This is a genomic window from Kitasatospora sp. NPDC057965 (genome assembly GCF_042887135.1).
Taxonomy (GTDB): Bacteria; Actinomycetota; Actinomycetes; order Streptomycetales; family Streptomycetaceae; genus Kitasatospora.
In genome coordinates, this window is record NZ_JBHVPZ010000002.1 from 341,342 (window position 1) to 396,689 (window position 55,348).

Here is a 55,348-nt window from a genome sequence, read left to right on the forward strand (position 1 = left end):
CGGGGCGACTGGGGGGCCTGGGGCGGCTGGTCGGCTTCGGCGCGGGGTTCGGGGAGGACCGCGGTGATCGCCGTCATGATGCGCCTCCTCATCCCGCGGCGTCCTGGAGCTGCGCCGGGCAGGTCCCGCCGGGCCGGGTGAGCAGTTCGAAGTGCCAGATCTCGTTGGCGTACACCTGGCACAGCCCGTACTCGGCGCCGTGCTGGACGAGCCAGTAGTCGGCGTCGGTCGGGCCGACGTCGACCGCCTTGCCGGTGACGTGCGCGGACTTGTCCGGCGTGTTGACGAACTGCCGGGCCCGCTCCGGGCTCCCGTACCTGATCACCGCCCGGTCCAGGAGGCGCTGCTGGTAGGCCTTGCTGCGCCAGCCGGAGGTGACGGTCATCTCGATGCGCTGGGCCCGGGCGTCGGTGGCCGCCCGCTGCAGGGCCTCGCGCAGGGGGGCGTCCAGGTTGCCGACGGCCGGGGTGGCGGTCTCGAAGGGGCTCGGCGCGCGGCCGTCGGGTATTTCGCCGTCCGCCTCCGGCCCGGTGGCGGTCGCGGTGGCGGTGGGCTTCGCGGTGGTCGTCCCCGTCGCCGTCCCCGTTCCCGTGGTGACGGACGGGGTGGCCCGGGAGCCGGCGGTGGCCGCCGGCGCGGGCAGGGCGGCCCGGGTGCCCGCCGGGTCGGCGGCGCACGCGCCGGCCAGGGCCAGCAGCGCCACGGCCGAGGCACCCGCGGCCAGCCGCCGCCGGCCGGCCCGCGCCGTCGTCCCGGCGGGCGTGCCCGTCCCCGTGCCCGTCCCGGTGTCCGTCTTCGTGCGGGGCGTGTCCATCGCTGCCTCCCGATGTGCTCGTGTGTTCCGGGACCATTGGAGGAGGCGCCGTGTTGCGAGGACGTCTGCGCGAACCGATACGTTTTCGATAGGCCCCATCGGGTCCAATGGGGTGTGAACAGCGAAGACAGGAGAACGGCACGTGCGGGTCCTGGTGGTGGAGGACGAGATCTATCTCGCGGAGGCGGTGCAGGCCGGGCTGCGGCTGGAGGCGATCGCCTGCGACGTCGTGACCGACGGTGACGCCGCGCTGGAGCGCCTGGCCGTCCACGGCTACGACGTCGTCGTCCTCGACCGCGACATCCCCGGCACCCACGGCGACGACGTCTGCCGCAGCATCGTCGAGCGCGGTCTGGGCTGCCGCGTCCTGATGCTCACCGCCGCCGCCCGCCTCCACGAGAAGGTCGCCGGCTTCGAACTCGGCGCCGACGACTACCTCACCAAGCCCTTCGACCTCGCCGAACTCGTCGTACGGCTGCGCTCGCTGGCCCGCCGCCCGGCCCAGGCCGCCCCGCCCGTGCTGGAGTACGCCGGAGTGCGCCTGGACCCCTTCCGTCGCGAGGTCTACCGCGACGGCCGCTACGTGGGCCTGTCCCGCAAGCAGTTCGCCGTCCTGGAGGTCCTGATGGCGGCGCGCGGCGGCGTCATCAGCGCCGAGGACCTGCTGGAACGCGCCTGGGACGAGAACGCCGACCCCTTCACCAACGCCGTCCGCATCACCATCTCCGGCCTGCGCAAACGCCTCGGCGACCCGTGGGTGATCCAGACCGTGCCGGGCGTCGGCTACCGCCTCGGCGTGGAGGAGTCCCGACGGTGAACGGACCCTTCCGTGCCGGGCGCCCGCGCGGCACCCGCCCGCGCCGGCTGACCGCCCGGATGCGGCTGACCCTCAGCTACACCCTCTTCGCCGTCACCGCCGGCACCCTCTCGCTCGCCGTGGTGTACGTCGGCATGAAGTACATCCCCAACTACCCCCTCACCTCCGCCAGTCCCCGCTACCGCTCCGACGCCCCCTCCCGCCAGGAGATCCTCGAATCCCTCCTCCGTGCCGGCGGCTACGCCCTGGCCCTGCTCACCGCGGTCGGCATGATCGGCGGCTGGCTGATCGCCGGCCGGGTGCTGCGCCCGCTCCAGGACATCACCCGCGCCGCGCACCGCGCCGCGAGCGGGGCGCTGGAACACCGGATCGCCCTCGCCGGTCCGCGCGACGAGTTCACCGAGCTCTCCGACGCCTTCGACGAGATGCTGGCCCGCCTCCAGCGCTCCTTCGAGGCCCAGCAGCGCTTCGCCGCCAACGCCTCCCACGAGCTGCGCACCCCGCTGGCGATCACCCGCACCATGCTCCAGGTCGCCGCCGCCGACCCCGCCGGCCAGGACTGGGGCAAGCTGGTCACCCGCCTCCAGGACACCAACCAGCGCGGCATCGAGATCAGCGAGGCCCTGCTCCAGCTCGCCGATCTCGGCCACAGCGAGCCCGAACTCGGCCCCACCGACCTCGCCGCCGCGGCGGAGGAGGCGCTCGCCGCCGTCCGCGAGGAGGCCGCCGCCCTCGGCGTCCGGCTCACCGCGGAGCTGCGCCCCGCCCCGACCACCGGCAACCCGGTGCTGCTGCGCCAAGCGGCCGTCAACCTGCTCCACAACGCGTTGCGGCACAACCTGCCCGCGGACGGGCGGGTCACCCTCGCCACCGGGGCCGACCCGCAGCGGCCGGGGTGGGCGCGCCTCACCGTCGCCAACACCGGCCCGGTGCTGACGGAGGAGGCCGTGGCCACCTTCACCGAGCCCTTCCTGCGCGGGCGCGGGCGCACCGCCGAGAGCGATCCGGCCCGCCGCGGCCACGGCCTGGGCCTGGCGATCGTGGCGGCCGTCGCCGAGGCCCACCACGGCGAACTCCAGCTGGCCCCCGAACCGGCCGGCGGCCTCCGGGTGACCCTCGACCTGCCCGGCGCGCCCGAGGAGTAGCGCGCCGACGGCGTCCCTCCGCCACCGGCGGCTACGGCGCGCCGGCCCAGTGCCGTCCGCCCACGACGCCGCCGCGCCCCCTCGGCCGTACGAGGGGGCGCGGCGGCGCGGACCGTCAGTCCAGGGCCAGGAAGCTGCCGACGTGCTCGTCCGGCCGGAACTCGCCCGGGCCCAGGGGGTTGAGGATCTTGGTCTGACAGTTGCCGTCGGGGAACAGCAGGATGGTGCCGCCGGTCCGGTTGGCGATCGCGGTGTCGGCGCCGAGGCCGGGGTAGCACTGGCCGCCCTGCGGGTCCCGGGTCTGCTTGAACTGGCTGCCGTTCTCCTGGATCACGACGCCGGGCGCCGCCGAGGCGGTCGGGATGTTGACGAAGGACAGGGCGAGGACGCCGGCGGTGGCCACGAGGGCCGCGCGGGGACCGAAACGAATGCGCATGGGGAACTCCCGTACTGGGTCGATGGGGGGACGTCATCGGGAGCCCGAAGCCCGAGTGGCCGGCGCCTCGCCGCTCCCGGTGATGGGTACCCGGCCAACCACCGGCCGCCCGGGTGGGACCGGTGGTTCACCCGAAGAGCTTCGGGCACCCGCCGAGTCGGTGGCCGGAGCACCGCGAAGAACCGGGCGCGGCCGCGTCGCGGGTGCGGTATGGTGACGGGCGCCGCAATAGAGCGAGTAGAGACGGGGAGGTGAGAACCCATGACCGCTGTGCCGGAACGGGTGCTCCCCGGCCGCGACGGCGACACCCTCGTGCGGGACCACGCCCGGCCCTAGCGCCGGCCGCGGTCCGGAGCGCGCGGGAGCGTTCGCCGTCCGGCCAGGCATCGGGCGGGAGCCCCGGGTCGGACGACGTCCTCCCACCTGTGCTCCGAGGGGTTCCCTTGCCTGTCCACCCGTCCACCGACCTCCGCTCCACCGTCACCGCCCGGCTGCGCGCCGCCGGTTGCGTCTTCGCCGAGGACGAGGCCCGCATCCTGCTCGCCGCCGCCGCGACGCCCGCCGAACTCGCCGCCATGGTCCGCGACCGCGCCGCCGGCCGACCGCTCGAACACGTCGCGGGCTGGGCCGAGTTCGCCGGTCTGCGGATCGCCGTCGACCCCGGCGTCTTCGTGCCCCGCCGGCGCAGCGAGTTCCTGGCCCGCGCCGCCGGTGCGCTCGCCCGCGAGAACGCGCTGGTGGTCGATCTGTGCTGCGGCACCGGCGCCCTCGGCGCGGCGCTCGCCGCCACCGCGGGCCACCCCGTCCGGCTGTACGCCGCCGACCTCGACCCCGCCGCCGTCCGCTGCGCCCGTCGCAACCTCGGGCCGAGCGGCGCCGAGGTGTTCGAGGGGGACCTCTTCGACGCCCTGCCGGCCGGCCTGCGCGGCCGGGTGGACGTGCTGCTCGCCAACGTCCCGTACGTGCCCACCGCCGACATCGCGCTGCTGCCGGCCGAGGCCCGGCTGTTCGAGGCCCGCCCGGCGCTGGACGGCGGCGCCGACGGCCTGGACGTGCTGCGCCGGGTGGCCGCCGACGCCCCGCACTGGCTCGCCCCGGGCGGCGCCCTGCTCTTCGAGACCAGCGACCAGCAGGCCGTCACCGCCCTCGGCGTGGTCACCGCCGCCGGCCTGACCGCCGCGCTCGGCCACGACGAGGACCTCGACGCCACCGTGGTCACCGCCCTCCGCCCGTAGACGCGCACACATGCGGCTGAGCGCGACGGCCATGTCCGGGCGGCGGCGCGCGGAGTTGACTGATGCCCATGAACGAGAACACGAACGAGAACGCGAACGGCACCCAGCAGGCCGGCACCTCCACCGCCGCCGCCCGGACCGTCCTGGTCACCGGCGGGACCGGCAAGACCGGCCGGCGCGTGGCCGAGCGCCTCACCGCGCTCGGCCACACCGCCCGGCTCGGCTCGCGCACCGCGCCGGTCCCGTTCGACTGGGACGACGACACCACCTGGGACGCCGCCCTCGACGGCGTCGGCGCCGCCTACCTCGCCTACTACCCCGAGCTCGCCTTCCCCGGCGCGGTCGAGACCGTCGGGGCCTTCGCCAGGCGCGCCGCCAAGGCCGGGGTCGACCATCTGGTGCTGCTCTCCGGGCGGGGCGAGGAGGCCGCGCAGGCCGCCGAGGCGGCGGTCGCCGCGGCCGGCACCGGCTGGACGGTGGTCCGCTGCTCCTGGTTCGCCCAGAACTTCTCCGAGAGCTTCTTCCTGGAGGCGGTGCTCGCGGGTGAGCTGGCGCTGCCGACCGGCACCGCCGTCGAGCCGTTCGTCGACGCGGACGACATCGCCGACGTCGCCGTGGCGGCGCTCACCGAGGACGGCCACGACGGCGAGATCTACGAGCTGACCGGCCCGCGCCTGCTCTCCTTCGCGGACGCCGCCGCCGAACTCTCCGCGGCGACCGGGCGGGAGATCCGCTTCACGGCGATCACCGTCGAGGAGTGCCGCGCGATGCTGGCGGCCCTCGGCCTGCCCGGCGACTTCGCCGACCTGTTCACGATGATCCTGGACGGCCGCAACGCCAGCCTGGCGGACGGCGTGCGGCGGGCGCTCGGCCGGGAGCCGCGCGACTTCGCCGACTTCGCCCGGGACGCCGCGGCCTCCGGCGTCTGGAAGGTCTGAACACCCCTGCCGAACCCCGCGGTTCAGCACCCCTGCGGTCCGGGGACCCCGCACCTGGTCCCCGGGCCGCCGCCCGCCCCGGCGCACACCTCCTGGAGCCCGCTCATGTCCACCACCGCCACCGCCGCCACGACCGCCGTCACCACCCCCGCCCGCGAACTCGCCGCCACCGGCCCGGTGCTCGCCACCGCCACCACCGCGATGGGCCTGATGTCCGGCCTCTTCTTCGCCTTCGACGTCTCCGTGATGCCCGGACTCGCCGCCGGGGACGACCGCACCTATGTGACCGCGATGCAGAACATCAACACCGCCATCACCAACCCCGTCTTCGGCGCGGTCTTCCTGGGCGCCCTCGCCATGCCCGCCGTCGGCACCTGGCTGCTGCACCGCTCCGGGCGGCGCGCCGCCACCCTGTGGACGGCCGTGGCGACCGTCCTCCACCTCGCCGCGCTCGTCCTCACCACCGCCGTCAACATCCCGCTCAACGACCGGCTCGCCGCGGCCGGCGACCCCGCCGCCATCACCGACTTCGCCGCCGTCCGGGCCGCCTTCGCACCGACCTGGACGACCGCCAACATCGCCCGCACCGTGCTCTGCACCGCCGCCCTGGCCGCCCTCACCCGGGCCCTCCTGGTCCACCGCCGGGCCGGCCGCTGAGCGGTCGGAGCGGGAGGCTCACGGCTACGACCGGACCGGAGCGCCGCCGGTCGCCTCCGGTGCCGGCACCCGCCGCACGTGCCGGCGCAGCAGCACGAGGCCCAGTGCGAGGCTGACGAGCATATCAAGTCCCTGCAGCCAGTCGGGCGTTCGGCCGGGCGAGTAGATCCCCAGGTAGTCCGCCTGGGCGTGCACCAGGACCAGTGGCCAGACGCTCCCGATGACGAGGCGTGCCGCGCCGAGGCAGAACCCGAACAGGCCCGCGGACAGCAGCTGCCACCGGGTGTCGTTCCAGGACGCCCCGAAGAACAGGTAGTTGTCCAGGTGGGCCGCCCCGAACAGGACCGCGCTCAGCGCCACCGAGCGCACCGCGCCCAGCGGTTGGGCGACCTGGAGGACCAGCGCCCGATAGCCGAGCTCCTCGCTGAGGCCGATGCCGAGCGTGAGCACCGCGCCGCCGATCAGCGTCGGCGTGTCGCCTTCGAGGCCGGGTAGCGTCGCGAGGCCGGACACCACCACGACCGGCAGCAGCACCGGCCAGCGGGCGAGCCCGCCCCAGGTCGCCACCCCCGCGACCCGCGTCATCCCCCAGGCCCGCAGCAGTGCCAGCGCCGCCGCGGCGGCCACCAGGTTGACCACCGTCGGACCCAACTGCGGGAACCAGTGCGGCGTCAGCGGCGGCAGCGCCTTCGCCACCAGCACCACCACGCCCTGCCACCCCAGCGCGAGTTCCACCGCCCCGAGCACCGGCCTCCGGCGTACGTGCTCTCCCCAGCGCGTCACCATGCTGCGAGCATAGGCCACACCCCGGGACCCGAAGCCCCGCGATTCCGGTCATCGGCGGTGCGGGGCCGGGCCGGGCGGCAGGGCCGCCGGACGGATGCGACAGTGGATCAACTGTCCGGCGCGGCGTGGTGAAACCCCCTAGGCTTGCCCGCCATGGACACCCTGACCGGGCTGCTCGACGGCCCCAAGGCCCGCGGCGCGTTCGTGCTGCGCTCCGTCCTCAGCACGCCGTGGGCACTGCGGATCGAGGACCGCGCACCGCTGTCGCTGCTCACCATGCTGGACGGCGAGGCGTGGATCCTGCCCGACGGCGGGCAGCCGGTGCTGGTCCGGCCGGGGGACCTGGCGCTGCTGCGCGGGCCGGACGCCTACACCGTCGCGGACGACCCGCGGACCGCGCCGGAGATCGTCATCGGACCCGGGCAGATCTGCTCCAAGGACGGCGTCAGCGTCGCCACCTCGATGGCCCTCGGGGTGCGGACCTGGGGCGAGAGCCGGCCGGGCGACGAGCACCCGTCGGTGATGCTGACCGGCACCTATCTGGCCGAGCACGAGATCGGCCGCCGGCTGCTGGCGCACCTGCCGACCCTGCTGGTGCGACCGGCCGGGGTGAACACCACCGAGGACACCCTGGTCCGGCTGCTCGCCACCGAGGTCACCCGGGCCGAGCCCGGCCAGGAGGTGGTGCTGGACCGGCTGTTGGACCTGCTGGTGGTCGGGGTGCTGCGCGGCTGGCTGGCCGCCCCGGACGCCGACGCGCCCGGCTGGCTGCGGGCCCAGGCCGACGAGGTGGTCGGCCCCGCGCTGCGGCTGCTGCACGACGACCCGGCCCGGCCGTGGACGGTGGCGTCGCTCGCCGCCGAGGTCGGGGTCTCCCGGGCCGGGCTGGCCCGGCGGTTCACGGCGCTGGTCGGCGAGCCGCCGATGGCCTACCTGGCGAACTGGCGGCTGACGGTCGCCGCCGACCTGCTGCGCGACCCGGAGCTCACCATCGCGGCCGTGGCCCGGCGGGTGGGCTACGGCGACGCGTTCGCGCTCAGCACCGCGTTCAAGCGGGTGCGGGGGCTGACCCCGCAGGAACACCGCCGGCCGGCCGCCGCCGGCGCTCCGGAGGCCGGCCCGGACGGCGTTCCGGGGAGCGCGCGGGGGGATGCTCCGGCGATGGCGGCCGGGGCGGCGCGGGGAGCCGGGGCGCATCCGTCCTGGCCCGGGCCCACCACGGTGGTGCTGGCGGCCGGCTGAGCGCCGAACAGAGTCCAACCGGATTGCCGGGAGCCTCAGTTCGGCCTCATGTCGCAGTGCAGGACCAGCGCCCAGCAGAGGAAGCCGAGTGCCGCGGTGGACAGCAGCGCCCGCGCCGCGGTCCACCGCATCCGGCGCGCGCCGCACCGGTCGAACGACTCGGCGGGCCACGCCCGGTCCGCCCGGCCCGCCCCGTCCGACCGGTCGGCGTCCGCCAGCGCCTGGCTCAGCGGGAGGTTGACCACCCTGGTCGCCACCAGTGAGCCGGTGTAGCAGACCAGCGCGCCGACCGACGCCGGCAGTGCCTGGCGTGCGTCGCTCGGCAGGTGCAGCAGGACGGACGCGCCCGTGAACACCAGCGCGCCGACGAAGCCCAGCAGGTACCACCCGTTGAGGACTGCCACGTTGAGCCGTTGCATCACCTGGACCACCGTGAGACTGTCGGCGGTGCGCAGCCCCGGTGTCAGCGAGGCGTAGGTGTAGAAGAGCCCGGAGGTCACTCCGGTGGTGACGGTCGCCGCCACCAGTGCGAAGACCCGCATCGCCTCCATGCCGCCCTGCCCCCGTCCTCTCGGTCGGCGCCGCCCGGTCGAAGCGGCCCCGAGTGCCGATCATCCGTCATCGAACGGCCGATTGCCCACCGAATTGGCCGATAGGGCAATGACGATGACGCATGGTCATGGCTCGGCGGCCGGAACCCGCCCGCGGAGGCTCAGCCTCCGCTGCGCCGCCCGGCGAGCGCGGTGAGCAGCGCGTCGACGGTCCAGTGCCCGGCGGCGCCCGGGCGGGTGCTCAGGTAGGCGGCGGTGCGGCGCGGCGACCAGCCGTGCGCCTCGGCCAGTCCGGTGGCGAGGTTGCGCAGGTAGCGGGCGCGCGGGGGGTTGAGCGGGGCCTCGGCCAGGGACCACGGGGCGGTGAACGTCAGCACCGGGACGCCGTCCAGCGTGCCGGGGCACACCAGGGTCTGGTACCGGCCCGGCCCCTGCGGGTCGCGCCCGGTCCGCAGCACGGTGGCCAGGTCGAGGTCGGTGCCCGGCCCGCCGCCCATCTCCTGGGCGGCGATGTCGCTGAACTGTTCGGCGGTCAGCAGGTATGCCCGGGCGGGCACGGTGCCGGGGCGCTGCGGGTCGTGGAGGGCCAGGCCGCCGCCCCAGGTCCGCGACTCCAGGGCGAAGTAGAGCAGCCCGGGCAGCCGTACCGGCACCGAACGCCGGGGCGGGCCGGCGTCGCGGCAGCCGGGGTAGTCGCGTTCGCCCTGCTCGGGCCGCCCGCCGCGCAGGTAGCAGGCGAGCCGCCCGGCGTGCATGTTCGAGCCGTACGCGGCGTACCAGACCAGCGGCGGCGGCCCGGCCGGGGTCGGGTCGGCGGGAACGGGGTCGGTCGGCGGGCCGACGAGCGGTCGGATCTGCTCCACGGCCGGTGACGCTACCCGCCCGACCCGCCGGGAGTCCGGACGACAGACCCGAGCTGGGTTCGCGACGGCCCGGGCGGGTAGCCGGCGGTGACGGCGCGCCCGGCCGCGCGGGCCGCCAGCGCCTGCCGCGCCGCGTACCCCCGGGCCGGACCGGCCGCGGCGTCCAGCTCCTCGCCCGGATGGAACCAGGCCCAGTCGGTGATCTCCCCGTCCGGGCAGTGGAGCCGGACCGACGCGGGGTCGGCGGTGCCGAAGTCGTGGAAGAACTGCACGATGGGGTGGTCCGCGCCCGGCGCCGGATGCTGCCAGACGACCGCGAGCAGCGGCCCGGGCGGCCGGTCGAGGCCGGTCTCCTCCAGCAGTTCGCGGGCCGCCCCGGTCGGCGAGTCCTCATGGGCGTCGAGCACGCCGCCCGGGAAGTTCCACCGTCCGGCGTCCGGCCGCCGGTCCGGCTCCCGGACCCGCGACATCACCATCAGCAGCCGGCCGTCCGGCGCGGTCACCACGGCGGCCGTGCACAGCCACGCGCGCGGCGTCGTGGCCAGCCATTGGGGGCGTGGAAGGTGCGGCCGCGCCGGAGCGTGCGCCCGCAGGAACCGGACGGTGGCGGGGGAGACGCCGGGAAGGTTGTCCGTGAAGAACCAGGCGTGCGTGGAGTGCCGGGGGAGCACGAGTCGGTCCAACGCGCCGGGCGCGGTGGCCGACAGCGCGAACACCTGCCGCCGCGCCGGGTGGGGCCCGCCGCCGGGCCCGTCCTCGAACACCCCGGCCGGTCGCACCGCCTCGGCGGTCACCCCGCAGACCTCGGCCAGCGCGCGAACGGCCGCCGCCGCCGGGGTCTCGGCCGGGCGGACGGGGACGGACGGCAGCTCCCAGCCGCCGTCCGGGCGGCGCAGCAGCAGGACCCGGCCGATGGCGTCCGTGACGAGCGCGGCGGCGACGAGCTCGGCGCCGGCGGGCACGTTGACTGCAGGCACGTTGACGGTGGGTTCGGCGGCCGCGGGTTCGGCGGTGAGCGGTGAGGGGCGGGACGGACGCTCCACCTGGAGGCCTCCTTCGACGGGACGGGTGGGCCCACGGGACGGCGGTGCGTCAGTGGCCGCCGGGCGGTGGTCGTGTGGCCCCGAGGTCCAGCCGCATGTACCCGTCCACCGGTCCGAAGCCGAGCGTCCGGTACAGCGGAGCCCCGGCCTCGGTGGCCCGCAGCTCGATCGACCCGCAGCCGCACGCCCCGAGCGCCTCGACCAGCGCCGCCGTGACGGCGCGGGCGTGCCCGCGCCGCCGGTGCGCCGGGTCGGTGACCACCGTGTGGATCCGCCCCCACCGCCCCGTCGGGTGGGTCGGGCCCCGGTAGCCGCGGTAGACGATGCCGATCGCGCAGGCGGCCAGCCCGCCGCCGTCGGCCGGCACCACGTAGGCGAGCAGGTCCGGGTCGCGGCCCAGCCGGGCGCGCATGTCCTCGCGGAAGGTGGCGCGCCATGCCTCGTCCAGCGGTCCGCCGTCCAGCACCGCGACCCGCAGCCGCAACAACTCGTCCGCGTCCCCGGGCCCGGCCGGCCGTACCCGGTCACCCGCCGCGTCCGCACCCGCCGCGTCCCGACCCGCCGCGTCCTGACCCGCCGAGTCCCGACCCAACCCGGTCACCTCCGTCCGTCGCGCGCCGCCCCGGTGCCGGTGCGGCCCCTACCCGCCCGCACCCGGCCCGGAACCCCCGAGGGCCGGGCGGGGTGGGGCGGCCGAGCAGGGAGCGGAGGACCCGGCCCGTCGGACCGCCGGGCCCGCGTGCCCCGAGCCCCGCCCCCCTTCTCCGCCGTGACGCCGACTCGGGCGCGGACGGGTCGCCCACGGACCGCCGGGCCGCCCGGGTGGCCGCCGCCGCTGTCCATGGCGGCCCCTACGATGTCCGGCATGAACACTGGGGCGCCGGAGACGCGGCTCGTCGACAACCGCTTCGAACTGCTGGAACGACTCGGCGGCGGAGGCATGGGCCTGGTCTGGCGCGCCCGCGACACCATGCTGCACCGCGAGGTCGCGCTCAAGGAGGTCCGCCCACCGGACCCGGCCATGGCCGCGGCCGACCCCGCCGCCGCCGACGAACTGCGCGAGCGCGTACTGCGCGAGGCCCGGGCGCTCGCCCGCCTCCAGCACCCCAACGTCGCGGTGATCCACCACATCGTCGACACGCCCGGCCACCCCCACCCGTGGCTGGTCATGGAGCTGGCCACCGGCGGCAGTCTCGCCGACCGGATCGCCCGCGGCCCGCTCACCGTCCCCGAGGCCGCCCGGATCGGCCGCGGCGTGCTGGCCGCGCTGCGCGCCGCGCACGCGGCCGGCATCCAGCACCGCGACGTCAAGCCCGCCAATGTGCTGCTGCGCGCCGACGGTACCCCCGTCCTCACCGATTTCGGCATCGCCGCGATGCAGGACGCCACCGCGCTCACCGCCACCGGCGCGCTGATCGGCTCGCCCGAGTACATCGCGCCGGAGCGGATCCGCGGCGAGGAGGGCAACCCGTCCTCCGACCTGTGGTCGCTCGGCATGCTGCTGTACGTCGTGGTCGAGGGCCACCACCCGCTGCGCCGGTCCACCTCGCTGGCCACCCTCGCCGCCGTGCTCGACGAGCCGCTGCCGCCGCCGACCCGCTGCGGGCCGCTGGGGCCGGTGCTGGCCGCGCTGCTGGCCCGTGACCCGGCGGTGCGGCCGGACGCCGCGCAGCTCGACCAGGCGCTCGCGGCGGCCGAGACGGGCGCCGGTGCCGGACCGCACCCGGGCCAGTACGCCGGTCCGTCGGGCACGGCGTACCTCCCCGCGCCCGGCGTCGGCGGGGCCGTCGACGGGACCGGGACCCACTACCTGGGCCCGACCGGCCCGGCCGCGATGCCCCCGCCGCCGAGACGCCGCCGGACCGGGGCCGCCGTCACCCTCGCCGTCACCGGGGTCGCCCTGGCGGGCGTGCTCGCCTGGACACTGCGCCCCGACGGGACCGGCGGCGCGGCCGGCGTGGGCAGCGCCCCGAGCGGGTCGTCGGCCACCGCCGGTGCGGCCGGCTCCCCGGCGGTCCCGGGGGACACCACCGCGCTCACCGGCCCGGCCGTCCCGCCCTCCCTCACGCCGCCCGCGGCGGGCACCACCTCCGCCACCCCGGCCGCCAAGCCGTCGGCGAACACCTCCAAGGACCTGATGACCCCGGACGGCGTCCGAACCGTCGTCGCGGCGATCACCGGGCAGAGCGGCGGTACGAAGGTCAAGGCGCTCAACGTCTACCCGGGCTACGCCAACGCCCAGGTGCCGACCGCCGACGGGCGTGGCTACGACTGGTACGACTACCGGGACGGCAAGGTCACCAAGCGCACCGGCGGGCCGTTGGGGAAGGACAAGCCGGTGGACCTCGCGCAGTACGACTGGGACGTCGTCCCCGCCCTGCTGAAGAAGGCCAACGACACCCTCAACGTGAAGGACCCGACCAGCCGCTACCTGGTCATCGACACCTTCCCGGGCGACGGTCTGGCGAGCATCCGGGTCTATCTCTCCGACGAGTACCACAACAGCGGCTACTTGCTGGCGGACACCAAGGGGAACGTGCGCCGCACCTTCGCCGCCGACTGAGCCCGCCACCGCGCAGGCCGCCCGACCGGGACGGACCGGTGGGAGCCGGGCCGGGCCACGGACGGTGCACCAGCACAGGGCGGGCGGCCCGTCGGTGGACCATGCTGGACTGGTCCCGTGCCGCGCCGAGCCCCGGCACCGACCGACCGCCGAGCGAGGAGCCGTCGCGACCATGAGCGAGAACCACCACGTCCTGCTGCTCGACTTCACCGACCGCGCCGCCTGCCGGGCCGCCTTCGAAGAGGCCGCCCACCTGCCGGGCCTGCGCCAGTCCGCGATCGTCGAGCGCCTGGCCGACGGCACCCTGGACTTCCCCGCCAGCCAGGTGCGCGGCGCGGGCGCGCCGACCGTGGGCGCGGGCGTGGTCGGCGGCCTCGCCGGACTGCTCGGCGGCCCGATCGGCGTCCTGCTGGGCTGGGCCGCCGGGACGGTGATCGGCAACGCCGCCGAGACCTGGCGCGACCACGAGGGCGGCGCCGGGCTGATCGTGCTCAGCGAGGAGGTGGACGAGGGGCACAGCATGCTGGTGCTCGACCTCGCGGAGACCTCGCCGGACCCCGCCGACGCGCTGGCCGCCCGCCACGGCAGCACGCCCCGCCGCATCCCGGCCGCCGAGCTGGCCGAGCGCGTCAAGGCGGCCCGCCGCGCCGCCGAGTAGCCCGCCACGCCGCTGAGCACCGCGGTGCGCCCGGAGCGGAAAACCAGGTGTCGTTCGCCGCCGGAGGGAGCAACATGCTCGATATGTCTGATACCTCAGTACTCACCCGGGCCGAGGCCGTCGAACGCCACCAGCTGCTCGACGTCCGCACGGCCCACGTCGACCTCGACCTGACCCGCGGTCGGGAGGTGTTCGGCTCCACCACGGTGATCCGCTTCGGCTGCACCGCCCCGGGCGCCGGGACCCACGTGGACGTCAAGCCGTCCGTGCTCCACCGGGTCGTGCTGAACGGTCGCGAGCTCGACGTCGCCGCGCTGCGGGCCGGGCGCTTCCCGCTGACCGACCTGGCGGCCGAGAACGAGCTCGTCGTCGAGGCCGACATGGCCTACTCGCACACCGGCGAGGGCATGCACCTGTTCACCGACCCGGCCGACGGCGAGGACTACGTCTACACCCAGTCCTTCCTCGACGACGGCCCGCGGGTGTTCGCCTCCTTCGACCAGCCGGACCTCAAGGCGCGGTACACGGTGTCCGTCACCGCGCCGCAGCCGTGGACCGTGGTCGGCAACGGCGTGTCCGACCAGGTCACGCCCGGCCGCTGGGAGTTCGCGCCCACCCCGCCGATCAGCAGCTATCTGGTCTCCGTGGTGGCCGGCCCGCTGCACTCGGTGCGCGCCGAGCACGACGGGATCCCGCTCGGCCTGCACTGCCGCCGCTCGCTCGCCGCCCACCTGGACGCCGACGCCCCCGAGCTGCTGGAGATCACCCGGCAGGGTTTCGACCACTACCACCGCGCCTTCCGGCACCGCTACCCCTTCGACAGCTACGACCAGTGCTTCGTCCCGGAGTTCAACGCCGGCGCGATGGAGAACCCGGGCTGCGTCACCCTGCGCGACGAGTACGTCTTCCGCTCCGCCGTCGACGACACCAAGCGCGAGGAGCGCGCCCTGGTGGTGATCCACGAGATGGCGCACATGTGGTTCGGCGACCTGGTCACCATGAAGTGGTGGGACGACCTCTGGCTGAACGAGTCCTTCGCCGAGTACATGGCCTACGGCGTCACCGCCGCCTCCACCCGCTTCGGCGCCGCCTGGACCGGCTTCGCCGCCAACCGCAAGACCTGGGGCTACGACGCCGACCAGCGCCCCTCCACCCACCCGGTGGCCCCCACCACGGTGGAGGACACCGCCCAGGCGCTGCAGAACTTCGACGGCATCTCCTACGCCAAGGGTGCCGCCGCGCTGCGCCAGCTGGTGGCCTGGCTCGGCGAGGAGACCTTCCTGGCCGGAGTCAACGACCACTTCGACGCGCACGCCTTCGGCAACGCCACCCTCGACGACCTGCTCCGGGCGCTGACGGCGGCCAGTGGCCGCGACGTCCACGGCTGGGCGGACCGCTGGCTGCGCACCACCGGCGTGGACACCCTGCGGGTGGCCGACGGCCGCATCGAGCACACCGCCGCCGGCGGCGTCCCGCGCCCGCACCAGCTGACCGTGGGCCACTACCGCCGCACCGCCGAGGGCACCCTGGAGCTGGCCGACCGGGTACCGCTCGACCTGCCGGCCGACGGCGCCGTGCCGCAGCCGGTGGCCGCCGCCGAGCTGACCCTGCTCAACGACACCGACCTCAGCTTCGTCAAGATCCGCCTCGACCCCGGCTCCTGGCGGACCGTGCGCTCCTCGCTCGGCGCCGTGCCCGAGGAGCTGGCCCGCGCGGTGCTCTGGAGCGCCGCCCGCGACCAGGTGCGCGACGGGGAGCTGACGCCCGGCGAGTACCTGGAGCTGGTCGCCGACCACCTGCCCGGCGAGACCTCCGTGCACCTGGTGGACGCGGTGCTCTCCTTCGCCCACGGGTTCGTGGTGGACTGCGCGGTGCCGCCGGCCGACCGCCCGGCGGCACTGGCCGGGCTGGCCCGGGTCTGCCGCACCCTGCTGCGGCGCACCGAGGGCGAGCCGGACCGCACCGGTCTGCGCCTGGTGGCCGCGCGTGGTGTGATCGCCACCGCCGCGGACGCGTCGCAGGTCGCCGAACTGCGTGACTGGCTGGCGGCCGGCACGCTGCCCGGCGGGCCGGTGCTCGACCCGGACCTGCGCTGGCGGCTGCTGCTGCGGCTGTGCGTGCTCGGTGCGGCGGGCGAGCCGGAGATCGCCGCCGAACTCGCCGCCGACCCCAGCGACACCAGCGAGGAGGGCGCCGCCCGTTGCCGCGCCGCGCTGCCCGACCCGGCGGCCAAGGAGGCCGCCTGGCAGGCGCTGTTCCACGGCGAGCTCTCCAACTACCTGGCCACCGCCACCGCCGAAGGCCTGTGGCAGCCCGAGCAGGCCGAACTGCTGGAGGAGCTGACCGTGCGCTACTTCAAGGAGTTGGGACCGGCCTCCGGCCGCCGCGGGCCCGCGCTGGCCCGGGTGCTCACCCGCGCAGGCTTCCCGGCCCACGCCGCGACCGAACGGACGGTGCGGGCGGCCGAGGCCTGTCTGACCGACCCGGACCTCACCGCGGCGACCCGGCGCGGACTGGTGGACCAGCTGGACACGCTGCGCCGCGCGGTCCGGGCGCGAGGGCTGGCCGGGCGGTAGGACCCGGCGGCCGGGGGCGGGCGGCGCAGCGACCCGGGTGGTCGCTCAGCGCCGTCGGCCCCCGTCTGCCGTCTGCGGCGGGCGGCCGTCGGTGGGGAAGCGGTGGTGTGCGCTGCTAGCATCCGCGCATTCCGAACGAAGATCGAACAGGGCGAGGCACGGTGCAGGAAGACCAGCTGCGGAAGCAGGAACAGCCGCAGGAACAGTCGCACGATCAATCGCAGGACCCGGACGGGAGAGCCACGGCCCGGCGCCGCCGCATTGCCGCCGGCGTCGCGGTAGGGGTGTGCACGCTGGCGCTGGTGGGCGCGGGTGGCTGGGCGATGAGCGGGGCGGACACCACGCAGCCCTCACCGACGGGCTCGCCGACCGCCCCGCCGACCGTGTCGACGTCCCCGGCGGCGGCGGCACCGGCCCCGTCCGAGACCTCGCCGTCCGAAGCCCCGCCGTCCGACACCCCCTCCGCTCCCGCCGTTCCGGCCGCTCCGGTGATCCCGGATCCGCCGGCCGCGGCCGAGCCGGCGGCCCCGCCGGCCGCCGAGCCGACGCCCGTCCGACCCGCCTCGCGTCCGACCGCCCCACCGGCTCAGCCGGCCCCGGCGTCCCCGCGCCCGACCGCCCCTCCGAAGGCGGCCCCGAGCGCGCCCCCCGCGCCCCCCGCACCCCCTGCGGCGCCCGCGCCCCCGCCGGTCGAGCCGCCCGCCGCCCCGGCGGTCGCCCCGCCCGCGGCCCCCAAGCCGGCGCCCAAGCCGACCGCCGACCCGCCCGAGGGCCCCGGCCCGGGGGAGTGGACCGTACCGCCACGCCCGGTACCCACCCTGCCGACTCGCCCGGCCTCCTGCCCGCCCGGCCAGATCGCCTCCTGGGACGGCTGCCACCCCCTGCCCCCGCCGATCACACTCTCCTGACGTCCCCTCCCGACGTCCCCCTCGGCTTCCCCCGACCGCCCGGTTCGCGCCGGGCGGCCTTGATCGCACGTTAGTTGAATGCTAAATTACTTCTGACGCCAAGCTCCGAAGCCACAGGAGGCCGCCATGACGACGCCCATCGTTGCCGACAACCCCGAGAAGTCCCGCTACGAGATCACCTCCGACGGCGAACTCGCCGGCTTCGCCGAGTATCACCGGCACGCGAGTGAGATCGCCTTCATCCACACCGAGATCGACCCGCGTTTCGGCGGTCAGGGCCTCGGCGGCATCCTCGCCCGCGCCGCGCTCGACGACGCCCGCGCCAACGAACTCGCGGTGCTCCCGTACTGCCCGTTCATCCGCGGCTGGCTGACCAAGCACCCGGAGTACCACGACCTCGTCCCGGCCGCCCAGCGCGAGCGGTTCGGCCTGTGACCGCCGCGGTCACCGGGGGAGTCCCGGACACCGAGACCGGCTTCGTCCGCGCCGCGGCCGCCGTCGCCACCAGCACCGCCGACGACTACCGCGTCGACATCCGCTCCGGCCGCCACAAGCTGACCGCCGACGAGCCCGAGTCGGCCGGCGGCGCCGACACCGCCACCACCCCGGTCGGCCTGCTGCTCTCCGCGCTCGGCTCCTGCACCGCGATCACCCTGCGGATGTACGCCCAGCGCAAGCAGTGGCCGCTGACCACCGTGCGCGTCCACCTCGGCTACGAGAAGGGCCCGGAGAAGGCCGTCCGCATCACCCGGCGGATCGACCTCGTCGGCGACCTCGACGACGCCCAGCGCGCCCGCCTGCTCGACATCGCCGAACGGACCCCGGTCACCCGCGCGGTCTCCGCCGGCACCCCCATCGTCCCGGCCGCCCCGCGCGGCTAGCCCTCCGGAAAACGAGGCCCACCATGCCTGAACCCGACCTCGCCACCCCGACCGTGCGCGGCGGCCGCGCCGACACCCCGGGCGGCCCCGTCCACGAACTCCTGGCCCCGCGCGAGACGGCCCTCGGCGGCAGCACTGTCGTGCGCCGTCTCCTGCCGAACCTGGGCCGGCGGATGGTGGGGGCGTGGTGCTTCGTGGACCACTACGGTCCGGACGACATCGCGGACGAGCCGGGCATGCAAGTGCCCCCGCACCCGCACATGGGCCTGCAGACGGTGAGCTGGCTGCACGCCGGCGAGGTGCTGCACCGCGACAGCCTGGGCAGCCTGCAGACGGTGCGCCCGCGCGAGCTGGGCCTGATGACCTCCGGGCGGGCGATCTCCCACTCCGAGGAGTCCCCGCGCCCGCACGCCCGCTTCCTGCACGGCGCCCAGCTCTGGGTGGCCCTGCCCGACGCCCACCGCCACCGCGAACCCGCCTTCGAACACCACCCCGACCTGCCCACGGTCACCGCCACGGGCCTGTCCGCCACCGTCATCCTCGGCACCCTCGACGGCGCCACCTCCCCGGGCACCACCCACACCCCCCTCGTCGGCGCCGACCTCACCCTCACCGCCGGCACGGACCTGCGCCTGCCGCTGGACCCCGACTTCGAGTACGCCGTCCTCACCATGTCCGGCACCGTCGACGTCGACACCGTCCGCCTCGACCCCGGCGCCATGCTCTACCTCGGCACCGGCCGCCGCACCCTCCCCCTCCACGCCACCACCGACGCCACCTTCCTCCTCCTCGGCGGCGAACCCTTCGCCGAGAAACTCGTCATGTGGTGGAACTTCATCGGCCGATCCGGTGCCGAGATCGTACAGGCACGAAACGACTGGGAGAAGGGCACCCGCTTCGGTAAAGTCCACGGCTACGACGGTGCCCGACTGAGGGCTCCGGAGCTTCCCGACATCCCCCTGAAGGCGCGCGGACGGGTGCGCTGACCTGGGGCAATACCTCGCTGGCGGCCTCTTCTTCTGCCACTTTCGACAGGGCTTTGGGGGCATCTGGAGGATCCTGGTGAGCGAGTTCCACTCCTCGTGCCTGCCTCTCTGGAAAGGTGACTTGCAGGGCCGGTCGATTCTCAGGTGTGGGCACCTGTCGCAAGGTCTGCCCGTATCGATGCTGACCCATTGCTGACTTTTCTGACTTCGCATCAGCTTTGGTTCGTCGAAGTCGAGGACACCGGTGTCGCGGGCGGCGGCCAGGATGTGCTCGGGGTCGCGGACGTCGGCGTGGACGTAGGCGGTGCGGCTTTCGCGCGATGTCCGGTTGGTGTGGGTGGGAGGTGCCCTCGCCCGGTGTGGCGGGCTGCGTACGACCTGCTGCGCCCTGATAGCGGTCACTGCTCGGTGAGCGAGGCCCATGGGGCGGGGTCCGGTATTCCCGCCTTTGCTGACAGCAGGCCCGAGAGCGGGAGGGCGATGGTGGCTGATGGTCAGGGGTTGTCAGGGCCAGTCACAGCCGAGCGGTGAGGGCGACCAGCAGAGCCGCGAGTCCCACGGCGAGCCAGGCGATGTAGTCGCCCAGGAGGCCGGAGTGCAGGCGGCGCAGGGGAAGGACGAGGATGCGGTGGAGCATGCCGGTGCGGCGTCGGTCCCGGCGGACGGCGACGGTGGCGAAGACGGCGGCCAGCAGGGTGGAGAGCAGTCCGAGCATGACGCCGGAGAACGACCACCAGGCCTCGGGTACGGGTGTGACGGACGCGGTGGGCGATACGGGTGCGGTCGGCTGTCCGAGGACGTCGGCGAGGTAGGCCGTGCGGTCGGTGAAGGCGACGGCGCCCGCCGCGAGCGCCCGGCCGACGCCGGGCAGCGCGCCGACGGCCAGGCAGCCGGCCAGCAGCAGGGCGGGGACGACGACCATCGGGGGAGGCAGTCGGCGGCCGGGCTCGCGGATCTCTGGCCCCTCCCCCTCGCCGGTGGTGGCGGCCACCTCGGGGTGCTCCTCGGGCGGTGGGCCGATCCCGCCGAAGACCCGCAGGCCGGCCCGCAGCACCGCGCCGCCGGTGAGGGCCGACGCCAGGACGAACACCGCGGGAAGCCAGGCCAGCCGCTGGCCGGCGGCTTCCTCGGCGATGGCCTTGCCGAGCCCGGTGCCGAACGGCGGGAGTCCGGCGAGGGCCAGCGCGCCGAGGAAGAACAGCAGACCGGTCCAGCGGAGCCGGCGAGCCCGGCCGTGCAGCCCGTGCTCGTCCACCGAGCCGTACCGGTCGAGCAGCACCCCGGTGAGGCCGAACAGTGCCGCCTTGGCGCCGGCGTGGCCGGCCACGTACACCGCGCTGCCGACCAGCCCGGCCGGGGTGAGCAGCGCCGCGCCGGTCAGGAACAGCCCGACGTGCCCGACCGTCGAGAACGCGAGCATCCGCTTCATGTGCCGCTGCTGCCAGCACATCACGGCGCCGACCAGCGCGGTGAGCACCCCGGCCGTGAGCAGGGTGTCCCGGACGACGGCGTCGGGCAGGCCGCCCGGTCCCGCGAAGACCACCTGGTGGATCCGGGCCACGCCGTACACCCCGAGTTCGACCATCACCCCGGACAGCAGCATGCACACCGGGCTCGGGGCGACGGCGTGGGCGTCCGGCAGCCAGAAGTGGAAGGGCGCCGCGGCCGCCTTGACCAGTGGGCCGGCGAGGACCAGGACGAAGGCGAGGACCAGCAGGGTGTCCGGGCCGCGGCCGGGGGCGGCGAGCCGGTCGAGCTCGGCGCCGATCTGGGCGAGGCCGAGCTCGCCGGTGCGGGCGTAGAGCAGGCCGATGCCGAGCAGCGAGAAGTAGGCGGCGGCCGAGTTGACCAGCCCGAAGGCCATCGCTCCGTGCAGCGGGCGCGGGTCCTCGATCCGGTAGCCGGTCAGCGCGTAGGCGACGGCGCCCATCAGCTCGAAGAAGACGAAGGCGTCGAAGAGGTCGCCGGTGAGCGCGAAGCCGCACATCCCCGCCTCGAAGAGCAGCAGCAGCGCGGGGAACAGGCCGCCGCGCTCGCCGGAGGGCTCGTCGAAGTACCGCCAGGCGTAGCAGATCACGGCGAGCACCAGAACGGACGCGAGCAGGGCGAGGCCGCTGCCCAGCCGGTCGGCGACCAGCACGATGCCGACGCTGTGCCCGTCGCGCGGGGTCCAGCCGCCCAGCCAGGAGACCGCCCGGCCGTCAGGGGCGGTCCGGGCCCACAGCAGGGCGAGGCAGCCGACCTCGGCGGCGGCGAGGGCGGTGGCGAGCGCGTCGCGTCCGAGTCGGGGCAGCCGGCGGCCGGTCACGGCGATCAGGGCCGCACCCAGCAGCGGGACGGCGACGGCCAGCGGCAGCAGGTCGGCGGTGGGGAGCACCGGGCGTCATCCTCGCAGCCCGGTGAGTTCCTCCGGGTCCACCGTGCCGTGGCGCTTGCGCAGTTGGATCACCAAGGAGAGGAGCAGCGCGGTCACGGTCGCGCCGACCACGATGTCGGTGAGCGCCAGCGCCTGGACGACCGGGTCCACCACGGGGGCGTCGGTGGGCAGGTCGGAGAAGACGGGGGCGGTGGCGCCGCGGCGGTATCCGACCGCGAGGAGCAGCACGTACGTGGAGGACTGGGCGACGGACAGGCAGCCGACGGCCTGCACCAGGTTGCGGCTGGTGACCAGGCCGAACAGGCCGACGAGCAGGATCCACCCGGCCACCAGGTAGGGGAGCACGGTCATGTGTTCTCGCCCCGGGGGACCACCTCGACGGCTTGGTCCAGGAAGTGGGCGAGCAGCACGACGACACCGGAGGCCACCTCCACCCCGACGGTGGCGTTGATGACCGCCACCAGCCCGCTGGAGGAGAGCTCGTTGAAGGTCCCGAGCGGCAGGGTGTTGGTGAGGTAGCCGGCGCCCTGGGCGAGGCCGATCAGGCCGAGCGCGGCGAAGGCCCCGGCGGCCAGCGCGTCCGCGACGTCCAGCACGCCGAGCGGACGGATCCGCTTGAGCGCCCGGTAGTCGGCCGCAACGTATGCCAGGTGCAGGGCGGTGGCCAGGGTGACGCCGCCCTGGAAGCCTCCGCCGGGGCTCAACGCGCCGTGGGCGACGAGGTAGCCGCCGGTCAGGACGGTGACCGGCAGCAGGGTGGCGCCGAACAGCCGGGTGGTGGGCAGGACGGGTTCGGCGGTGGCGCGGCGCTTGCGCTCGTCGCGCGCGAGCCGCAGCAGGATGCCCGCGCCGAGTACCGCGCCGAACAGGATCGACTCCTCGCCGAGGGTGTCGAAGGCCCGCTGGTCGAAGTTGACGGAGGAGACGATGTTGGCCGTCCGATGCTCCAGTCCGGCCGCCACCGCCCGTTCACCGTAGGGGTGGTGGACCCCGCCGAAGCCGGGTAGCTCTCGGGCGGCGACGATCAGTGCGGCGGCCAGGACGGAGGCTGCGAGGAGGAAGAGCCCGAGCCGGGTGGTCCGGCTCACTCGGCGCGATCCGGGTGAGGCTCGGCGGTGTGCTCCTGGCGGCGGACCCGGCGGACGGTGAGCAGGATCAGCAGTGGGGTGATCGCGCTGCCGACGCCGAGCTGGGACAGCGCGACGTCGGGCGCCTGGAGCACGGTGAAGAGCAGCGCGAGGCTCAGGCCGAGCAGGGAGAGGACGGCGGCCTGGCGGGCCGGATCGCGGGTGAGCGCAGCCGCGGTGGCGGTGACGGCGGTGAGCAGCAGGGCGATCACGATCAGGGCGTTGGTCATCGTCGTGTCTCCGAGCGGCGGGTGGCCCGGGCCACGGCCATCGTGGTGACGGTGCCGCCGGCTGTCAGCAGCAGACCGATCGCCAGCAGCTTGACTGCCGCGCGGCCGGGGCCGTTGTCCACGGCCAGCGCGAGCGCGACCAGGGGAGCGCCGAGTACGGCGGCGGGGGAGAGGGCGTGCAGACGCGGGTACGGGCCCGGCAGCACGGCGAGCGCGATGGCGGAGAGCAGCAGCGCGGACGTCCCCGTCCAGAGAAGGACCAGCGCCACGACGTGCCGACCCATCAGCGCTCCTCCCCGGCCAGGAAGCGGGTGAACACCAATGTCCCGGCAGGTGCCAGGACGGCCAGGTCGAGCGCCAGGTCGGCGTAGGAAGGGCGGTTGAAGCCCTGGGAGAGCAGTAGCAGGGCGACGGACGTCGCCGTCCCGGCGAGGTTCAGTCCGGCCAGTCGTCGAGGCATGTCCCCGCGGAGCCCGAGCATCAGGCCCGGGGTGATCCCGCCGACGGCGAGGACGACTGCTGCCGTCAGCCAGGCGTTCACTCGGCGCCGCCTGTCAGCGCGCTCTCCAGGGAGGAGGCCTCAGGGCCGAGCGCGTGCACGAGCAGGCACTGCCCGTCGATGTCCACCACATAGGCGCCGGGCGTCGAGGACAGCAGCGCGGCGGCCCATGCGGGCCCGGTGCCGGGTGCGAGTCGGACGGTCCGGAACGCGGAGCGGCGGTGGCCGGGGGAGAGAACGGCGAGCGCCAGTCGGCCGGTGTCGGCCAGCAGCGTTCCCGGGAAGGACCGGATGGCTGCGGCCAGACGGTCCGGACCGCCGGGAGCGGCGCCGGAGACACGCCGGACGGCGATCGCGCCGAACGCCGCGAGCAGGGCGAGGCCGCCGCCCACCGCCAACTCCAGGGGGGACACCGTGCTGATCAGCACGGTGTACAGCACCAGCAACACCCCCCACCAAAGCAGGAGTTCGATCGCCGTTCGCACGTCGTCACTCCCCGTCCCGGTCGTCGGCGCCGCGCCACTGGTGCGGCGAGCGCCCCAGGTGTATCGGACGGGCTGCGGCTGCGTCCCGCGCGCAACGCCGTCGCACGCGGGATCGCCGTGGCGGACCACTCGTTCGCCCGAGCGCGACGCCGGAGTGTCCGATGATCGGACCGGGCTGCTCGGTCGGCGGTTCCTGCGGCTCCGATTCGCGGGCTGGATCGGCCGGAGCCGCCGCTGCCCCGGGCCGCGAGGTCGTCGAGCGCGGACGGTCTGCCGCAGGCTACAGTCCGGGGGCGTAGGGGGCGATGCCGACGATGAGGATGTCGCGGCGCCCGTGGCTCCCGTCGTCGCCGAGGCTGACCGGGCCGACGTAGTGGCTGACGCGCCGGTCATGAACTCCGTAGCCGTCCAGCGGCTCGGTCAGCACGAAGCGCTCATGGATCGCCTCCGAGGGAAGCGTTTCGGGCTTTCGGCCGGCGCTCTCCGGGGTGGCGATGACGTTCTCGCCGCCCTTGACGTTCCATCGGCCGACCAGGTGGGCGAAGGTGAAGGTGGCCGGCGAACCGCCGTCCTGGTGGAGGCAGTTCGGCGAGGAGACCGCGACTTGCTGCCGGTCGTGGACGGCGAGGGCGATCAGATGGATCCCGACGTAGACCGGTACGCGGTGCAGATCCTCCAGCCACAGGGCACGGTCCAGGTCGGCACGGACGAGGGCGTCGAGCAGCCGGTTGCCGTGCAGGGATTCCGGGATGTCGGGCAGTCGGCGCCGCATCCGCGGGTACTCGGGGTTGTGCTCGTCCTGCCAGTACTCCGTGACGGTGCCGAACTCCTCGTCGGGCGCGCCGGGGATGTAGGAGAGCTCGCCGGTCCAGGGCAGGTACACGGCGTGCGAGTAGCGGCGGAAGCGGTGGGTCTCACGGGCGTACGGATCCGGCGGCAGGTCCTGGTAGGTGCCGGCGAGCCGGGCGAAGTCCTCGGCCAGTGCCGCGGTGTCGACGCCGAGATCGGCGGCGTTCAGGCGGGCGTATCCGTCACGGCGCACCCGACCGCCGTGCTCGGTCGGCTGTCCGTGTTGCTCCGGGTTGTCGGCCATCGGGATCTCCAGGCGTTCGCGGGCGTCCATGGGCAGGGGACCGCAGGCCCTTCCGGCTTCTTCCTCCACGCTGGCACGTGTGCCGGGGTCGCGCCCCCGGAGGGTCCGCCGTGCGGATGACCCCCGCGGGGTCGTCATGCAGTGGGCGAGGTCGTCCACGACTGCGGGCAGGCCGTAGGCCCGATGTACAGCACGCTGACGGTGGGCGCCGCTGCCCCGGACGGCGAGCCGGTCGACGAAGGCCGCGACCCGGGCCAGGTCCCCCAGGTCCTCCAACACGGCGCCAACGTGTTCGAGCAGTCTCCGTGCGCGCTCCGGGGCGGGCAGGAGCCGTCCGTTCAGCGCGTCCGCGCCCCGCCCCGGCCAGCCGTCGCGGGTCGCGTACCAGTACGTGCCGCGCAGGAGCTCGCCGGCGAGGCGTGGGCCGTTGTCGCCGTGCTCCGCCAGCCGGGCGGAGGTCACCACCAAGGCGCGCACGATGGCCGCCAGGGCCACCGAGTCCAAGGCCTCGGCCGGAACGTCCATGCACCGCACTTCCAGGGTCGGCAGGCGAGGGTGCGGGCGGGTGTCCCAGAACGGCAGCTCGGCGAAGGAACTCCCGCCGACCTCCGCCATCGCGGCCGCGGTGTGCCGGTAGTCGTCGAAGGAAGCGACCCGCGGAGGCGGCCCGAGCGAGGGGAAGCGCAGCCGCAGTACCGAGCGCCAGCTCGCGAATCCGGTGTCCCGCCCTGCGTGAAACGGCGAGTTGGCGCTCATCTCCACCAGCAGCGGCAGCCACGGGCGCAGGTGGTTGCCGACCAGGGCGGCCAACTCGCGGTCGGGCAGGTACACGTGGACGTGCAGGGAGCCAACGGCGAGATCGTTCACCATCGTCCGGAACAACTCCGCTCCGGCGCGGTACCGGGGGTGGTCGCCCACCGGCACCGCGTCGCCTCCGATCACGGGCGTCGCGCTGGGGCACACCGCCAGGCCCTCGGCTTCCGCGCACGCGGCGAGCTCGCGCCGCAACCAGGCCAGCTGGACGGACAACTCGTCCATGGTGGCGCACGGCGGCGTCCGTGCCTCGACCTGGAGGTCGGTGAATTCGCCGGACACCAGATCCCCCAGCACGCCCGCGGCGTGGGCGACCAGCCGCGGGCCGGCGGCCACCACTGCCCAGCTGGCGCGGTCCACGACGAAGTACTCCTCCTCCACGCCCACCGTCGGCGGCAGGTCACGGCCATGGCCCGTGCCGCCCTGGGCGGCGGGTCGTCGTGTTCCGTACGCGCCCGGGGCGCCGCTGCGATCCACCTCACCAGGCTCCCTCTCCCCGACCGAGTCGGCAGCGCGTGGGTCCGGCGGCGCAGGGTCGGGTGCCCGGTCCCGGGCGCACCCCGGGCCGGACGCGCACAGGTGCCGTGCCGGCGCCGCGGTGCACGGTGGGGCTGGTGCCAACCGGGCCGGGCATCCGCAAGGCATGCAGCAGGTTCACCCGACGGGGTGACTTCGGCCTGGCTGCGTGGCGCACGCTTCGCCCCCGGGCGGCAGATCCGGGACTGGATGACGGGGGTGCTGCTGCTCGTGCAGCCGGCGCTCGCGGATCTGCCGGCCAGTCTGGTGGGCCGCCTGCGTACGGAGAGTCCGATGAACGGCTCTGTGCGCGTGCCGGCACAGTCTCCTGTACCCGTTCTCGGTGTCAGCCCCAGGCGGCCCGGGCGGCCAGGGGCTGACACGGCCCGCGCGCGCCGGGCGGACCGCAGTGCTCACCTCAGCCGCCGGCATGCCGCACCGGCTGCGGCGCTGATCAGCGCCGCACCGCCGACGGCGAGCAGACGGTGATGCTGAGAGGCCCACAGCTGGGCGCTGTGGTCGCGGGCCTCGGTGTCGAAGCGGCCGTGCGCGCCGTGGTCCGTCTCGGAATCGCCCGGGGACCAGAGGTTGTCCCGTTCGTCGCCACGGCGGGTTCCGTCCTCCTCCTGCTGGGCGTCGATGCCGGTGCGGGCGAGGTAGCGGTCGAGCAGGCCGGGCGCGAGCGCGTTGGCGACCAGGGTGCCGACGGTGCTGCCGCCCACCCAGTACTCCCGCCGCCCGGGGTGATCGGCGGCGAACAGTACGGCACGCGCGGCGAGTTCGGGCTGGTAGACGGGCGCGACGGGGCGGGCGCGGCCGTGCATCCGGTTGAGTACCCAGTCGAACTGCGGGGTGTTGACGGCGGGCATCTGGACCATCGTCACGCGGACCGCGGTTTCGCTGGCGAGCAGCTCGCAGCGCAGGGCCTCGTGCCAGCCCTGGAGGGCGTGCTTGGCGCCGCTGTAGGCGCTCTGCAGGGGGATGCCCCGGTAGGCGATCGCCGAGCCGACCTGCACGATCGTGCCGTGGTTGCGCGGCAGCATCCGGCGCAGCGCGGCCCGGGTGGCGTTCACGTACCCGAGGTAGGTGACGTCGGTGACCCGGCGGAACTCGGCCGGGCTGATCTCGGTGAACGGTGCGAAGACGGAGACGAAGGCGTCGTTGACCCATATGTCGATCGGCCCGAACTCGTCCTCGGCTCGGGCGGCGAGGGCCTCACAGGACTCCGGGTCGGCGACGTCGGCTGCCGCGGTGAGAACCGGGCAGCCCTCCGCCTCTGCCTCTGCGGACACGGCGCGCAGCCCGGCGGTGCCGCGGGCGGCCAGGACGAGGCGGTCGCTGCGGGCGGCGAAGGCCCGTGCACAGGCCCGACCGATGCCGGCTGTGGCTCCGGTGACGACCACGGTGCGCGGCTCCAGCGGTGAACGGATTCTCATGAGGGGCGTCTGGCCTTCGGATCTCCGCCGAAACCCGGCAGAAGCCGCACCACCAGCGGGGAGGAGCCCGAGGAGGCCCCGGGGGGCTCGATGTGGCGTGCTCGTCGCGTGGGGGTGGCTGACCGGATACATAGGGAGAAAATTGCAGAAAGACCGATGAATCACGAATTCGGTGTCGTGTTTGGGGTACAGGAGTCCATTCAGGGATTGCGACCGATCCGGCCGCATCGGCATCCGACGGGTGCCACCAGGGCCGTGCCCCTGAAGGCGCCGGGCACGCCCCGAAGAGCAGGCCCGCGACGTGTGAGCTTCGCGCGCGCATTGGGTTGAGGGGGTCCACTCGGCGCCAGGAGAAGTCCAGTGCCTATCCACTTGGAAGAAACCCGCCCTCCCGCCGAGTCGACGCCGGACCCGCTACTGGATCTGCCGCCGAGACCGACTCCGGCCGAGTTGCGGACAATGGGAAAGTACGAGGCGCGGGAGCTGAGCGACGCGTTGTTCGAGCGGTTGGACGGGCTGGCCCGGGAGACGTACGCGTACAGCTACGTTCGCGGCACGATCATCGAGTTGAACATGCCGCTGGTGCGGTTCATCGCAGCCCGCTTCCGCCACCGCCCGGAGGACATGGAGGACATCCTCCAGGTCGGCACGATCGGCCTCATCAAGGCGGTTGACGGCTACGACCCGAAGCGAGGGGTCGAATTCATCACCTATGCCATCCCCACGATCACCGGCGAGATCAAACGGTTCTTCCGTGACACCTCCTGGCCGGTGCGGGTCCCTCGCAGGACGCAGGAACTCTACCTGTCCGTCGCGCGCGGCTCCGACCGCCTGGAGCAGGAGCTCGGCCGCCTCCCGCAGCCCGAGGAGATCGCCGAGGACCTGCACCTCACCGTCGAACAGGCCACCGAGGGGATCGTCGCGGGCCAGGTCTACCGCCCCAACTCCCTGGACGCCCTGCGCGACCAGGACACCGACGAGACCGGAAGCGCCCTGCTGGACCGCCTCGGCGCCTCCGACCCCGGCATTGAACTGACCGACTTCCGCAGCGCGGTGCGCCCCCTGCTCGCCCGGCTGCCCGAACGCGAGCAGACCATCCTCAAACTCCGCTTCTGGGACGACTGGACGCAGTCCCGGATCGGTGAGCGGATCGGTGTCTCCCAGATGCACGTTTCCCGGCTGCTGGCCGCCACCCTGGCGTGGCTGCGGGAGGAGTTGGAGGACCGGGACGCCCCCGGGTGGACCGGCGAACCGGCTGAGCCGGCCTGACTTTCCCCCCGTGGGGCGTTTCCGGCCCCCCGCAGCGGTTAGCCGCGCTGCGGGGGGCCGTCGCCGTGAAGGACGCAAGGAGGAACACCGTGTCCCCGAAGGTTTCCGACCAGATCCTCGAACGATTGCGCGACTGGGACGTCGAGTACGTCTTCGGCTACCCCGGTGACGGCATCAACGGGCTGTTGGCGGCCTGGGGCCGGGCCGACAACCGTCCGGTCTTCGTCCAGGCCCGGCACGAGGAGATGGCCGCGTTCGAGGCTGTCGGCTACGCCAAGTTCGCCGGGCGCACCGGTGTGTGCGCGGCGACGTCCGGCCCGGGCGCGATTCACCTTCTCAACGGGCTGTACGACGCCAAGCTGGACCACGTCCCGGTGGTCGCGATCGTCGGGCAGACCGACCGGAGCGCCATGGGCGGCTCCTACCAGCAGGAGGTGGACCTGCTCAGCCTGTACAAGGACGTCGCCGCCGAGTACTGCCAGATGGTGACCGTCCCCGAACAGCTGCCCAACGTGCTGGACCGGGCGATGCGCACCGCCGCCGCCCGGCGCACCGTGACCGCCGTGATCGTTCCCGCCGACGTCCAGGAGCTCGACTACAGCCCGCCGGAGCACGCCTTCAAGATGGTGCCGTCCAGTCTGGGCAGCCCGCAGTGGACGATCGTGCCGGAGCCGGGCGACCTGCGCCGCGCCGCCGAGGTGCTCAACTCCGGACGCAAGGTCGCGATGCTGGTCGGCCAGGGCGCCCGCAATGCCCGCCGGCAGGTCGAGGAGACCGCCGAACGGCTCGGCGCGGGCGTGGCCAAGGCGTTGCTCGGCAAGGACGCGCTGCCCGACACGCTGCCGTACGTCACCGGGTCGATCGGTCTCCTCGGCACCCGCCCGTCCTACGAGCTGATGCGGGACTGCGACACCCTGCTCACCGTCGGCTCCAGCTTCCCGTACACCCAGTTCCTGCCCGAGTTCGGGAAGGCCCGGGCGGTGCAGATCGACCTCGACCCGTTCATGGTCGGGCTGCGCTACCCGTACGAGGTCAACCTCGTCGGCGACGCCGGCCGCACCCTGGACGCGCTGCTGCCGATGCTGGTCCGCAAGGAGGACCGCCACTGGCAGCGCACCGTCTGCGACAACACCGAGCGCTGGTGGAAGGTGATGGAGCGGCGGGCCGGGGTCGAGGCCGATCCGATCAACCCCGAATACGCGATCCACACCCTGGACCACGTGCTGCCCGACGACGCCATGCTCAGCGCCGACTCCGGCTCCGCCGCCAACTGGTACGCCCGCCACCTTCGCTTCCGCGACGGCATTCGCGGCTCGCTGTCCGGCACCCTGGCCACCATGGGCCCCGGCGTCCCGTACGCGATCGGTGCCAAGTTCGCCCACCCGGACCGACCCTCGATCGCGCTCGTCGGCGACGGGGCGATGCAGATGAACGGCCTTGCCGAGCTGATCACCGTCGCCAAGTACTGGCAGCAATGGGAGGACCCGCGTCTGGTGGTGGCGGTGCTGAACAACCGGGATCTCAACCAGGTCACCTGGGAGATGCGCGCGATGCAGGGCGCGCCGAGCTTCCTGCCCTCGCAGCAGCTCCCGGACGTCGACTACGCCGCCTTCGCCCGGAGCCTCGGTCTCGGGGCCGAACGCCTCGATGAACCGGGGGTGGTGCCCGACGGCTGGAAGCGCGCTCTGGCCGCCGACCGGCCGTACGTGCTGGACCTGGTCACCGATCCGGCCGTCCCGCCGATCCCGCCGCACGCCAGCTGGAGCCAGATCCAGTCCGCGGCCGAGTCCGTGCTGCGCGGTGACGCCGACCGGGCGGCCATGGTCCGCCAGGGCTTCCGGGCCAAGCTCCAGGAGTTCCTGCCCTTCCTCGGAGGCCGGCATGGACGCCATTGACCTCGCGGTGCGCAACATCCGCACCGGGCGCTTCCAGCGTTCGCTCGCCCTCGCCACCGCCGCCGGCTCGGTCATCACCGCCGCCGAGATCTACCTGGAGCACGACCGGGCGGGCTTCGGCAACCGCGTCATGTGGTGGCCGGTGTGGCTCGGACCGGTCGGCGCGGTCGCCGGGATCGCCGGGGCGTGCAGTCCGCGAGCGGGCCACACGTTGCTGCCGCTCGCCTCCGCCGCGATCACCGCCAACGGACTGCAGGGCACCTACCTGCACGTCCGGGGCATCGCGCAGAAGCCCGGCGGCTGGGCGATGGCTCGCTACAACGTCGAGATGGGCCCGCCGCTGTTCGCGCCCCTGCTGATGAGCCTGGTCGGCGGGATGGGCCTGCTCGCCGCGGTCCTGCGCCGGGAGTCGCGCGATGCCTGAACCCGGGCGTGAGCCGCGCTTCCCCGGCTACGACGTGCTCGGTCAGCTGCGCCACTGGGATCCGGAGACCGTCGCCGTCGTGCTGTCCCGCACCGGCCCGCAGCCGCCGCTGCGCTTCTTCACCCCTGCCGAGGAGGCCACCGCCCGCGCACTGCTCGACCAGCTGCTCGACCATCCGGACGTCGACCTGCTCGGGATGATCGACGCCCGGCTCGCCGAGCGGCAGGCCGACGGCTGGCACTACGGCGACCTGCCGGAGGACGACGAGGCCTGGCGACAGACCCTGCACGCCCTGGACGAGGAGGCGGACGGCTCCTTCGCCGATATCGCCGAGGTCCAGCAGCGGGCGCTGCTCGGACGGGTCCAGGAGCTGGGCGGCGGGCGCTGGCACGGCCTGCCCGCGAAGTACGTATGGAGCCTGTGGACCCGTTACGCCTGCACCGCCTACTACGCCACCCCCACCGCCTGGAACGAGATCGGCTTCGGTGGCCCCGCCCACCCGCGCGGCTACCTGCGCCTGGGGGAGGGGCAACGCGAGCCCTGGGAGGTTCCCGACGCCCACTCCCGCCCGCCCCGGCCGCCGGACCACGCGCCGCCCGCGCCCGTCCCGTCCGCCACCGACCCGGGCCGGCACTCCCGGCTGCGCGCCGCTGCCGAGACCGTACGGGCCAACGCCGCGGCCCAACGCGAAGTGCGCCGCAGCAATGCCTCCGCCTGGCTGCTGCCACCCGACGGCCACGGCTTCGACCACGCCCTGATCCGCTCCATGCGCCGCTTCCACGACTCCGACGAGGTCGACCTGGTGATCGTCGGCTGCGGCGCCGGGGGCGCCACCCTCGCCCAACGGATGGCCCGGCACGGCTGGTCGGTGGTGGTCCTGGAGGCCGGGCCGTTCTGGGACCCGATCGCCGACTGGGTCAGCGACGAGGCAGGCTCCCACCACCTGTACTGGACCGAACCCCGCGTCATCACCGGCACCGACCCGGTGCCGCTGGGATCCAACAACTCCGGCCGCGGCGTGGGCGGTTCGATGGTCCACTTCGCCGGCTACGCACCGCGCTTCCACCCCTCAGACTTCCACACCCACACGGCGGACGGTGTCGGTGCCGACTGGCCGATCGACTACGCCGACCTGCGGGAGTCCTACCGTCGGCTGGAGTACGAGCTGCCGGTCGCCGGACAGTACTGGCCCTGGGGCGAACCCCATCCCTACCCTCACCCGCCGCACCCCGTCGGCGGCAACGGCAAGGTCTTCCTGCGCGGCGCCGCCGCCCTCGGCATCCAGGCCCGGGTCGGCCCGGTGGCCATCACCAACGGCCGCTTCGGCCGCCGCCCGCACTGCATCTACCGGGGCTTCTGTCTCCAGGGCTGCAAGGTCAATGCCAAAGCCTCCCCGCTGATCACCCACGTCCCCGACGCGCTCGCCCACGGCGCCGAGATCCGCGCCGACTGCATGGCTTCCGCCGTCGAACTGGACCATGACGGGCTCGCCCGCGGCGTGCGCTACTTCCACCACGGCCGCGAGCACCTTCAGCGCGCTCGCACCGTCGCCGTCGCCGGCTACGCCATCGAGACCCCGCGCCTGCTGCTCAACTCCGCCTGCCCGCAGTTCCCCGACGGGCTGTGCAATGATCACGACCTGGTCGGACGCTACGTCATGGTGCAGGGCGCCCCGCAGACCTCCGGTCGCTTCGAGCAGGAGATCCGCGCCTACAAGGCGCCCCCGCCGGAGGTCTCCACCGAGCAGTACTACGAGACCGACCCCGCCAAGCCCTACCGGCGCGGCTTCACCATCCAGAACATCTCCCCGTTGCCCATCACCTGGGCCGAACACGTCGTCGCCCAAGGGCACTGGGGCGCGGACCTGCGCCACTACCTCTCCGACTACGTCCACTGGGCCACCCTCGGTGCCATGGCCGAACTCCTGCCCCAGCCGGACAACCGGGTCACCCTCGCCGAGGAGACCGACCGCCGAGGCCTCCCGGTGGCGAACTTCTCCTTCTCCCAGTGCGACAACGACCGGATGCTGATCCGGGCCGCCCGCGAGGTGATGGAGTCCGTCCTGCGAGCCGCTGGGGCGAGCGAAGTCATCACCATCGACCGCTACGCCCACCTCGTCGGCGGCTGCCGGATGGCCGCCGACCACCTGGGCGGCGTCGTCGACCACCGGCTGCGGACCTTCGCGGTGCCCAACCTGCTGATCACCGACGGCAGCGTGCTGCCCACCCAAGGCAGCGCGAACCCGGCCCTGACCATCATGGCCCTGGTCGACCGCGCCGCCCGGCTGCTCGCGGAAGGGCAGCGCTCCGGACTGCGAGCACCGTCATGACCGGGATCGAACGGATCGACGTCCGCGTCTACACCGTCCCCACCGAATCGCCCGAGGCTGACGGCACCCTCGCCTGGGACAGCACCACCCTGGTCCTCGCCGAAGCCGTCGTCGGCCCGCACACCGGCCTCGGCTGGACGTACGGCGCCCCCGCGACCGCCGCCGTGATCGGCGGCGAACTCGCCCCGCTGGTCACCGGCCGCGACCCGCACGACACCAGCGGCGCGCACGAGGCGATGAACCGCGCGGTGCGCAACAGCGGCCGCCCGGGGCTGGTAGCCGGTGCCATATCGGCCGTCGACCTCGCACTGTGGGACCTGCGCGGCCACCTGTTCGGCCTGCCGCTCACCCGGTTGCTCGGCGCCGCCGCCCGCCCGGTTGCCGTATACGGCAGCGGTGGCTTCACCACCTACACGGGCGAGCAGCAGGAACACCAACTGCGGCAGTGGACCGAGGAGCAGGGCATCCCCCGGGTCAAGATCAAGATCGGTGAGTCCCGGGGCACCCGGGAGCGGCGCGACCTGAAGCGGGTCCGTGCCGCCCGTGCGACGATCGGCGACCGGGCCGAGCTGTACACCGACGCCAACGGCGGCTACCGGCGCAAGCAGGCCGTCCGGATCGGCCGCGCACTCGCGGACGAAGGCGTCAGCTGGTTCGAGGAGCCCGTCTCGTCCGACGACCTCACCGGCCTGCGGTACGTCCGTGACGCCGTCACCCCCGACGTCACCGCCGGGGAGTACGGCTACGACCTGCAGTACTTCGCCCGGATGATCCCGGCTGTGGACTGCCTCCAGGCCGACGCCACCCGCTGCGGCGGCCTCACCGGCTGGCTGCGCGCCGCAGCCCTCGCCGAGGCGCACGGCCTGGACGTCTCCGCCCACTGCGCGCCCCACCTTCACGCCCACGCCGCCGCAGCCGTCCCCAACTGCCGCCACCTGGAGTGGTTCCACGACCACGTCCGGATCGAGCGGCTGCTCTTCGACGGCACCCTCGACCCGGCCGGCGGCACCGTCACCCCCGGCGCCGACGGCGCCCCCGGCCACGGGCTGCGCCTGGCGCAGGCCCGGGCCGAGGTGTACCGCACCGCCTGACCGGAAGGAGAGGACCATGACGACGACCGCGGCAGTGCTCTTCGATGTCGATGGCACCCTGGTCGACACCGCCTACTTCCACACCCTCGCCTGGTGGGAGGCCCTTCGGCAGTACGACCGCACGATCCCGGCCGCGCGGGCGCACCGGGCCGTCGGCATGGGTGCCGACCAGCTCCTCGATCACCTGCTCGGCGCGGGGCGGGACAACGGTGAGGACGAGGCGATCACAGCCGCCCACGACGCCCTGTACGCCCGGTTCTGGCCGGCGGTCCAGCCGCTGCCGCACGCCGCGGAGCTGCTGCGCGCCTGCGCCGACCGGGACTGGCGGGTGGTCCTCGCCAGCTCCGCCTCCGAACGGGAGCTGACCGTGCTCCGCCGTGCGCTCGACGCGGACGACGTGATCACCGCGGCCACCTCCTCGGCGGACGTGGAGGCGACCAAACCGGCCCCCGACCTGGTGCGGGCGGCTCTGGAACGGGCGGGCACCGGGCCCGAACACGCTGTGTTCGTCGGAGACACCGTCTGGGACGTCACCGCCGCGAACCGGGCGCGGGTGGCGTGCATCGCGGTGGAGAGCGGCGGCTTCGCCGCGCAGGAGCTGCTCGGCGCGGGCGCCGCGGAGGTCCATCGGGACACCGGTGAACTGCTGGCGGACCTCGACCGCAGCCTTCTGGCGCGGCCTCCGGGCTGACTCTGCTCCGTCAACCGCGGGGCGGCCGGGCCAGGCGTGCCGCGCACTCCAGCAGCATGGCGTGGACGAACGCCTGCGGCAGGTTGCCGCGTTGCTGGCGTTGGGCGATGTCGTACTCCTCCGAGAAGAGGCCCGCCGACCCGCACAGCCCGCGGGTGCTGTCGAACCAGCGGGCCGCCTCGACGGCGTTGCCCTGCCCGTGCTCGGCCAGGGCCAAGAGGAAGCCGCACAGCACGAACGCGCCCTCCGCTTCGGCGAGCGGGCGTTCGTCGTGCCGGAACCGGTAGGCGTGGTGCCCGTCGGTGAGTTCCTGGCGGCAGGCGCGCAGCGTCGCGACGGTGCGCGGGTCGTCGTCGCGCGGGGTGCCGCGGATCGCCGGGAGCAGTAGCGCGAGGTCGGGTGCGGGGTCGCCGGGGGAGCGCTGCCAACGGCCCGAGGGGTGCCGGGCGTGGCGGGAGACGTGGGCCAGGATCCGGTCGGCCAGGCCGCTCCAGTCCGCGGCGAGCCCGTCCGGGACGCCGGCCGGTCCGGCGGCCCGCCGGCGGGCGATCGCGCGCAGTCCGGCGGCGCAGATCAGTCGACTGTGGGTCCAGGTGCGCGGCTCCAACTCCCAGATTCCGGAGTCGGGTTCGCGCCACTGTCGGCCGATCGTGGTGGCGGCGGTGCGCACCGCCGCCCGGGTGGACGGGTCCAACCGGTCGTGCTCGGCGGCGGCCGCGTACAGCAACAGGGCCTCGCCGAAGATGTCCAACTGGAACTGCCGGGTGAGGCGGTTGCCGATCCGGTCGTGGCCGCCGGGGTAGCCGGGCAGGTCGATCGTCCGCAGCTCGGGCACCGGCCCGCCGGCCGCGGTGTACGCCGGGGCCAGCCGCGGGCCGTGCTCGTCGAACCGTGCGGTGGTGAAACGGACCGCCTCGTCCAGGAGTTCGTACGGTCCGCAGGCGGCCACCGCCTGGCCGGCGAGGCACTGGTCGCGGATCCAGACATAGCGGTAGTCGTAGTTCCGGCCGACCTCGGCGCGCTCGGGCAGGCTGGTGGTCGCGGCGGCGACCATGCCGCCGGTGTGCGAGGTGAGCCCGCGTAGCACGGCGTAGGAGAAGCGGGCGTCGCGGTCGTCGAGGGTGTGAACGAGGCTGGGCACAGCGGCCCGCCAGGCGCCTTCGGTGGCCCGCCAGCAGTACTCCGGGTCCGGCGGCGGGCCGTCGAGCCGTCGGTCCGTGGCCTCCAGGACGAGGTCCAGCCGTTCGCCGGGTTGGAGGACGGCCTCGCCGGTGAGGCGGCCGCCGGGGGCGGGGCGGACGGTGGTGGCGCCCGTCCAGCGCAGCCTCAGCGGTCCGGCGCGGAGCCGCCAGCCGTCGTCGGTCCGGCGGGGTTCGCGGGTGCGGCGGGCTCCGAAGCCTGTCCCAGGTTCCAGGACCACCCGGAAGCGAACCGGCGCGTGCTCGGCGCGCAGCCGCCGCAGCAGCACGAGCCGGTGCGGGTCCGTGGGCAGGGCCAGGGCCTCGCGGCACTCCAGGACGCCGTCCTCGGTGATCCACCGGCTGCGGCGCACCAGCCCGCCGTCCTCGTAGTGGCCGCCGGGGACGAAGCGGCCCACCGGCGTCACCGCGTACACGCCGGTGCCGCCGACCAGGCCGCCGAACAACGGCTCGGAGTCCCAGCTCGGCGCGCACAGCCAGGCGACCTCGCCCAACGGCCCCACCAGCGCACCGCGTTCGCCGTCGGCGAGAAAGGCGTATTCGCGCAGGCTCCACGGCGGGAAGCGCGTCACGGCGAGGCCTCCGGCGATCCGGCGACCCGCGGCAGGACCTGCTCACGGTAGAAGTCGAAGAACCCCTCCTGCTCCTGGCCGATCTGGCCCACGTACACCTCGTCGAAGCCAGCGCCGATGTAGTCGCGCAGCCGGTTCGCGTGCTCCTGCGGATCGTCGCCGCAGACCATGGCCTGGGCCGCCATCTCCTCGGTCACCAGTTCGGTGGCCTGCTCGAAGTGTTGGGGAGTGGGTAGCACCTGGTCCAGCTCGCCGGGTAGCAGTTCGGTGGGCCACAGCCGGTGGGCGGTCTTGACGGCCCGCTCCCGGTCCTGCGACCAGCACACCTTGACCCCGCCGATCACCGGCCCCGTGCCGCCGGCCGTCCGGTAGCCGGCGACCAGGTCGGTGTCCGGGCTCATCGTCACCAGGCCGTCGGCGTACTCCGCGGCCCGTTCGGCCGCCGTGGGGCCGAAGGCGGAAACGTACACCGGCAGCCGCGCCTCCTTCGGCGGGGTGTAGAGCCGGGCGTTCTCCACGGTGTAGTGCGCCCCGCGGTGCGACACGACGTCGCCGGTGAACAGCTCGCGCATCACCTCGACGGCCTCCTCCAGCATGTCCGCCCGTACCGCGTACGGCGGCCAACGGTCGCCCAGGACGTGCTCGTTGAGCGCCTCGCCGGTCCCGACCCCGAGCCGAAGGCCACCGGCGAGCTGGACGTCCGCGGTGGCCGCCGCCTGGGCGGTGACGGCGGGGTGCAGCCGGACGGTCGGGCAAGTGACCAAGGTGGTCACCGGCAGCCGGATGACCTGGGACAGGGCGCCGATCACGCCCCAGACGAACGGGCAGTTGCCCTGGGCGTCGTTCCACGGGTGGTAGTGGTCGGAGACCGCCAGCCGAGTGAAGCCGGCCTGTTCCGCCAGCCGGGCCTGCTCGACCAGTTGGGCGGGGGTGAACTCCTCGCAGGACAGGAAGTAGCCGAACACGGTCATGGCAGCCTCGGTTCGTCGGGTGGCCTTCGTGGGAGCGGCTTTCCGGACCGGCGGCGGCGAAACCTCGGTGACGGGGGCGCTCGATGACAGGAGGAGTCCGCGGGCCGGACAGCGGTGCTGCTCGACCGCCCGCGACCGGCTTGCCGTGCCGCGGCGCCTCGGCGTCCGGAGGCAGCGCTTCCCCGGTCGTGAGCGCGGGGTGCTCGGCGTTCCGGGCGTACAGGGCTCGGGCGTTCTCGGGCATCGCGCGTTCTACGTCCCCGAGTCGGAGCGAGGGATGGCCACGGCGGGTGTTCAGACCCGCAGGAGGATCTCGACGGCCTGAACAGGATCCCCGGCGGTCCGGTGGGCTGTGAGGGTGCAGGGCGGGCAGCCGGCCCCGGCCGTCCGTTCGAGGACGCGGATCGGGTGAGCGCCGGAGGTGAGAGCGGCGTCGGCCACGGCATCGGTGGAGCAGACCACGGTGACCCGCGCCGCGGGGACGCCCAGTGCCCGGCAGGCCGCCGTCACCAGCACGGGAGACGGCATCCGGCAGCCGCACCCGTCGTGCGGGCCGTGTGGACGGACCGCCCAGACGTCGAGCGGCCCCAGCAGTGCTTCGGCCCGGGCCTGGACGGCCTCCAGCTGGGTGCGTTCGACCAGGCCGCGGGCGACGCCCGGCCGGTTGCTCACCACGCCGAGCGCGAAGCCGGCCGCGCGCAGCGCCGCGAGGGCGGCGCGGATCGGCTGCATGGATTTCAGGGCGCCCGCACCCCGATCGGGGCTCCGGCTTCCGTAACCTCGGCGTTCGCCTCCGGCTCGCTCGGTCAGGACGGCTTCAGCGCAGGAGGGTGGCGAGGAGCTCGGCGATGGTGGGGCCGGCGTCGGCGGGGTGACGCAACTGCTTGCTGGTGATGACCCTGTAGTGGTTGGTGCGGCCGCGGCGCTCATGGGTGAGGTAACCGGCCTGTTCGAGGTCGACGATGATGCGCTGGACGGCGCGTTCGGTGAGCAGGCACCGGGCGGCGATGTCGCGCACGCGGATGCCGGGGTCACGGGCGATCTGGACCAGCACGCGGGCGTGGTTGGTCAGGAAGGTCCATTGCCGCTCGGTCGTCGTTCCGCTGTCCACTCCTCCACGATAGGGCGGCTGATTCACGGCCGCTGAACCGCGACAGAAGATTCGTGTAATGGTTGACATGTCCGGCGGGTGGGCGAAGAGTGGAAGGGAGACAGCCCGCAACGCGTCCGCCGCGGATCCGCGGCGGGGCGCCGTGTCCGGAGATGGTTTCATGGACCCGATGAGCAGGCAGGGCCTGGAACGGCTCACGTCTGTGCTGGCCGAACGCCTCGGCCCGCACTGTGAGGGCGGTGACGAGGGCGTCTGCACCTGCGTGGATCCGCTGCGTCGGCAGGTGCGCCGTTCGATCACCGGTATCGACGCCTATCTGGTATCCCTTGAAGCCGGCGGCCGCACCGTCGCGGGGCTGCGTGAAAGGGCTCTCGATCTGTGGCGGTACCTGGAACGCATCGCCTCCGCCCGACCGGAGCGGGACGCTGCCGGCGGTGGGGCCGGTTCGCTCGTACCACCGAGCTTCCAGTCCGACGAGTCGACTGTGCTGTGCTGCCTTACGTCGGAGACCGTCCGAGTCGGTGACGCGCTCGTGTGCTGCTTCACCGGCGACATGACCCTGGACAGTGAGCCCTTCGCGGCCCGGGTCCTCGGCGCCGCACTCGGGCGGCGGCCTGTCGTGCTCGCGGTCGACCTGGCGGGCGTGGAGCTTTTCACGTCGACCGGTCTCAACCTGCTTCTCGACGCCCGTCGGCGCGCGTTGGTGGAGGGTGTCCGGCTCGTGCTGATCGCCCCGTCGACGCGGACGCGGCGGGTCCTGGAGCTCACCGAAACGGCCGAGTTGTTCCCCGTCCACGCCACCGTCGAGGACGCTCTTCGGTACTGCCCGCCGCCTGCGGCGCACCCCGTTCCGCGCTGACCGCTCCCCGGCCCTCCGAAACCGGAGGGGTGACGCCGACGGCGGGCCGTCGCCCCGGTTCCGATGAGGGCGACGCGCGGCCCGGGACGCGTGGTTGGGCCGGTGGCGGAGGGGCAGACGCGAGGTACGGCCGGGATCGCCTGGCCGGATCACGAGAGGAGACCCGGATGAGCATGGTGAAGGAGTTCGTGGACGTGGACGTTCCCGTGCACACCGCCTACAACCAATGGACGCTTTTCGAGGAGTTCCCGCGCTTCATGGAGGGCGTCGACTCAGTGACCCAGCTGGACGACCGCCACAACCACTGGCGGACCAGCATCGGCGGTGTCAGCCGCGAGTTCGACACCGAGATCGTCGACCAGAAGCCCGATGAGCGGATCGCCTGGCGGACCGTGGACGGCGAGGTGGACCAGAAGGGAGTGGTGAGCTTCCAGCAGCTCGACCAAGGGCACACCCGGGTCGCGATGGCGATCGACTTCCGCCCCGAGGGAGTGCTGGAGAGGACCGCGGATGTCACGGGTACGGTCGACCGTCGGGTGAAGGGGGACCTCAAGCGATTCAAGGAGTTCATCGAGGAACGAGGTCGGGAGGAGGGCGGCTGGCGAGGACGGATAAGTCCTGGCTGAAGCCGCTGCCGATCACCCGTGCCGCCGGCCGCCGGGCCCCGCCCGGCGGCCGGGTGCAGCCCGGTGCCGGACTTCACCGGGCGGGCGGCCCGCCTTCACCACCGCCTGCGGTGCCGTTCTGCGTGTTGTCTCGGAGGCGGCAGCCTGCCCGGTGTGCCCGCGACACCGGGAATGCCATCGATCGTGCCGGCCCCCGACCTCTGCCGCGTCGAGCGGACGACTGGTCAGACAGCGGTGCTCCCAGCCCAGGCCAGGAGCCGGCCGGGTCCATGGCCGTGCCCATCTCACCGTGCCGCAGGGACGGTTGCGCAGTGGGTGGGGCCGGGGCGCCGGTTCGGTGTCTCGATCCGCATGAAGGACGTCTTGCCGGGCTCACGCCGTTCCAATCGGGTTCCGTGACCTCAGTGAAGGCCTACGGCTCCGACTCTGCCGGATTCCCGTCGTTCCGGGGCGCGTTCAAGAGGCCCGCAGGACTCGCTCGCACTCCCGGCACCGAAGTCGGCCAGCGCAGCCGGGTACCACGGTAGCCCGTTTCCTGGCGAAAACTGCGGGAACACGCGCGGCATGGACCAGTCCCAGGCACCGGTGTTGGAGGCCCTCGCGGCCTTCCACGCCAATCCGCTGACCACGTTCACCCCGCCCGGCCACAAGCAGGGCCGTGGCGCCGATCCCCGCGTTCTTGAGGCCCTGGGCCCGGACGTCTTCCGTGCGGACGTCCTCGCCACCGGCGGCCTCGACGACCGGCTGGACACGCGCGGCATCCTCCAGCACGCCCAGGAGCTGATGGCCGAGGCCGTCGGCGCCGACCACACCTTCTTCTCAACCTGCGGCAGCTCCCTGTCGGTGAAGGCCGCGATGCTCGCCGTCGCCGGCCCCCACGAGGAGCTGCTGGTGGGGCGCGACGTACACAAGTCCGTGGTCGCCGGGCTCATCCTCGCTGGCATCCGGCCCGTCTGGGTCGAGCCCCAGTGGGATCCGGACCTGCACCTCGCCCACCCGCCGTCCGCCGACGCCTTCCGCGCCGCGCTCGCCCGCCACCCCGACGCCCGGGGTGTACTGGTGACCTCCCCGACCCCGTACGGGACGTGCGCCGACCTGGAAGTGATCGCCGACGCGTGTCACGAGCGCGGCAGGCCGCTGATCGTGGACGAGGCGTGGGGCGCGCACCTGCCCTTCCATCCGAGGCTGCCGCGCTGGGCGATGGACGCGGGCGCCGACGTGTGCGTCACCTCCGTCCACAAGATGGGCTCCGCCCTGGAGCAGAGTTCCGTCTTCCACCTCCAGGGCGACCGCATCGAGGCCGCCGTCCTCAAGCAGCGCGAGGACCTGCTCGGCACCACCAGCCCCTCCACCCTGGTCTACGCGGCCCTGGACGGCTGGCGCCGCCAGATGGTCCAGCACGGCCGCACCCTCTACGACCGCACGCTCAACCTCGCCGACAAGGTCCGCGCCCGCATCGACGCGCTGGACGGCCTGCACGTCCACGGCCGCGAGGACTTCTGCGGCCCAGGACGGGCGACCGACCTCGACCCCCTGCAGGTCATCATCGACATCGCCGCTCTGGGCACCAGCGGCTACCGGGCCGGCGACTGGCTGCGATCCCACCACCAGCTCACCCTCCACGTCTGCGACCACCGCCGCATCAGCGCCCAGCTCACCCACGCCGACGACACCACCACCACCGACGCCCTCCTCCACGGGCTCACCGAACTCGTCGCGATCGCCGACGACCTGGCGCCCGCCCCCCGTGTCCACGTCCCCGACCCGGGGCAGCTCCGCCTGGAGCAGGTGCTGCTGCCGCGCGACGCGTTCTTCGGGCCCACGGAGCAGGTGCCCGTCGAGAAGGCCGCCGGCCGAATCGCCGCGGAGATGCTCACCCCCTACCCGCCGGGCATCCCGGCCGCGCTGCCCGGCGAGCGGCTCGACGCGGACGTCATCGACTACCTGCGCACCGGCGTCGAAGCGGGCATGCTGATCCCTGACAGCGCCGATGCCGCGCTGACCTCGGTACGAGTCACCGTCGAGAGTTGAGACCGGGGGCCCGCGATGCCACACAACACCGGCCGCAGGGAGTCCGACCAGCGCGCACCCGGAAGGAGCGGGCCGAGGGCTTGCTCCGGATCGGATCGCTCTGTAGCCCTCGCCCGGCAGATCACCTCCGCGCTGGCAGCCGCCGGGCACACCGTCGCCGTGGCCGAATCCCTCACCGCAGGCCGCCTCGCCGCAGCTCTGGCAGACGCCCCCGGCGCCGGCACCACCTTCGTGGGTGGCGTCGTAGCCTATGCCACCCGCCTGAAGACAACACTGCTGCACGTCGACGTCGCCCTCCTCTCCGAGAAGGGGGCCGTCAACGCCAAGGTCGCCGCCCAGATGGCCCAGGGCATCCGCACCGCCACCGGTGCCACCTACGGGCTCGCCACCACCGGCGTTGCGGGCCCGGCCCCGCAGGACGGTCAGCCGGTGGGAACCGTCCACATCGCGGTCGCCACCGCCCGAGCCACCACCACGACCCAGCCTGTCGCGCACACCCGACAGCGTGAGGGCATCCAGCACGAGACCGTCCTCGCCGCCCTCCAGCTCCTTCACGACCAGCTGAGGCCCGACGGCCCGGCGGCCAGCTCATGACACCGACCCAACAGCGTCCCTCCCGCCCGGCCCCGGGGCAGACTGCGACGCGAGGTGGACTGCGTGCGGTGCATGGTCCGGACCCAGTGGGGCATGCGCCCGGTCCGAGGGAGTGCGGCGGACCCCCTGCACGACGGCAGAAGGGCCGGCTGAGAGGAGGCCCGCTCCGCAGCAGATCCGGCGGATCAACACCATGATGAAGAGCCGATCGCCGAATCCACTCGCCACCACCTCGCCTGCGGGCCCGTCCCGCCCCGACGAAACCTGACAGTCATGACCACCACAGACCCCGCCGTGTCCATCACCGCCCTCGCGGTCGGCATCCACCGCGATCGGCACTGCCAGCGCCTGCTGCTGCGGCTGTCCGACGGGCACCGCGCCGTCAGCCTCCCGCTGGCCCACCGTGACATCGACCGTATCCCCGTACTGCCGCCCACCGTCCGAACGCTGCACAGCATCGTCCGTTGGCTCACACCGCCCTTGGCCGTGCGGATCCGAACCGCCCCGGGTGGCCGTGGCATCGTCTTCACCGGCCTGGCCGAACCGGCCGTCGATCGGCGACGGCCCGGAGGCGCATCATGAGGCTCTTCCACCGCTATGCCATCGCGCTGCCCGGCCCGCTGGGCGGTCATGCTCGGTCGCGGACGGTGATCGTGCACCGCACCGACCGGGTCGGCCCGGCGCACGAACCCGTCTTCGAGGACGTCACCGGCTGCTTCCGTTTCGAGATCAGCGGCGCTGTCGCCCGGGTCCTCGACCTGCCGGCGGAGTATGGACGGATGCACCCGTGCCTCGAAGCCGTGCCGATGCCCTGAACGGGGCGGCGCCGCGACCCAACGCCGCTTTCCGCCCGACGTATGGGAGGAACCGCACCGGGTAGGCGCCCGCCAGTTCCGAAACGTCACAGGAGGAGCCATGCCTGCCGGTTCGAGCAAGAAGCGGGAACGACAGTACGAGCACATCAAGGACAGCGCGTTGGAGCGCGGCGAGAGCCAGAAGCGCGCCAAGGAGATCGCGGCGCGCACGGTGAACAAGGAACGGGCACGGCACGGCGAGTCCAGCACCGCGAGCCGCAGCTCGACTCACGACATCTCCTCCTCCCGGCGCGGCGGCCAGCGCTCGCACTCCGGCTCCCAGGGCCCGACGTACGACCAGCTCTACAACGAGGCCAAGCAGCGCAACATCCACGGCCGCTCGACGATGAACAAGAAGCAGCTCGCCGACGCCCTCGGCCACTGACCAACCGGGCGGATCGCCGGCAGGCGATCCGGGAAGGGACACCCCATGTTCCCCGCCACCGCCCGCAGCCCGGATACCGGCGGCCCACACAGCCCGTCCCTGCGGATCACCACCCGGGACACCGCCGTCAGCGCCGTCGTCTGTCGCCTCGACGGCGAGGCCGACCAGGACACCCGCCACGAGCTCGACGTCGCCCTCGCCAAGGCCGTCGCGGAGGGGCCGGTGATGCTGCTCGTGGACCTCGCCCCCCTCTCCTTCTGCGACTCCGCCTGCCTGAACGCGCTCCTCACGGCACAGCACGATGCCGAGGAAGCAGGCGTGTGGCTCGTCCTCGTCGGCGCAGGCCCCCGGCTGCGGCGCCTGCTGGAGATCACCGGTGCCGACCGCATGTTCACCCTGCGACCCGAGCTCCGCGTCACCCGCCCGACCATCGGGTGAGCCCGTGTTCCGCGGAGCCGCCCCAGCATGGGACGCCGGACGCTCCGGGCCGAGAAGAGGAAGTGACACCATGATCTTCCGCCATCCCGCGCGCAAGCGCGAGGACGGGCGGCGCGGCCGCTTCGAGCAGTTCGCGGAACTCGCGTCGAACTTCACCAGCTCGCCGGTGTTCGCCGCACTGTGTGTGGCCTTGGTCGCCCTGTTCGTGGCCGTTCACGCGGCCGGACTCGCCACCGAGTGGCAGATCCTGGTCGGCGACGTCATGACGGCCGTGACCCTGTTGCTGCTGGCGATGCTGAAGAACGCCGAACGGCGCGCCGAGCATGCCATCCAGCGCAAGCTCGACGCGATCGCCCGCGCGCTGCACGAACAGCAGCAGGGCGAACGGGGGCAGGCCCACAAGGACCTCCGGGAAGCCGTCGGGATCGAGGAGCGCCTGTAGCGCCGGCCCATCCGGGCCGGTGCGCCCGTTTCGCGCACGGGAGCGTGGAGAGACGCCGCGGAAAGGCCGGTACTGCTACAGCCCTTGGAGCGACGATGAAGGCCTTGACCTGGCACGGCAGAAGAGACGTACGTGTCGACACCGTTCCCGATCCGGTGGTCCAGGACCCGACCGACGTGGTCGTCAAGGTGACCACCAGCGGACTGTGCGGGTCCGATCTCCACCTCTACGAGGTCCTCGGCCCCTTCCTCGACGAAGGGGACATTCTCGGCCACGAGCCCATGGGCGTCGTCGAGGAGGCCGGGCCCGACGTGACCGCCGTGCGGGCGGGCGACCGGGTGGTGATCCCGTTCAACGTCTCCTGCGGCACCTGCCACACCTGCGGGCAGGGCCTGCACTCGCAGTGCGAGACCACCCAGGTGCGGGAGTACGGCAGCGGAGCCTCGCTGTTCGGCTACACCAAGCTCTACGGACAGGTCCCCGGCGGGCAGGCCGAGCTGCTGCGCGTCCCCTTCGGGAACAACCTGCCGATCAAGGTGCCGCACGGCCCCGAGGACGACCGCTTCGTCTTCCTCTCCGACGTGCTGCCCACCGCCTGGCAGGCCGTCGAGTACGCCGCCGTACCCGACGGCGGCAGCCTCGCCGTCCTGGGGCTCGGGCCGATCGGCGACATGAGCTGCCGGATCGCCCTGCACCGCGGCACGGCCCAGGTGATCGGCGTCGACCTCGTACCCGAACGCCTCGAACGCGCCCGGCGCCGGGGCGTGCACGTGCTGAACCTCGACGAACACGGCAAGGACCTCGCCGGTGTCATCCGCGACCTCACCGGGGGACGCGGCCCGGACGCGGTCATCGACGCAGTCGGCATGGAAGCCCACGGCTCTCCCGGTGCGAAACTCGCCGCGCGGGCCACCGACTTGCTGCCGAGCGCCATGGCGGCCAAGCTGATGGAACACGTCGGCGTCGACCGGCTCCACGCCCTGTACCTCGCCATTGACATCGTCCGGCGCGGCGGCACCATCTCGCTGTCGGGCGTCTACGGCGGTCAGACCGATCCGCTGCCCATGCTCACGATGTTCGACAAGCAGATCCAACTCCGGATGGGCCAGGCCAATGTGCACCGCTGGGCCGGCGACATCCTTCCCCTGCTCACCGACGGCGACCCGCTGGGCGTCGACGGCTTCGCCACCCACCACGTCCCGCTCACCGACGCCCCGGCGGCGTACGAGATGTTCCAGAAGAAGCAGGACGGTGCCGTGAAGGTGCTCTTCAAGCCCTGAGGCCCCGGCAACACCCCTGGAGCGCACTATGACCGCGCGTCACCGTTTCGCGGGCCGCACCGCCCTGGTCACCGGCTCCTCCCGCGGGCTCGGCCTGCTCCTGGCCCGGGAACTGGCGCGTCACGGTGCTCGGGTGATGCTCTCCGCCCGCGACGCGGACGCTCTCGGCCGCGCCGAGCGGCGGCTGCGGGCCGACGGGGCCGACGCAGCCTCCCTCAGCTGCGACATCACCGACCCCGAGGCCCCGCGCAGGCTTCTGGATGCGGTCCATGAGCGGTTCGGACCGCTCGACGTCCTCGTCAACAACGCCGGAATCATCCAGGTCGGCCCGCTGGAGGCGCTGCGCGAGGAGGACTTCCGCCGGGCCATGCTTCGCCCCGCTGCGCCTCACCCTGGCCGCGCTCGCCGACCTGCGCGCCGGCGGTGTCGGCACGGTGGTGACGGTCTCGTCGGTCGGTGGCCGCATCCCCGCCCCGCACCTGCTGCCCTACGTGGCCGCCAAGTTCGCCGCGGCGGGCTTCTCCCAGGGGTTGCGGGCGGAACTCGCCGGGACGGGTGTCAGCGTCACCACCGTCCTGCCGGGGCTGATGCGCACCGGATCGCACACCGCCGCCCGGTTCCACGGCCGCCCCGGGGCGGAGTACGGCTGGTTCGCCGCCGCGGCCTCCGCCCCGCTGCTCTCGATGGACGCCGAGCGCGCCGCCCGCGCGATCGTCCGGGCCGCCGCCCGGCGCCGGCCCGAGCTGGTCCTGACCCCTGCGGCGAAGATCGGTGTCCGGGCGCAGGGGCTGGCCCCCGCCACCACCGCACGCCTGCTCGGACTCGTCGCCCGCGCCCTGCCCACCGCAGGCGAGGCGCCGCGGCACGACGTTCCGGGCGCCGACGCGGCCCGCCTGTCCGCCCTGCCGTCCTGGGTCACCGTGCTCGGCGACCGGGCGGGCGAGCGGTTCGCGGAGCCCCGCTGGGACCCGGCGCCCTGAACGGAGGGCCGACCGGAGCCGGGGAGGACCGGCGCCTCGTACGGACCGAACCCGCCGACGGCCGGCCGGACTGTCAACCCCCGGGAGTAGCTGATGACCACGACCGCCCTCGTTCCGATCCGCTCCGCCCGTAGGCGGCGCTACCTGCTCTGCTCGCCGACCCACTTCGCCGTGGAATACAGCATCAACCCGTGGATGGACCCCACCTGCCCGGTGGACGTCGGAGTCGCCCTGCGCCAGTGGGAGAGCCTGTACCGGGCGCTGCGCGAGCTGGGCCACCAGGTGGAGACCATCGCCCCGCGGCCCCGGCTGCCCGACATGGTGTTCACCGCGAACGGCGCCGCCGTGGTGGACGGCCGCGTCCTGGTGGCCCGGTTCCGGCACCCCGAGCGGGCCCCGAGGCGCTCGCCCACCACGCCTGGTTCCGCAACGCCGGCTACCGGCCCGCCGTCGCCGTGCGGCCGAGCGAGGGCCAGGGCGACTTCCTGCCCGTCGGCGAGCGGATCCTGGCCGGCGCCGGCCCCCGGACCAGTACGGCCGCCCACCGCGAGGCGCAGCGCGTGCTCGGCAGACCGGTGGTCGGTCTGCGGCTCACCGACCCCCGCTACTACCACCTGGACACTGCCCTCGCCGTCCTCAGCGAGGACCAGATCATGTACTACCCGCAGGCCTTCAGCCCCGAGAGCAACCGCACGCTGCGCGCCCTCTACCCATGTGCGATCCTTGCCACCGCGCCGGACGCGGCCGCACTGGGCCTGAACGCCGTGAGCGACGGCCGCCACGTGTTGCTGCCCGAAGCCGCCCACGGGCTGGCGGCCCGCCTGTCCGCGGACGGCTTCCAGCCGGTACCGCTGCGACTTACCGAGTTCCTGAAGGCCGGCGGCGGCCCGAAGTGCTGCACGCTGGAGCTCCACCCGGCCCCGCGGGGTGGGCGGCCGTGACCCCGCGGCCCGGTACCCCCGTGTGCACGCCGCCGCTCCCGCGGGCACGAGGTCCTGTCGGCGCGTCGCTGTTCACCGCCCTCGCCGCCCCGCCCGCACCGGCCGTAAAGGTCCTCCGCCCGCCGCTCGGCGACCCCTGGGGCGAGGATCTGCAACTGGCGCTCTACGCCTGCTACGAACTGCACTACCAGGGCTTCGCCGGTGTCGACCCCACCTGGGAATGGCACCCCTCGCTGCTCGCGCTGCGCGCCGAACTCGAACACGCCTATCTCGCCGCCGTGCGGCAGGAGGCCGGCCCGCCGCCACCGCTCCAGCGGGCCCTGTCTGGCCTGCTCACCGAAGACGCCGACGGCACCGGCCCCTCGCACCACCTGCTCGAACACGGGGAACGCTGGCAGGCCCGCGAATACCTGGTGCACCGCTCGCTCTACCACCTGAAGGAGGGCGACCCCCAGATGTGGGTGGTGCCGCGACTGCCCCACCCCGCCAAGGGAGCCCTGGTGACGGTGCAGTACGACGAATACGGCGGCGGCCGTCCAGAGCGCGCCCACGCGGTGCTCTTCGCCGAGATGATGGCCGACTTCGACCTCGACCCGAACTACGGGCACTACCTCGACGCCGTCCCGGCACCCGCCCTGGCCGTCGTCAACCTGATGTCGCTCTTCGGCCTGCACCGCTCGCTGCGCGGCGCCCTGGTCGGCCAGTTCGCGACCGTGGAGATCACCTCCCCACCCGGCGCCGCACGGCTCGCACAGGCCCTGGAACGCCTCGGCGCATCACCGGCCGGCACCCTGTTCTACCGCGAGCACGTCCTGGCCGACGCCGTCCACGAGCAGCTCGTCCGCCGCACCGTCATCACACCCCTCGTCGAGGACGAGCCGACGCTGGCCCCCGACATCGCCTTCGGCATCACCGCCACCGGAGTGGTGGACGGCCGGCTGGACGCTCACCTGCTGCGCTCCTGGCGCGCGGGGCGCAGTTCGCTGCTCACCGCGCTGGACGACGCGCCCGGCATACGAAGGAGGAAGGGATGAACCTGAGTAATCCGGGCATTCGCGGTGGCATGCTCCTTTTGAGACCCCCCGGTGTGTACCCCGCCCAGGGCGACACCGCCCTGCTCATCGAGGCGCTGCGCCACGAGCGCCCCGCTCCCGGGGCCCGGCTGCTGGACCTGGGCACCGGCAGCGGCGCCGTCGCCCTGGCGGCTGCCGACCTCGGAGCCACGGTGACCGCCGTCGACCTCTCCCGGCTCGCGCTGGCCACCGCCTGGGTGAACGCCCGGGTCCACCATCTGCGCCTGCGGCTGCGGCGCGGCGACCTGACCGCCCCGGTGGCCGGCTCCCGGTTCGAGTTCATCGTCTCCAACCCGCCCTACGTGCCCGCCGCGCGTGCCGGCGCGCCCCGACACGGGCTCGCCCGGGCCTGGGACGCGGGCCCCGACGGGCGCCTGCTGTTGGACCGGGTGTGCCGCCAGGCCCCGCAACTGCTCGCTACGGGCGGAGTGCTGCTGATCGTCCAGTCCTCCCTGGCCGACCCGGCCGCCACCACGGCCGCGCTCCGCCGGGCAGGCCTGCGGACCGGCACTGTCGCCGTCCGCACCCAGCCGTTCGGGCCGGTCCTGACCGGGCGGGCGGCCTGGCTCGAACAGCGCGGGCTGATCGCGGCCGGTGAGCGCGAGGAGACGCTGGTGGTGGTGCGCGGTGCCCGCCCCCGGTGACCGGCCGGCGGCCCGGCTGCGGCTGACCGGCAGCGGCCCGGTCCTCGTGGACGGCCCGGTCGAGATCGTCCTCCCCGACGGCCGCAGCATCCGCTGCGAGCGCCCGGTAGTCGCCCTGTGCACCTGCCGCCGCAGCCGCCGCTACCCGTTCTGTGACACCAGCCACCGCCGCCCCGCCCGTTGACCCGGTTGGCCTTGCCGCGCCTGGAACGGCGGCTGTGGGTCAGAGGCTGGTGAGAAGTTGGGGCGACAGGGTCTTGATCATGGTGTTGGTCCAGCGCATCTGGCGCAGGGTCCGGGGATGGCAGTCCGTGGCGGCCCCCAGGAGCGGCAGGTCGTGAGTGGCCCGGGCGGCCTGGGCGAGCATCTCCCAGTGGAGGGAGTTGTCGGCGGCGCTCAGGTGGAGGCCGCGCAGGTCGTCCAGGAGCGGCAGGCCGGGCACAAGGTGCAGACCCGGCGTCTCGGCGGTCTTCTCCCGGGCGACGCCTTCCGGGTCCTTGTGCGGGCCGGGCAGGTCGAGGCCGTGGTGACGCGCGGTCTCGGCGAGACGCCGGCCGTGTTCGCCGGACCACCGGGCGAGGTCGGTGGCGACGTGGCGGATCTCGTGCTCGGCGCGGTGGCGCTGCGCGACGGCGAGCAGCTCGTCTTCCAGCCGCCGCTCGCCCTCGTACAGGGCCCGCAGGGTGATCGCAATGCCGGTCACGTCCGCTCTCCTTCCGGTCGTCCGACGTCGGAGGCGGCCACGGCCGAAGGTCCGCCCGTGGTGGCCGGCACCGTGACGGGTCCGGCGGGGGCGGAGGCGGTGGTCGTGGGGGCGGGGGCGCAGGCGCCGTCGCCACGTTCGACGAGGGTCAGACGGGTGGCTGCCGTCTTGAACAGCGGCTGCTTGGAGACCGGGTCCCAGTCGCTGACGGTCGCCTCGTTGGCGGCGCGCCCGCCGGCCTCACCGGGCCGGTGGCCCTCGGAAGTGTCCCAGTAGCCGTAATGGAAGGGCAGGAACACCATGCCGTCGCGGATGGCGGTGATCCGCAGCCGTCCGCGCACCGAGCCGCGGGGGCTGGTGACCTCGACCAGATCCCCTTCTGCGACGTCGTGGCGTGCGGCCTCCGCGGCGGACAGCTCGACCCAGACCTCGGGGGCGGCGTCGTTCAGTTGCGGGACGCGGCCGGTCTTGGTGCGGGTGTGGAAGTGGTAGAGGGTGCGGCCGGTGGTCAGTTGGAGCGGGTACTCCTCGCTGGTGTCCTCGTGCGGCGGCAGGTACTCGGCGGCCTTCAGCACCGCCTTCCCGTCCGGATTCACTGCCCGGTACTCGGTCTCCGACACCGACGCACCCGTGACCAGGTCCCTGCCGTAGGTCTCGCACACGTCGGGGGCGGCCCAGCTGATGCCGTCCGTGTAGAGGCGCTCGGTGCCGTCCGGCGCCTCGCGGGTGCAGGGCCACTGGATTCCGCTCGCGCCCCGCAGCCTGTCGTAGTCGAGGCCGGTGTAGTCGCAGGGCCGGCCGCGGCTGCACTCCTTCCACGCCTCGAACGCGGACCGCGCGTCGCGCCAGCTGATCAGCGGCCGTCCGTCCTTGTCCCGTAGGTCCATGCGGTGCGCATAGTCGAGGAAGATGTCCAGGTCCGCACGGGCCTCCCCCGGTGGTTCCACGGCCTTCTCCGACAGGTGCACGGTGCGGTCGGCGTTGGTGAAGGTGCCGGTCTTCTCCCCCCAGGTGGCGGCCGGCAGGACCACGTCCGCGAGCCGGGCGGTCTCGGTGGGGTAGAGGTCCTGGACGACGGTGAACAGCCCCTCCTGGCCCAGGATCGAGCGGATCCGGCCGAGTTCGGGCAGGGAGACGGCGGGGTTGGTGCCGGAGATCCACAGCATCCGGATCGAGCCCTGCTCGGCGTAGCGGAAGATCTGCATCGCCGGGGTGGGCGGCCCGTAGTGCGGGATCCGCTCGGTCTCGACGTTCCACAGCCTCGCCAGGTCGGCGATGTGCTCGCCGTTCTCCCAGTTGCGAAAGCCCGGCAGGTCGCCGTTCGCGCCGCACTCCCGGGTGTTCTCGGCGGTGGGCTGGCCGTTCATCTGCAGCACCCCGCAGCCCGGCCGGCCCAGCATGCCGCGGATCAGCTGCAGGTTGTTGACCTGCACGGCGGCGGCCGTCGCCTGGTGCGACTGGTACACGCCCTGCAGCACGGTCGACAGCAGCCGGCGCGCCCCGCCGAGAAGCTCGGCGGCCTGCTCGATTCCGCGGGCCGGAACGTCGCAGATCCTGGCCGCCCACGCCGGGGAACAGCCGGCCACGCGCTCGGCGAGTTCGTCGAAGCCGACGGTGTTGCGCTCGATGAAGACGCGGTCGATCCGGCCGGTGCGGATGACCTCGTGCAGCAGCGCGTTCAGCAGGGCCACATTGGTCCCGGCACGCGGGGCGAGATGTGCGGCGGCACGCCGGGCCGCCGGGGTGGGGCGGGGGTCGACGCACACCAGTTGCGGCGGCCGGGGCCCGTCCAGCCGGTCCAGGACCCGCATCCACAGCACGGGCTGGGTCTCGGGCATGTTGTGGCCGAACAGGGCGATCACGTCGGCGTGGTCGACATCCGTGTAGGAGCCGGGCTGGCCGTCGCAGCCGAAGGTCTCCTTCAGCGCCTGGGCTGCGGTCGCGGTGCACAGCCGGGTGTTGCCGTCCAGATGGTTGGTGCCGATCCCCGCCCGGGCGATCACCGCCAGGGTGTAGCACTCCTCCAGGAACAGCTGGCCGCTGGTGTAGAAGCCGATCGCACCAGGCCCGTGCTCGCGCAGCAGTCGCCGGGAGGTCGCGACCACAGCCCCCATTGCGGTGTCCCAGTCGCACGGCACCAGTCGACCGCCTCGCCGAACGCGCCCGCGATCAGGTTCGTACCCTCGACGGCTGGCACAACGCTGTCAGCGCCGAAGTCCTCCGGCCGCCCAGCGGAGCACGAGAAGGGTACCCAGGTACCGGGCCGTCCGCTTGACGGAGGTGGTCCGGCGCTGCGAGCGGTCGGGCTCGTGGAAGCGCCCGTGGAAGTGGTCATGGCACGCCCGTGCATTCTCCGGCGGTTTCTAGTACTGCAACGGTGTTTACCGTGACGTCCGTTGGGTTCACTCGTTGGGCTGTTCATGGGTGGGGAGATATCAGAGGTCGATGCTCGTTTCTGGTCGGATGGGTTGGCTGGGCTGCACGAGCGGTTTGCGAAGCGGTTCGCGCGGAGTGAGTCACGGGAGTCCGCGCTGGCGTATATGCGGGGTCTGCTGGCGCCGTTGGAACGCAAGAACGGCTGGACGGTGGCCGAGGAGGCCGGTCACGGTGGGCCGGACCGGATCCAACGGCTGCTGAACCGGATCGACTGGGACGCGGACGGGGTGCTCGACGACGTGCGCGAGTACGTCGTCGAGCACCTGGCCGACCCCGGCGGCGTGCTGATCGTGGACGACACCGGGTTCCTGAAGAAGGGCGTGCGGTCGGCCGGTGTCCAGCGGCAGTACTCGGGCACCGCCGGCCGCACCGAGAACTGCCAGGTAGGCGTCTTCCTCGCCTACTCCGGACGGCTTGGCCGGACCCTGATCGACCGGGCGCTCTACCTGCCGAAGTCCTGGACCGACGACCGCGAGCGCTGCCGGGCCGCCGGGATCGGCGACGAGGTCGAGTTCGCGACCAAGCACCAGCTCGCCCGGGCAATGGTCCGCCGGGCGATCGACGACGGGATCCCGTTCCGGTGGGTGACCGCGGACGCCGGCTACGGCAACAGCAAGGGCTGGCGCACCGAGCTCGAACAGGCCGACGTCTTCCACGTCGTGGCCACCACCCGCCACGACACGGTCGTCACCCGGTGGGCGATGGACCACCGGCTTCACGACTTGGTGGCGGGCCTGTCCCGGCAGAAGTGGAAGCGCCGCTCGTGCGGTGAAGGCGCCCACGGCCCGCGGATCTACGACTGGGCCCGCGTGGAGGTCCGTCCCTGGCATCGCCCGGACCGGCGGCACTGGGTGCTCACCCGCCGCAGCATCACCGATCCGACGAAGGTCGCCTACTACATCGCCTACGCGCCCGCCGACACCACCCTGAACGAGTTGGTCGCCGTCGCGGGTGCCCGCTGGGCGATCGAGGAGTGCTTCCAGACCGCCAAGGGCCAGTGCGGCCTGGACGACTACCAGGTCCGTCGCCACCAGAGCTGGTACCGGCACATCACACTCGCCATGGCCGTCCACGCCTACCTCGCCGTCCTGCGCGCCCAGCAGCTCGAAAAGGGGCTGGACCCGCTCGAACGCCAGACCTTATACCGCTGACCGTCCCCGAAATCCGCCGCCTGGTCACCCGCCTCGCCCAGCCAGTCCGCCGCAGCATCGCCCACGTCCTGCACTGGTCCCGCTGGCGCCGCCGACGGCAGCACCAGGCCCGGATCAGCCACTACAAGAGACGAGGCCACAGCCCGACGGCTGAAGCCTCGTCACGGTAAGCACCGTTGCAGTACTAGGGGTGGATGCCCGGGCGTTCCACGGCGACGTCCACGGGCTGGTGGACGAGGTCCTCGCCGCGGCGGTCGGCAGGCCGCTGTTCCTGTTCCTCGACCCGTGCGGCCTCGCGTTGCCGTTCGAGCGCCTGGTGGACATCCTCGCGCGTCGCCGGAGCACGGCGAGGTGGCCGCCCACCGAGCTGCTGCTCAACTTCAGCATGATGGCCGTGCGCCGGATCGGCGGGAACTCGCACTCCCCGAAGGGCAACGAACGCACCAACGAGCGGCTGGACGCGGTCTGCGGCGGCACCTGGTGGCGCCGCTAGTTCGGCCGCCATACCGAGGTCGAGGAGGCGAATGGCGGGGCCGTGGCCGACCATGCCGACGAGGCTGCTTCACCGCGCCGTGGGTGGATCGCCGCGGGCCGGGAACGGGGTTCACCCCGCTCCTGTGCCGGTGATCGTGATCAGCCGTGGTGGCCTGTCTGCTCCTTCCGGTGGCGGGGAAGCCGGTGGGA

Annotated in this window: 56 protein-coding genes and 3 pseudogenes (2 of these 59 cut by a window edge); 35 read left to right on the plus strand and 24 right to left on the minus strand. The window is 73.7% G+C overall.

The genetic code is table 11. The annotated features are described in order from the left end of the window. Nucleotides 1-77 carry the start of an endonuclease/exonuclease/phosphatase family protein gene (locus ACFVVU_RS03470; protein ID WP_387788202.1) on the minus strand. The gene continues 961 nt to the left of window position 1, outside the view, so 77 of the gene's 1,038 nt are visible here — the first part of the coding sequence; it begins with the start codon at nt 75-77; its stop codon lies beyond the left edge, outside the window. 11 nt (nt 78-88) lie between these two features. Continuing rightward, a complete protein-coding gene (locus ACFVVU_RS03475; protein WP_387788204.1) occupies nt 89-814 on the minus strand; it encodes a M15 family metallopeptidase in 726 nt (241 codons plus the stop codon). Nucleotides 815-956: 142 nt separating this feature from the next. On the opposite strand from ACFVVU_RS03475, the gene ACFVVU_RS03480 reads away from it, so the two are divergent. Continuing rightward, nucleotides 957-1,631, plus strand: coding sequence for a response regulator transcription factor (locus ACFVVU_RS03480; RefSeq protein ID WP_387788205.1), 675 nt, complete (start codon nt 957-959; stop codon nt 1,629-1,631). Continuing rightward, the gene (locus ACFVVU_RS03485) at nt 1,628-2,776 is read left to right on the plus strand and encodes a sensor histidine kinase (RefSeq protein ID WP_387788207.1); all 1,149 of its coding nucleotides are present in this window, start codon (nt 1,628-1,630) and stop codon (nt 2,774-2,776) included. The genes ACFVVU_RS03480 and ACFVVU_RS03485 overlap by 4 nt, the downstream gene beginning before the upstream one ends. A 115-nt stretch (nt 2,777-2,891) precedes the next feature. Here the strand turns inward: ACFVVU_RS03485 and ACFVVU_RS03490 are convergent, their stop codons facing one another. Continuing rightward, nucleotides 2,892-3,212 (minus strand): hypothetical protein, encoded by a 321-nt coding sequence (locus tag ACFVVU_RS03490; protein ID WP_387788209.1) that lies wholly within the window; start codon nt 3,210-3,212, stop codon nt 2,892-2,894. Between the two features lie 443 nt (nt 3,213-3,655). On the opposite strand from ACFVVU_RS03490, the gene ACFVVU_RS03495 reads away from it, so the two are divergent. From ACFVVU_RS03495 to ACFVVU_RS03505, 3 genes are all read left to right on the plus strand, one after another. Next, nucleotides 3,656-4,447 carry a putative protein N(5)-glutamine methyltransferase gene (locus ACFVVU_RS03495; RefSeq protein ID WP_387788210.1) on the plus strand — a complete coding sequence of 264 codons (792 nt, stop codon included), beginning with the start codon at nt 3,656-3,658 and terminating at the stop codon, nt 4,445-4,447. A gap of 68 nt (nt 4,448-4,515) precedes the next feature. After that, nucleotides 4,516-5,385 carry an NmrA family transcriptional regulator gene (locus ACFVVU_RS03500; protein ID WP_387788212.1) on the plus strand — a complete coding sequence of 290 codons (870 nt, stop codon included), beginning with the start codon at nt 4,516-4,518 and terminating at the stop codon, nt 5,383-5,385. Between the two features lie 105 nt (nt 5,386-5,490). Next, the gene (locus tag ACFVVU_RS03505; RefSeq protein ID WP_380682297.1) at nt 5,491-6,042 is read left to right on the plus strand and encodes a DUF1772 domain-containing protein; all 552 of its coding nucleotides are present in this window, start codon (nt 5,491-5,493) and stop codon (nt 6,040-6,042) included. A 24-nt stretch (nt 6,043-6,066) separates the two neighbouring features. Here ACFVVU_RS03505 and ACFVVU_RS03510 read toward each other — a convergent pair whose 3' ends face one another. Then, complete coding sequence (locus ACFVVU_RS03510) at nt 6,067-6,828, minus strand: CPBP family intramembrane glutamic endopeptidase (RefSeq protein WP_387788213.1); 762 nt, start codon at nt 6,826-6,828, stop codon at nt 6,067-6,069. Nucleotides 6,829-6,981: 153 nt separating this feature from the next. Between ACFVVU_RS03510 and ACFVVU_RS03515 the strand changes: the two genes are divergently transcribed. Then, nucleotides 6,982-8,070 (plus strand): AraC family transcriptional regulator, encoded by a 1,089-nt coding sequence (locus ACFVVU_RS03515; protein WP_387788214.1) that lies wholly within the window; start codon nt 6,982-6,984, stop codon nt 8,068-8,070. Between the two features lie 35 nt (nt 8,071-8,105). Here the strand turns inward: ACFVVU_RS03515 and ACFVVU_RS03520 are convergent, their stop codons facing one another. The 4 genes from ACFVVU_RS03520 to ACFVVU_RS03535 all read right to left on the minus strand — a co-directional run bounded on the left by ACFVVU_RS03520 (nt 8,106) and on the right by ACFVVU_RS03535 (nt 11,119). Continuing rightward, nucleotides 8,106-8,612, minus strand: a complete 507-nt coding sequence (locus tag ACFVVU_RS03520) for a DUF1772 domain-containing protein (RefSeq protein ID WP_380682294.1) — start codon at nt 8,610-8,612, stop codon at nt 8,106-8,108. Nucleotides 8,613-8,782: 170 nt separating this feature from the next. Further along, a complete protein-coding gene (locus ACFVVU_RS03525; protein ID WP_387788217.1) occupies nt 8,783-9,484 on the minus strand; it encodes a histone deacetylase in 702 nt (233 codons plus the stop codon). A gap of 11 nt (nt 9,485-9,495) precedes the next feature. Next, complete coding sequence (locus ACFVVU_RS03530; protein WP_387788218.1) at nt 9,496-10,527, minus strand: NUDIX domain-containing protein; 1,032 nt, start codon at nt 10,525-10,527, stop codon at nt 9,496-9,498. A 49-nt stretch (nt 10,528-10,576) separates the two neighbouring features. Beyond that, nucleotides 10,577-11,119 (minus strand): GNAT family N-acetyltransferase, encoded by a 543-nt coding sequence (locus ACFVVU_RS03535; RefSeq protein WP_387788220.1) that lies wholly within the window; start codon nt 11,117-11,119, stop codon nt 10,577-10,579. A 273-nt stretch (nt 11,120-11,392) separates the two neighbouring features. On the opposite strand from ACFVVU_RS03535, the gene ACFVVU_RS03540 reads away from it, so the two are divergent. From ACFVVU_RS03540 to ACFVVU_RS03565, 6 genes are all read left to right on the plus strand, one after another. Beyond that, complete coding sequence (locus ACFVVU_RS03540; RefSeq protein ID WP_387788222.1) at nt 11,393-13,090, plus strand: protein kinase; 1,698 nt, start codon at nt 11,393-11,395, stop codon at nt 13,088-13,090. A 172-nt stretch (nt 13,091-13,262) separates the two neighbouring features. After that, nucleotides 13,263-13,748: a histidine kinase gene (locus ACFVVU_RS03545; protein WP_387788224.1), complete on the plus strand. Its 486-nt coding sequence runs from the start codon at nt 13,263-13,265 to the stop codon at nt 13,746-13,748. 83 nt (nt 13,749-13,831) lie between these two features. Beyond that, the gene (pepN, locus tag ACFVVU_RS03550) at nt 13,832-16,324 is read left to right on the plus strand and encodes an aminopeptidase N (RefSeq protein ID WP_387788225.1); all 2,493 of its coding nucleotides are present in this window, start codon (nt 13,832-13,834) and stop codon (nt 16,322-16,324) included. Between the two features lie 1,034 nt (nt 16,325-17,358). After that, entirely contained in the window at nt 17,359-17,667 is a 309-nt protein-coding gene (locus ACFVVU_RS03555) for a GNAT family N-acetyltransferase (RefSeq protein ID WP_387788227.1), read from the plus strand. Continuing rightward, entirely contained in the window at nt 17,664-18,113 is a 450-nt protein-coding gene (locus ACFVVU_RS03560) for an OsmC family protein (protein ID WP_387788228.1), read from the plus strand. Before ACFVVU_RS03555 ends, ACFVVU_RS03560 begins: the two co-directional genes overlap by 4 nt. 23 nt (nt 18,114-18,136) lie before the next feature. Beyond that, entirely contained in the window at nt 18,137-19,099 is a 963-nt protein-coding gene (locus ACFVVU_RS03565) for a pirin family protein (RefSeq protein WP_387788230.1), read from the plus strand. 514 nt (nt 19,100-19,613) lie between these two features. Here the strand turns inward: ACFVVU_RS03565 and ACFVVU_RS03570 are convergent. The 9 genes from ACFVVU_RS03570 to ACFVVU_RS03610 all read right to left on the minus strand — a co-directional run bounded on the left by ACFVVU_RS03570 (nt 19,614) and on the right by ACFVVU_RS03610 (nt 27,675). Continuing rightward, nucleotides 19,614-21,476 carry a complex I subunit 5 family protein gene (locus ACFVVU_RS03570; RefSeq protein WP_387788232.1) on the minus strand — a complete coding sequence of 621 codons (1,863 nt, stop codon included), beginning with the start codon at nt 21,474-21,476 and terminating at the stop codon, nt 19,614-19,616. Nucleotides 21,477-21,482: 6 nt separating this feature from the next. Beyond that, nucleotides 21,483-21,827: a sodium:proton antiporter gene (locus tag ACFVVU_RS03575; protein WP_387788233.1), complete on the minus strand. Its 345-nt coding sequence runs from the start codon at nt 21,825-21,827 to the stop codon at nt 21,483-21,485. Then, nucleotides 21,824-22,564, minus strand: coding sequence for an MnhB domain-containing protein (locus tag ACFVVU_RS03580; RefSeq protein WP_387788234.1), 741 nt, complete (start codon nt 22,562-22,564; stop codon nt 21,824-21,826). Before ACFVVU_RS03580 ends, ACFVVU_RS03575 begins: the two co-directional genes overlap by 4 nt. Beyond that, nucleotides 22,561-22,833, minus strand: a complete 273-nt coding sequence (locus ACFVVU_RS03585; protein ID WP_387788235.1) for a Na(+)/H(+) antiporter subunit B — start codon at nt 22,831-22,833, stop codon at nt 22,561-22,563. Before ACFVVU_RS03585 ends, ACFVVU_RS03580 begins: the two co-directional genes overlap by 4 nt. Further along, complete coding sequence (locus ACFVVU_RS03590; protein ID WP_387788236.1) at nt 22,830-23,117, minus strand: cation:proton antiporter; 288 nt, start codon at nt 23,115-23,117, stop codon at nt 22,830-22,832. Before ACFVVU_RS03590 ends, ACFVVU_RS03585 begins: the two co-directional genes overlap by 4 nt. After that, the gene (locus ACFVVU_RS03595; RefSeq protein WP_387788237.1) at nt 23,117-23,374 is read right to left on the minus strand and encodes a monovalent cation/H+ antiporter complex subunit F; all 258 of its coding nucleotides are present in this window, start codon (nt 23,372-23,374) and stop codon (nt 23,117-23,119) included. Before ACFVVU_RS03595 ends, ACFVVU_RS03590 begins: the two co-directional genes overlap by 1 nt. Further along, nucleotides 23,371-23,817, minus strand: coding sequence for a Na+/H+ antiporter subunit E (locus ACFVVU_RS03600; protein WP_387788238.1), 447 nt, complete (start codon nt 23,815-23,817; stop codon nt 23,371-23,373). The genes ACFVVU_RS03595 and ACFVVU_RS03600 overlap by 4 nt, the downstream gene beginning before the upstream one ends. A gap of 280 nt (nt 23,818-24,097) precedes the next feature. Then, nucleotides 24,098-26,200 carry a YbdK family carboxylate-amine ligase gene (locus tag ACFVVU_RS03605; RefSeq protein WP_387788239.1) on the minus strand — a complete coding sequence of 701 codons (2,103 nt, stop codon included), beginning with the start codon at nt 26,198-26,200 and terminating at the stop codon, nt 24,098-24,100. Between the two features lie 452 nt (nt 26,201-26,652). Beyond that, entirely contained in the window at nt 26,653-27,675 is a 1,023-nt protein-coding gene (locus tag ACFVVU_RS03610; RefSeq protein WP_387788240.1) for an SDR family oxidoreductase, read from the minus strand. Between the two features lie 459 nt (nt 27,676-28,134). Here ACFVVU_RS03610 and ACFVVU_RS03615 point away from each other — a divergent pair, with 459 nt between their 5' ends. From ACFVVU_RS03615 to ACFVVU_RS03640, 6 genes are all read left to right on the plus strand, one after another. Further along, a complete protein-coding gene (locus ACFVVU_RS03615; protein WP_387788241.1) occupies nt 28,135-28,944 on the plus strand; it encodes a SigB/SigF/SigG family RNA polymerase sigma factor in 810 nt (269 codons plus the stop codon). An 89-nt stretch (nt 28,945-29,033) separates the two neighbouring features. Further along, entirely contained in the window at nt 29,034-30,839 is a 1,806-nt protein-coding gene (locus ACFVVU_RS03620) for a thiamine pyrophosphate-requiring protein (protein WP_387788242.1), read from the plus strand. Next, the gene (locus ACFVVU_RS03625; RefSeq protein ID WP_387788243.1) at nt 30,826-31,263 is read left to right on the plus strand and encodes a hypothetical protein; all 438 of its coding nucleotides are present in this window, start codon (nt 30,826-30,828) and stop codon (nt 31,261-31,263) included. The genes ACFVVU_RS03620 and ACFVVU_RS03625 overlap by 14 nt, the downstream gene beginning before the upstream one ends. Continuing rightward, nucleotides 31,256-33,592, plus strand: coding sequence for a GMC family oxidoreductase (locus ACFVVU_RS03630; RefSeq protein ID WP_387788244.1), 2,337 nt, complete (start codon nt 31,256-31,258; stop codon nt 33,590-33,592). Before ACFVVU_RS03625 ends, ACFVVU_RS03630 begins: the two co-directional genes overlap by 8 nt. Then, nucleotides 33,589-34,683, plus strand: coding sequence for an enolase C-terminal domain-like protein (locus ACFVVU_RS03635; protein ID WP_387788245.1), 1,095 nt, complete (start codon nt 33,589-33,591; stop codon nt 34,681-34,683). Before ACFVVU_RS03630 ends, ACFVVU_RS03635 begins: the two co-directional genes overlap by 4 nt. Nucleotides 34,684-34,699: 16 nt before the next feature. Continuing rightward, nucleotides 34,700-35,374, plus strand: a complete 675-nt coding sequence (locus ACFVVU_RS03640) for an HAD family hydrolase (protein WP_387788246.1) — start codon at nt 34,700-34,702, stop codon at nt 35,372-35,374. 10 nt (nt 35,375-35,384) lie between these two features. Here ACFVVU_RS03640 and ACFVVU_RS03645 read toward each other — a convergent pair whose 3' ends face one another. The 4 genes from ACFVVU_RS03645 to ACFVVU_RS03660 form a co-directional block, all read right to left on the minus strand. After that, nucleotides 35,385-37,145 carry a glycoside hydrolase family 15 protein gene (locus ACFVVU_RS03645; RefSeq protein ID WP_387788247.1) on the minus strand — a complete coding sequence of 587 codons (1,761 nt, stop codon included), beginning with the start codon at nt 37,143-37,145 and terminating at the stop codon, nt 35,385-35,387. Next, nucleotides 37,142-38,116, minus strand: a complete 975-nt coding sequence (locus ACFVVU_RS03650; protein WP_387788248.1) for a TIGR03557 family F420-dependent LLM class oxidoreductase — start codon at nt 38,114-38,116, stop codon at nt 37,142-37,144. Before ACFVVU_RS03650 ends, ACFVVU_RS03645 begins: the two co-directional genes overlap by 4 nt. Nucleotides 38,117-38,410: 294 nt before the next feature. Continuing rightward, nucleotides 38,411-38,848: a hypothetical protein gene (locus ACFVVU_RS03655; RefSeq protein ID WP_387788249.1), complete on the minus strand. Its 438-nt coding sequence runs from the start codon at nt 38,846-38,848 to the stop codon at nt 38,411-38,413. Between the two features lie 85 nt (nt 38,849-38,933). After that, complete coding sequence (locus ACFVVU_RS03660; protein ID WP_387788250.1) at nt 38,934-39,227, minus strand: helix-turn-helix transcriptional regulator; 294 nt, start codon at nt 39,225-39,227, stop codon at nt 38,934-38,936. 160 nt (nt 39,228-39,387) lie between these two features. Between ACFVVU_RS03660 and ACFVVU_RS03665 the strand changes: the two genes are divergently transcribed. From ACFVVU_RS03665 to ACFVVU_RS03735, 15 genes and pseudogenes are all read left to right on the plus strand, one after another. Beyond that, nucleotides 39,388-40,086: an STAS domain-containing protein gene (locus ACFVVU_RS03665; RefSeq protein ID WP_387788251.1), complete on the plus strand. Its 699-nt coding sequence runs from the start codon at nt 39,388-39,390 to the stop codon at nt 40,084-40,086. Between the two features lie 167 nt (nt 40,087-40,253). Then, complete coding sequence (locus tag ACFVVU_RS03670) at nt 40,254-40,712, plus strand: SRPBCC family protein (protein WP_387788252.1); 459 nt, start codon at nt 40,254-40,256, stop codon at nt 40,710-40,712. A gap of 564 nt (nt 40,713-41,276) precedes the next feature. Further along, a complete protein-coding gene (locus ACFVVU_RS03675) occupies nt 41,277-42,743 on the plus strand; it encodes an aminotransferase class I/II-fold pyridoxal phosphate-dependent enzyme (RefSeq protein ID WP_387788253.1) in 1,467 nt (488 codons plus the stop codon). Nucleotides 42,744-42,902: 159 nt separating this feature from the next. Beyond that, nucleotides 42,903-43,337, plus strand: coding sequence for a CinA family protein (locus ACFVVU_RS03680; protein WP_387788254.1), 435 nt, complete (start codon nt 42,903-42,905; stop codon nt 43,335-43,337). A gap of 273 nt (nt 43,338-43,610) precedes the next feature. Continuing rightward, on the plus strand, nt 43,611-43,919 hold the full coding sequence (locus ACFVVU_RS03685) for a hypothetical protein (protein ID WP_387788255.1): 309 nt from the start codon (nt 43,611-43,613) through the stop codon (nt 43,917-43,919). Continuing rightward, on the plus strand, nt 43,916-44,152 hold the full coding sequence (locus ACFVVU_RS03690; RefSeq protein ID WP_387788256.1) for a DUF6296 family protein: 237 nt from the start codon (nt 43,916-43,918) through the stop codon (nt 44,150-44,152). The genes ACFVVU_RS03685 and ACFVVU_RS03690 overlap by 4 nt, the downstream gene beginning before the upstream one ends. A 100-nt stretch (nt 44,153-44,252) precedes the next feature. Continuing rightward, on the plus strand, nt 44,253-44,576 hold the full coding sequence (locus ACFVVU_RS03695; protein WP_387788257.1) for a plasmid stabilization protein: 324 nt from the start codon (nt 44,253-44,255) through the stop codon (nt 44,574-44,576). 45 nt (nt 44,577-44,621) lie between these two features. Continuing rightward, entirely contained in the window at nt 44,622-45,014 is a 393-nt protein-coding gene (locus tag ACFVVU_RS03700; protein WP_387788258.1) for an STAS domain-containing protein, read from the plus strand. 70 nt (nt 45,015-45,084) lie between these two features. Then, nucleotides 45,085-45,456: a low affinity iron permease family protein gene (locus ACFVVU_RS03705; protein ID WP_387788259.1), complete on the plus strand. Its 372-nt coding sequence runs from the start codon at nt 45,085-45,087 to the stop codon at nt 45,454-45,456. A 95-nt stretch (nt 45,457-45,551) separates the two neighbouring features. Beyond that, on the plus strand, nt 45,552-46,736 hold the full coding sequence (locus ACFVVU_RS03710) for an alcohol dehydrogenase catalytic domain-containing protein (RefSeq protein ID WP_387788260.1): 1,185 nt from the start codon (nt 45,552-45,554) through the stop codon (nt 46,734-46,736). Nucleotides 46,737-46,764: 28 nt separating this feature from the next. After that, a pseudogene (locus ACFVVU_RS03715) lies at nt 46,765-47,716 on the plus strand (SDR family NAD(P)-dependent oxidoreductase). Between the two features lie 93 nt (nt 47,717-47,809). After that, nucleotides 47,810-48,657: pseudogene (gene ddaH, locus ACFVVU_RS03720) on the plus strand (dimethylargininase). A gap of 20 nt (nt 48,658-48,677) precedes the next feature. Next, the gene (locus ACFVVU_RS03725; protein ID WP_387788261.1) at nt 48,678-49,691 is read left to right on the plus strand and encodes an iron-containing redox enzyme family protein; all 1,014 of its coding nucleotides are present in this window, start codon (nt 48,678-48,680) and stop codon (nt 49,689-49,691) included. Nucleotides 49,692-49,744: 53 nt separating this feature from the next. After that, nucleotides 49,745-50,374, plus strand: coding sequence for a HemK2/MTQ2 family protein methyltransferase (locus ACFVVU_RS03730; protein WP_387788262.1), 630 nt, complete (start codon nt 49,745-49,747; stop codon nt 50,372-50,374). Then, nucleotides 50,358-50,558, plus strand: a complete 201-nt coding sequence (locus ACFVVU_RS03735) for a CDGSH iron-sulfur domain-containing protein (protein ID WP_387788263.1) — start codon at nt 50,358-50,360, stop codon at nt 50,556-50,558. Before ACFVVU_RS03730 ends, ACFVVU_RS03735 begins: the two co-directional genes overlap by 17 nt. Before the next feature lie 39 nt (nt 50,559-50,597). Here ACFVVU_RS03735 and ACFVVU_RS03740 read toward each other — a convergent pair whose 3' ends face one another. Next, nucleotides 50,598-51,077, minus strand: coding sequence for a hypothetical protein (locus tag ACFVVU_RS03740; protein WP_387788264.1), 480 nt, complete (start codon nt 51,075-51,077; stop codon nt 50,598-50,600). After that, nucleotides 51,074-53,245 (minus strand): annotated as a pseudogene (locus tag ACFVVU_RS03745) (molybdopterin oxidoreductase family protein); the annotation flags it as partial. The gene ACFVVU_RS03740 and the pseudogene ACFVVU_RS03745, both read right to left, overlap by 4 nt. Before the next feature lie 252 nt (nt 53,246-53,497). Between ACFVVU_RS03745 and ACFVVU_RS03750 the strand changes: the two are divergent. Beyond that, on the plus strand, nt 53,498-54,664 hold the full coding sequence (locus ACFVVU_RS03750; protein WP_387788296.1) for an IS701 family transposase: 1,167 nt from the start codon (nt 53,498-53,500) through the stop codon (nt 54,662-54,664). Nucleotides 54,665-54,854: 190 nt separating this feature from the next. Beyond that, the gene (locus tag ACFVVU_RS03755) at nt 54,855-55,157 is read left to right on the plus strand and encodes a hypothetical protein (protein WP_387788265.1); all 303 of its coding nucleotides are present in this window, start codon (nt 54,855-54,857) and stop codon (nt 55,155-55,157) included. A 140-nt stretch (nt 55,158-55,297) separates the two neighbouring features. Here ACFVVU_RS03755 and ACFVVU_RS03760 read toward each other — a convergent pair whose 3' ends face one another. Continuing rightward, a protein-coding gene (locus tag ACFVVU_RS03760) for a ferredoxin (protein ID WP_387788266.1) crosses the window boundary here: on the minus strand, nt 55,298-55,348 show its end. 690 nt of this gene lie beyond the right edge of the window; the window shows 51 of its 741 coding nt (coding positions 691-741); its start codon lies off the right edge, out of view — the gene reads right to left on this strand; the stop codon is at nt 55,298-55,300.

Excerpts from the sequence above, each read along its gene's own strand:
- ACFVVU_RS03710 (WP_387788260.1), top strand. The coding sequence starts at position 45,552 with ATGAAGGCCTTGACCTGGCACGGCAGAAGAGACGTACGTGTCGACACC.
- ACFVVU_RS03675 (WP_387788253.1), top strand. The coding sequence starts at position 41,277 with ATGGACCAGTCCCAGGCACCGGTGTTGGAGGCCCTCGCGGCCTTCCAC.
- ACFVVU_RS03685 (WP_387788255.1), top strand. The coding sequence starts at position 43,611 with ATGACCACCACAGACCCCGCCGTGTCCATCACCGCCCTCGCGGTCGGC.
- ACFVVU_RS03615 (WP_387788241.1), top strand. The coding sequence starts at position 28,135 with ATGGGAAAGTACGAGGCGCGGGAGCTGAGCGACGCGTTGTTCGAGCGG.
- ACFVVU_RS03505 (WP_380682297.1), top strand. The coding sequence starts at position 5,491 with ATGTCCACCACCGCCACCGCCGCCACGACCGCCGTCACCACCCCCGCC.
- pepN (WP_387788225.1), top strand. The coding sequence starts at position 13,832 with ATGTCTGATACCTCAGTACTCACCCGGGCCGAGGCCGTCGAACGCCAC.
- ACFVVU_RS03655 (WP_387788249.1), bottom strand. The coding sequence starts at position 38,848 with ATGCAGCCGATCCGCGCCGCCCTCGCGGCGCTGCGCGCGGCCGGCTTC.
- ACFVVU_RS03750 (WP_387788296.1), top strand. The coding sequence starts at position 53,498 with ATGGGTGGGGAGATATCAGAGGTCGATGCTCGTTTCTGGTCGGATGGG.
- ACFVVU_RS03695 (WP_387788257.1), top strand. The coding sequence starts at position 44,253 with ATGCCTGCCGGTTCGAGCAAGAAGCGGGAACGACAGTACGAGCACATC.
- ACFVVU_RS03635 (WP_387788245.1), top strand. The coding sequence starts at position 33,589 with ATGACCGGGATCGAACGGATCGACGTCCGCGTCTACACCGTCCCCACC.
- ACFVVU_RS03585 (WP_387788235.1), bottom strand. The coding sequence starts at position 22,833 with ATGACCAACGCCCTGATCGTGATCGCCCTGCTGCTCACCGCCGTCACC.
- ACFVVU_RS03630 (WP_387788244.1), top strand. The coding sequence starts at position 31,256 with ATGCCTGAACCCGGGCGTGAGCCGCGCTTCCCCGGCTACGACGTGCTC.
- ACFVVU_RS03640 (WP_387788246.1), top strand. The coding sequence starts at position 34,700 with ATGACGACGACCGCGGCAGTGCTCTTCGATGTCGATGGCACCCTGGTC.
- ACFVVU_RS03515 (WP_387788214.1), top strand. The coding sequence starts at position 6,982 with ATGGACACCCTGACCGGGCTGCTCGACGGCCCCAAGGCCCGCGGCGCG.
- ACFVVU_RS03700 (WP_387788258.1), top strand. The coding sequence starts at position 44,622 with ATGTTCCCCGCCACCGCCCGCAGCCCGGATACCGGCGGCCCACACAGC.
- ACFVVU_RS03510 (WP_387788213.1), bottom strand. The coding sequence starts at position 6,828 with ATGGTGACGCGCTGGGGAGAGCACGTACGCCGGAGGCCGGTGCTCGGG.
- ACFVVU_RS03545 (WP_387788224.1), top strand. The coding sequence starts at position 13,263 with ATGAGCGAGAACCACCACGTCCTGCTGCTCGACTTCACCGACCGCGCC.
- ACFVVU_RS03625 (WP_387788243.1), top strand. The coding sequence starts at position 30,826 with ATGGACGCCATTGACCTCGCGGTGCGCAACATCCGCACCGGGCGCTTC.
- ACFVVU_RS03565 (WP_387788230.1), top strand. The coding sequence starts at position 18,137 with ATGCCTGAACCCGACCTCGCCACCCCGACCGTGCGCGGCGGCCGCGCC.
- ACFVVU_RS03575 (WP_387788233.1), bottom strand. The coding sequence starts at position 21,827 with ATGACCGTGCTCCCCTACCTGGTGGCCGGGTGGATCCTGCTCGTCGGC.
- ACFVVU_RS03500 (WP_387788212.1), top strand. The coding sequence starts at position 4,516 with ATGAACGAGAACACGAACGAGAACGCGAACGGCACCCAGCAGGCCGGC.
- ACFVVU_RS03475 (WP_387788204.1), bottom strand. The coding sequence starts at position 814 with ATGGACACGCCCCGCACGAAGACGGACACCGGGACGGGCACGGGGACG.
- ACFVVU_RS03540 (WP_387788222.1), top strand. The coding sequence starts at position 11,393 with ATGAACACTGGGGCGCCGGAGACGCGGCTCGTCGACAACCGCTTCGAA.
- ACFVVU_RS03665 (WP_387788251.1), top strand. The coding sequence starts at position 39,388 with ATGGACCCGATGAGCAGGCAGGGCCTGGAACGGCTCACGTCTGTGCTG.
- ACFVVU_RS03590 (WP_387788236.1), bottom strand. The coding sequence starts at position 23,117 with ATGGGTCGGCACGTCGTGGCGCTGGTCCTTCTCTGGACGGGGACGTCC.
- ACFVVU_RS03555 (WP_387788227.1), top strand. The coding sequence starts at position 17,359 with ATGACGACGCCCATCGTTGCCGACAACCCCGAGAAGTCCCGCTACGAG.
- ACFVVU_RS03670 (WP_387788252.1), top strand. The coding sequence starts at position 40,254 with ATGAGCATGGTGAAGGAGTTCGTGGACGTGGACGTTCCCGTGCACACC.
- ACFVVU_RS03650 (WP_387788248.1), bottom strand. The coding sequence starts at position 38,116 with ATGACCGTGTTCGGCTACTTCCTGTCCTGCGAGGAGTTCACCCCCGCC.
- ACFVVU_RS03690 (WP_387788256.1), top strand. The coding sequence starts at position 43,916 with ATGAGGCTCTTCCACCGCTATGCCATCGCGCTGCCCGGCCCGCTGGGC.
- ACFVVU_RS03490 (WP_387788209.1), bottom strand. The coding sequence starts at position 3,212 with ATGCGCATTCGTTTCGGTCCCCGCGCGGCCCTCGTGGCCACCGCCGGC.
- ACFVVU_RS03520 (WP_380682294.1), bottom strand. The coding sequence starts at position 8,612 with ATGCGGGTCTTCGCACTGGTGGCGGCGACCGTCACCACCGGAGTGACC.
- ACFVVU_RS03705 (WP_387788259.1), top strand. The coding sequence starts at position 45,085 with ATGATCTTCCGCCATCCCGCGCGCAAGCGCGAGGACGGGCGGCGCGGC.
- ACFVVU_RS03610 (WP_387788240.1), bottom strand. The coding sequence starts at position 27,675 with ATGAGAATCCGTTCACCGCTGGAGCCGCGCACCGTGGTCGTCACCGGA.